The organism is Polaromonas potterensis, from assembly GCF_033446725.1.
In the GTDB taxonomy this organism is placed as follows: domain Bacteria; phylum Pseudomonadota; class Gammaproteobacteria; order Burkholderiales; family Burkholderiaceae_C; genus Polaromonas.
The window spans coordinates 1-57,671 of sequence record NZ_JAWQLX010000002.1; the positions used below are offsets into that span (position 1 = coordinate 1).

General features: G+C 62.0%; 45 protein-coding genes and 3 tRNA genes (1 of these 48 running past the window's edge). 21 read left to right on the top strand and 27 right to left on the bottom strand.

Annotated elements, in window-relative coordinates; translation table 11 throughout:
• Nucleotides 1-90: 90 nt before the first annotated feature.
• From R6254_RS03160 to purL, 3 genes are all read right to left on the bottom strand, one after another.
• A complete protein-coding gene (locus R6254_RS03160) occupies nt 91-549 on the bottom strand; it encodes an autotransporter domain-containing protein (protein WP_318404370.1) in 459 nt (152 codons plus the stop codon).
• Nucleotides 495-1,904, bottom strand: a complete 1,410-nt coding sequence (locus R6254_RS03165) for a hypothetical protein (protein ID WP_318404372.1) — start codon at nt 1,902-1,904, stop codon at nt 495-497. The genes R6254_RS03160 and R6254_RS03165 overlap by 55 nt, the downstream gene beginning before the upstream one ends.
• Before the next feature lie 336 nt (nt 1,905-2,240).
• The gene (gene purL, locus R6254_RS03170; protein ID WP_318404373.1) at nt 2,241-6,290 is read right to left on the bottom strand and encodes a phosphoribosylformylglycinamidine synthase; all 4,050 of its coding nucleotides are present in this window, start codon (nt 6,288-6,290) and stop codon (nt 2,241-2,243) included.
• Between the two features lie 91 nt (nt 6,291-6,381).
• Between purL and map the strand changes: the two genes are divergently transcribed.
• The 3 genes from map to R6254_RS03185 all read left to right on the top strand — a co-directional run bounded on the left by map (nt 6,382) and on the right by R6254_RS03185 (nt 10,844).
• Nucleotides 6,382-7,323, top strand: a complete 942-nt coding sequence (map, locus tag R6254_RS03175; RefSeq protein ID WP_318405191.1) for a type I methionyl aminopeptidase — start codon at nt 6,382-6,384, stop codon at nt 7,321-7,323.
• Nucleotides 7,324-7,355: 32 nt separating this feature from the next.
• The gene (locus R6254_RS03180) at nt 7,356-9,992 is read left to right on the top strand and encodes a [protein-PII] uridylyltransferase (protein WP_412103096.1); all 2,637 of its coding nucleotides are present in this window, start codon (nt 7,356-7,358) and stop codon (nt 9,990-9,992) included.
• Between the two features lie 321 nt (nt 9,993-10,313).
• Nucleotides 10,314-10,844, top strand: coding sequence for an OmpA family protein (locus R6254_RS03185; RefSeq protein WP_318404375.1), 531 nt, complete (start codon nt 10,314-10,316; stop codon nt 10,842-10,844).
• 18 nt (nt 10,845-10,862) lie between these two features.
• Here R6254_RS03185 and def read toward each other — a convergent pair whose 3' ends face one another.
• The 5 genes from def to smc form a co-directional block, all read right to left on the bottom strand.
• On the bottom strand, nt 10,863-11,399 hold the full coding sequence (gene def, locus R6254_RS03190) for a peptide deformylase (RefSeq protein WP_318404376.1): 537 nt from the start codon (nt 11,397-11,399) through the stop codon (nt 10,863-10,865).
• A 44-nt stretch (nt 11,400-11,443) separates the two neighbouring features.
• Nucleotides 11,444-11,659: a hypothetical protein gene (locus tag R6254_RS03195; RefSeq protein WP_318404378.1), complete on the bottom strand. Its 216-nt coding sequence runs from the start codon at nt 11,657-11,659 to the stop codon at nt 11,444-11,446.
• 113 nt (nt 11,660-11,772) lie between these two features.
• Nucleotides 11,773-13,869: an NAD-dependent DNA ligase LigA gene (gene ligA, locus R6254_RS03200; protein ID WP_318404380.1), complete on the bottom strand. Its 2,097-nt coding sequence runs from the start codon at nt 13,867-13,869 to the stop codon at nt 11,773-11,775.
• A 14-nt stretch (nt 13,870-13,883) separates the two neighbouring features.
• Entirely contained in the window at nt 13,884-14,948 is a 1,065-nt protein-coding gene (locus tag R6254_RS03205) for a cell division protein ZipA C-terminal FtsZ-binding domain-containing protein (RefSeq protein ID WP_318404383.1), read from the bottom strand.
• A gap of 9 nt (nt 14,949-14,957) precedes the next feature.
• Nucleotides 14,958-18,491, bottom strand: coding sequence for a chromosome segregation protein SMC (gene smc / locus R6254_RS03210; RefSeq protein WP_318404385.1), 3,534 nt, complete (start codon nt 18,489-18,491; stop codon nt 14,958-14,960).
• A gap of 333 nt (nt 18,492-18,824) precedes the next feature.
• Between smc and dapC the strand changes: the two genes are divergently transcribed.
• The 10 genes from dapC (at nt 18,825) to R6254_RS03260 (ending at nt 33,045) form a co-directional block, all read left to right on the top strand.
• A complete protein-coding gene (gene dapC, locus R6254_RS03215; RefSeq protein WP_318404386.1) occupies nt 18,825-20,024 on the top strand; it encodes a succinyldiaminopimelate transaminase in 1,200 nt (399 codons plus the stop codon).
• An 8-nt stretch (nt 20,025-20,032) separates the two neighbouring features.
• Entirely contained in the window at nt 20,033-20,860 is an 828-nt protein-coding gene (gene dapD, locus R6254_RS03220; RefSeq protein ID WP_318404387.1) for a 2,3,4,5-tetrahydropyridine-2,6-dicarboxylate N-succinyltransferase, read from the top strand.
• Between the two features lie 132 nt (nt 20,861-20,992).
• On the top strand, nt 20,993-22,174 hold the full coding sequence (locus R6254_RS03225) for a PilT/PilU family type 4a pilus ATPase (RefSeq protein WP_318404388.1): 1,182 nt from the start codon (nt 20,993-20,995) through the stop codon (nt 22,172-22,174).
• 21 nt (nt 22,175-22,195) lie between these two features.
• Complete coding sequence (gene dapE, locus R6254_RS03230; protein ID WP_318404390.1) at nt 22,196-23,398, top strand: succinyl-diaminopimelate desuccinylase; 1,203 nt, start codon at nt 22,196-22,198, stop codon at nt 23,396-23,398.
• The gene (gene prmB, locus R6254_RS03235) at nt 23,395-24,288 is read left to right on the top strand and encodes a 50S ribosomal protein L3 N(5)-glutamine methyltransferase (RefSeq protein ID WP_318404392.1); all 894 of its coding nucleotides are present in this window, start codon (nt 23,395-23,397) and stop codon (nt 24,286-24,288) included. Before dapE ends, prmB begins: the two co-directional genes overlap by 4 nt.
• Nucleotides 24,289-24,359: 71 nt before the next feature.
• Nucleotides 24,360-26,384 (top strand): ABC-F family ATP-binding cassette domain-containing protein, encoded by a 2,025-nt coding sequence (locus R6254_RS03240; RefSeq protein WP_318404393.1) that lies wholly within the window; start codon nt 24,360-24,362, stop codon nt 26,382-26,384.
• Between the two features lie 59 nt (nt 26,385-26,443).
• On the top strand, nt 26,444-26,947 hold the full coding sequence (locus tag R6254_RS03245) for a hypothetical protein (protein WP_318404394.1): 504 nt from the start codon (nt 26,444-26,446) through the stop codon (nt 26,945-26,947).
• Between the two features lie 302 nt (nt 26,948-27,249).
• Entirely contained in the window at nt 27,250-28,437 is a 1,188-nt protein-coding gene (locus R6254_RS03250; RefSeq protein WP_489685527.1) for an efflux RND transporter periplasmic adaptor subunit, read from the top strand.
• A gap of 10 nt (nt 28,438-28,447) precedes the next feature.
• Complete coding sequence (locus tag R6254_RS03255) at nt 28,448-31,618, top strand: efflux RND transporter permease subunit (RefSeq protein ID WP_318404397.1); 3,171 nt, start codon at nt 28,448-28,450, stop codon at nt 31,616-31,618.
• Complete coding sequence (locus R6254_RS03260; RefSeq protein ID WP_318405193.1) at nt 31,618-33,045, top strand: efflux transporter outer membrane subunit; 1,428 nt, start codon at nt 31,618-31,620, stop codon at nt 33,043-33,045. Before R6254_RS03255 ends, R6254_RS03260 begins: the two co-directional genes overlap by 1 nt.
• Nucleotides 33,046-33,580: 535 nt before the next feature.
• Here the strand turns inward: R6254_RS03260 and R6254_RS03265 are convergent.
• The 9 genes from R6254_RS03265 to R6254_RS03305 all read right to left on the bottom strand — a co-directional run bounded on the left by R6254_RS03265 (nt 33,581) and on the right by R6254_RS03305 (nt 39,509).
• Nucleotides 33,581-33,656: transfer RNA gene (locus R6254_RS03265), tRNA-Lys, on the bottom strand.
• 38 nt (nt 33,657-33,694) lie between these two features.
• Nucleotides 33,695-33,770, bottom strand: a tRNA-Lys gene (locus tag R6254_RS03270).
• A gap of 43 nt (nt 33,771-33,813) precedes the next feature.
• A tRNA-Lys gene (locus R6254_RS03275) sits at nt 33,814-33,889 on the bottom strand.
• A 41-nt stretch (nt 33,890-33,930) separates the two neighbouring features.
• Nucleotides 33,931-34,800 carry a tRNA threonylcarbamoyladenosine dehydratase gene (locus R6254_RS03280; protein WP_318404398.1) on the bottom strand — a complete coding sequence of 290 codons (870 nt, stop codon included), beginning with the start codon at nt 34,798-34,800 and terminating at the stop codon, nt 33,931-33,933.
• A 59-nt stretch (nt 34,801-34,859) separates the two neighbouring features.
• Nucleotides 34,860-35,975, bottom strand: a complete 1,116-nt coding sequence (locus R6254_RS03285; protein WP_318404399.1) for a YeeE/YedE family protein — start codon at nt 35,973-35,975, stop codon at nt 34,860-34,862.
• Between the two features lie 89 nt (nt 35,976-36,064).
• Nucleotides 36,065-36,826 carry a tol-pal system protein YbgF gene (gene ybgF / locus R6254_RS03290; protein WP_318404400.1) on the bottom strand — a complete coding sequence of 254 codons (762 nt, stop codon included), beginning with the start codon at nt 36,824-36,826 and terminating at the stop codon, nt 36,065-36,067.
• A gap of 15 nt (nt 36,827-36,841) precedes the next feature.
• Nucleotides 36,842-37,387 carry a peptidoglycan-associated lipoprotein Pal gene (gene pal / locus R6254_RS03295; protein ID WP_318404401.1) on the bottom strand — a complete coding sequence of 182 codons (546 nt, stop codon included), beginning with the start codon at nt 37,385-37,387 and terminating at the stop codon, nt 36,842-36,844.
• A gap of 54 nt (nt 37,388-37,441) precedes the next feature.
• Nucleotides 37,442-38,764: a Tol-Pal system beta propeller repeat protein TolB gene (gene tolB / locus R6254_RS03300; protein ID WP_318404402.1), complete on the bottom strand. Its 1,323-nt coding sequence runs from the start codon at nt 38,762-38,764 to the stop codon at nt 37,442-37,444.
• Complete coding sequence (locus tag R6254_RS03305; protein ID WP_318404403.1) at nt 38,745-39,509, bottom strand: glycosyltransferase family 2 protein; 765 nt, start codon at nt 39,507-39,509, stop codon at nt 38,745-38,747. The genes tolB and R6254_RS03305 overlap by 20 nt, the downstream gene beginning before the upstream one ends.
• Nucleotides 39,510-39,883: 374 nt before the next feature.
• On the opposite strand from R6254_RS03305, the gene msbA reads away from it, so the two are divergent.
• Entirely contained in the window at nt 39,884-41,683 is a 1,800-nt protein-coding gene (msbA, locus tag R6254_RS03310) for a lipid A export permease/ATP-binding protein MsbA (RefSeq protein ID WP_318404405.1), read from the top strand.
• Nucleotides 41,680-42,552, top strand: a complete 873-nt coding sequence (locus R6254_RS03315; protein ID WP_318404406.1) for a glycosyltransferase family protein — start codon at nt 41,680-41,682, stop codon at nt 42,550-42,552. Before msbA ends, R6254_RS03315 begins: the two co-directional genes overlap by 4 nt.
• 18 nt (nt 42,553-42,570) lie before the next feature.
• Here R6254_RS03315 and R6254_RS03320 read toward each other — a convergent pair whose 3' ends face one another.
• From R6254_RS03320 to R6254_RS03365, 10 genes are all read right to left on the bottom strand, one after another.
• Nucleotides 42,571-43,746 carry a glycosyltransferase family 4 protein gene (locus R6254_RS03320; protein ID WP_318404407.1) on the bottom strand — a complete coding sequence of 392 codons (1,176 nt, stop codon included), beginning with the start codon at nt 43,744-43,746 and terminating at the stop codon, nt 42,571-42,573.
• A complete protein-coding gene (locus R6254_RS03325) occupies nt 43,743-44,492 on the bottom strand; it encodes a polysaccharide deacetylase family protein (protein ID WP_318404409.1) in 750 nt (249 codons plus the stop codon). Before R6254_RS03325 ends, R6254_RS03320 begins: the two co-directional genes overlap by 4 nt.
• Before the next feature lie 24 nt (nt 44,493-44,516).
• Nucleotides 44,517-46,001: a ribonuclease G gene (gene rng / locus R6254_RS03330; protein ID WP_318404411.1), complete on the bottom strand. Its 1,485-nt coding sequence runs from the start codon at nt 45,999-46,001 to the stop codon at nt 44,517-44,519.
• A gap of 19 nt (nt 46,002-46,020) precedes the next feature.
• Nucleotides 46,021-46,623, bottom strand: a complete 603-nt coding sequence (locus R6254_RS03335; protein WP_318404412.1) for a Maf family protein — start codon at nt 46,621-46,623, stop codon at nt 46,021-46,023.
• A gap of 133 nt (nt 46,624-46,756) precedes the next feature.
• Nucleotides 46,757-47,224: a 23S rRNA (pseudouridine(1915)-N(3))-methyltransferase RlmH gene (rlmH, locus tag R6254_RS03340; protein ID WP_318404414.1), complete on the bottom strand. Its 468-nt coding sequence runs from the start codon at nt 47,222-47,224 to the stop codon at nt 46,757-46,759.
• The gene (gene rsfS, locus R6254_RS03345) at nt 47,221-48,012 is read right to left on the bottom strand and encodes a ribosome silencing factor (RefSeq protein WP_318404415.1); all 792 of its coding nucleotides are present in this window, start codon (nt 48,010-48,012) and stop codon (nt 47,221-47,223) included. Before rsfS ends, rlmH begins: the two co-directional genes overlap by 4 nt.
• Nucleotides 48,013-48,048: 36 nt before the next feature.
• The gene (gene nadD / locus R6254_RS03350; RefSeq protein WP_318404416.1) at nt 48,049-48,660 is read right to left on the bottom strand and encodes a nicotinate (nicotinamide) nucleotide adenylyltransferase; all 612 of its coding nucleotides are present in this window, start codon (nt 48,658-48,660) and stop codon (nt 48,049-48,051) included.
• A 38-nt stretch (nt 48,661-48,698) separates the two neighbouring features.
• Complete coding sequence (gene hemF, locus R6254_RS03355; RefSeq protein WP_318404418.1) at nt 48,699-49,616, bottom strand: oxygen-dependent coproporphyrinogen oxidase; 918 nt, start codon at nt 49,614-49,616, stop codon at nt 48,699-48,701.
• Between the two features lie 91 nt (nt 49,617-49,707).
• On the bottom strand, nt 49,708-51,018 hold the full coding sequence (gene purD, locus R6254_RS03360) for a phosphoribosylamine--glycine ligase (RefSeq protein WP_318404419.1): 1,311 nt from the start codon (nt 51,016-51,018) through the stop codon (nt 49,708-49,710).
• A gap of 24 nt (nt 51,019-51,042) precedes the next feature.
• Nucleotides 51,043-51,768, bottom strand: a complete 726-nt coding sequence (locus R6254_RS03365; protein WP_318404420.1) for a YebC/PmpR family DNA-binding transcriptional regulator — start codon at nt 51,766-51,768, stop codon at nt 51,043-51,045.
• 65 nt (nt 51,769-51,833) lie between these two features.
• Here R6254_RS03365 and R6254_RS03370 point away from each other — a divergent pair, with 65 nt between their 5' ends.
• The 6 genes from R6254_RS03370 to R6254_RS03395 form a co-directional block, all read left to right on the top strand.
• Nucleotides 51,834-53,318 carry a helicase HerA-like domain-containing protein gene (locus R6254_RS03370; protein ID WP_318404422.1) on the top strand — a complete coding sequence of 495 codons (1,485 nt, stop codon included), beginning with the start codon at nt 51,834-51,836 and terminating at the stop codon, nt 53,316-53,318.
• Nucleotides 53,319-53,327: 9 nt separating this feature from the next.
• On the top strand, nt 53,328-54,287 hold the full coding sequence (locus R6254_RS03375) for a threo-3-hydroxy-L-aspartate ammonia-lyase (RefSeq protein ID WP_318404423.1): 960 nt from the start codon (nt 53,328-53,330) through the stop codon (nt 54,285-54,287).
• Nucleotides 54,288-54,349: 62 nt separating this feature from the next.
• Nucleotides 54,350-55,621, top strand: coding sequence for a GTP cyclohydrolase II (locus R6254_RS03380; RefSeq protein ID WP_318404424.1), 1,272 nt, complete (start codon nt 54,350-54,352; stop codon nt 55,619-55,621).
• A gap of 27 nt (nt 55,622-55,648) precedes the next feature.
• The gene (locus tag R6254_RS03385; RefSeq protein WP_318404425.1) at nt 55,649-56,914 is read left to right on the top strand and encodes a URC4/urg3 family protein; all 1,266 of its coding nucleotides are present in this window, start codon (nt 55,649-55,651) and stop codon (nt 56,912-56,914) included.
• 14 nt (nt 56,915-56,928) lie between these two features.
• On the top strand, nt 56,929-57,576 hold the full coding sequence (gene upp / locus R6254_RS03390) for a uracil phosphoribosyltransferase (protein WP_318404426.1): 648 nt from the start codon (nt 56,929-56,931) through the stop codon (nt 57,574-57,576).
• Nucleotides 57,577-57,634: 58 nt separating this feature from the next.
• Nucleotides 57,635-57,671, top strand: the start of a protein-coding gene (locus tag R6254_RS03395) for a 5'-methylthioadenosine/S-adenosylhomocysteine nucleosidase (RefSeq protein WP_412103098.1). The gene runs 902 nt beyond the window's last position; the window shows 37 of its 939 coding nt (coding positions 1-37); its start codon is at nt 57,635-57,637; the stop codon falls past the right edge of the window.

Genomic DNA, 57,671 nt, shown 5'->3' on the forward strand with positions numbered 1-57,671 from the left:
CGATGCTTGGCAGCAAGCTCGAAACGCCCTTCAGCGAACCATCGAGTGGAAATTCACTCGGCAGGATGCAGATACAAAGCTTGGGCGATACTATGTTTCGAAACTTGCGTGTTGATGTACTAGGTTCCGCACACCACCGACAAAACCGCTGGCATCACCGCGGGTCCGGGTGTAGCCGGCAAACCAGCCGACGCGGCTGTGTTTGCCCTCCTCGCCATGCTGGAGGCCCAAGTCGCGGCCCACCTGAAAACCACTCGCCGTGCCGTCAAATTGGGGCGTCGCATCACCGTTCTGGCTTTGCTTGAGGCTTTGGCCGAAGACCCGCCCCCAGGACGGCGAGCGCTCGCCGTCCTGCGCCAACAAGCGCTGGCTGCCCTGGCGCTGGTGAAAGGTGCCCAGTTGCATCAAGCCGCCCTGACGCACGGCCATGGGCACACTGCTGTACAAAGCCACTTCTGGCCGGTACAGGACAACGGCCTCCACCGGCAGGTTGTTCACCGCGGCCAGGGCGGTGGCTTGCGCCTGGGTCGCGACGACGACGCCACCCACGGCAAACGCCGTGGACCGCAAGTACCAGTTGTCCGGGTTGTTGCCGGTCGCGCCGCCCTTGAACAACCGGTAGTCGTCAACCGGTAGTCGTAAGCCCCCGCCTGAGCCGGTTGGGCCAACGCAAATGCACTGCCACCGGTGGACGCCCCATTGACCGCCTGGACCAGCAAGATGCCGTCGGCGGTCGTGCTTGCGCCAGCGCCGCCAAGATTGACAACCTGGACGCCGGTATTGCCACTTGCTATTCCGCCGTCTATGACCAGCCGGTTGGCCGGCGAGTTGTCGCTGCCCAAGGCGGCGTTGAGCCGCAGTGAGGCATTGGTGCCGGTGTAATTGCCGCGCACGGTCAGGGCACCAAAGCCGTTGCCCGCACCTGGCCCCGGCAGCAGGGTGCCCTGGCTGGTGACGTTGCCGACAAAGGTGCCGGTACCCGCGACGCTGCTGCCGGCCAACACGTTGATCACCGGGCTGGTCAGGGTGCTGCTGAAGGTCAAGGTGCCCGTCTGGACCTGAATGCTGTCGGAGAAGCTGGCATTGGTGAGCCACGACCAGGCAGTTCCGCGCATGGTCAGGTTCTGGAAGTTGCGGAAGTTGTTGTCGACCGTGCCGCTGCCTTCGAGAAAAGCGCTGTTGTTTACGCCACCGCCGACGGCGCCGCCCCGGATCACAGAGCCGGTGCGCAGGATCAATGTGCCACCGCCCGCCCCCATAAGAATGGCCTCGTCGCCAGCGCCTCCGTGCCCTTCCAGATAACCTGAGTTGATGAAAGTTTCGCTGCCGTTGTTACCGCGCAGCGCATGGGATTGGTCGCTGATGATGCGTCCGTTTGCGAGGTTTTCTACTCGCGCAAGGAAAGCGCCCCCTGTCGTGTTGGATTGGACCCCGGCGGCAAAGCCCCCCGTATTGTTGCCCGTCGTATGAATGGTGCCGCTGTTGATCACCACATTGGCGGCCCCGCTGCCGCCGGTGAGGAAAATGCCTTTGGACGCCGAGCCCGTCACAGTGATGGTTCCGGTGTTGATCACGCTGTTGCCCGGACCCGTAAGAGCGATGCCGTGAGAACTGCTGCCGCTGGTGGCGATCGCCCCGTTGTTAATCACCTGGTTGGTGGTTCCGACAGGCCCATCTGTGATGCCAATTGTGCCGCCACCCGTTGTAGTGATGCTGCCGTTGTTGGTCAGCAGGTTGCCGCTGCCTATACCCACCAGTGCCGCGCCCCCGCCTGAGATGGTGATCTGGCCCGCGTTGGTGATGAAGCTCGCATCCTGGACCGCCAGTGCCTGCGCGGCGTTGGTGGTGAAGATGGTCCCCGGATCGAGGATGATGGTGACGGTGGTGGAGAGCGGCGCGGCCACGACCGAGGGGTTCGGGGGGGTAGGGTCCGGAGCAAATGACGGTGGTGTTGGACCCCGGCGTGGTCGTGGGCGTGCAGGCGGCCCGACTGTCTGTGGCGATGCTGCCGATCAGGGTGGCAATGGTGCCAAGCACCCAGGTCCTGGGCCAAGGCAATGGGGAATAGTGACGGGATGCATGTCTCTTCTTCTTGACCACTGATGATTCCTCAGAAGCGCGGCGGGCTGGATATGGCCGCCTTTGCAGTTGAAATACTGAAATTTCTTTTTGGCTTTTTGTGACCAAAAAACAAACAGCTACAACTTGCGCGCTTCTGAAGTCTCAAAAAATGTCGCTAATTACCCCACCCACTTGCGCGCATTGCGCCAGAGCTGCATCCACGGGCTGAGCTGACTGGCCTCACCCGAGGTCCAGCTCATCTGGATGTTGCGGAATACCCGTTCGGGGTGCGGCATCATGGCCGTGAAGCGGCCGTCCGCCGTGGTCACCGCCGTCAGGCCGCCTGCGCTGCCATTCGGATTGGCCGGGTAGGCTTCGGTCGGCTGGCCGTGGTTGTCGGTAAAACGCATGGCCGCAATCACCTTGGATGCGTCGCCGCGGTGGGCAAAGTTGGCAAATCCCTCGCCGTGCGCCACGGCAATCGGCAGGCGGTTGCCGGCCATGCCTTGCAGGAACAGGCTAGGAGAGTCCAGCACTTCGACCTGGCTCAGGCGGGCTTCGAAACGCTCGCTGCGGTTGGTGGTGAAACGCGGCCAAGCCTCGGCGCCCGGAATGATGTCGGCCAGCTCGGCAAACATCTGGCAGCCGTTGCACACGCCCAGCCCGAAGGTGTCGCTGCGGCCGAAGAAGGCCTTGAACTGTTCCGACAACACCGGGTTGAAGGTGATGGAGCGGGCCCAGCCTATGCCGGCGCCCAGGGTGTCGCCGTAGCTGAAGCCGCCGCAGGCCACCACGCCCGCAAAGTCAGCCAGTTGTGCGCGGCCGGTCTGCAAGTCGGTCATGTGCACGTCGTACGCCTCAAAACCGGCCTGGGTGAAGGCGTAAGCCATCTCCACATGCGAGTTGACGCCCTGCTCCCGCAGCACCGCCACCTTGGGGCGCGACAACATCAGGGCCGGGCTCGCTATGGATTCAGTAGCTGCTTGCGTAGGTAGGGTAAGGGCTGGAGGCTGGTTTGATGCCAAAAAGACATGCAAACCCGGGTCCAGCGGGTCACCGGCTGCCGCATGTTCCGCATCGGCGCAGGCCGGGTTGTCACGCTGCTGGTTGATTTTCCAGCTGACCGAGTCCCAGACCTGGTGCAGGTCTTGCAGTTTGGCGCTGAACACCGCCTTGGTGTCGCGCCAGACCTGGACTTGGCCCTTGCCCACTTCGAGCGAAGCATGTTGCGGGCGAGTCTTGCCGATGAAATGACTGAACTTGGAGAGGCCGTGTTCGCGCAGGGTTTGCATCACCTCGTTGCGTACGGCGGTCGCCACCTGGATCACGGCGCCCAGCTCTTCGTTGAACAGGGCTTTCAGCGTGAGTTCTTCGCGGCGCGCACCCACTTGCGAGGCCCAGTTTTTGCTGTCGCCGGCGTCCATGCGGCTGTCGGAAATGCCATCGCCTTCGAGCAGCAACATGTCGATATTGAGCGACACCCCCACATGGCCCGCAAAGGCCATTTCGCAGACGGTGGCAAACAGGCCGCCGTCGCTGCGGTCGTGGTAGGCCATCAGCCGGCCCTGCTGGCGCAGCGCGTTGATGGCGTTGACGAGATTCACCAGGTCCTGGGCATCGTCCAGATCGGGGACGGCGCCCTCTTCCTTGTCCAGGGTCTGCGCCAGGATGGAGCCGCCCATGCGGTTCTGGCCCTTGCCCAGGTCGATCAGGATCAAGGTGGTGTCGGCATCCTGCGCGTCCAGTTGCGGGGTCAACGTGCCGCGCACATCGGCCAGGGTGGCGAAAGCGCTGACGATCAGCGAGACCGGCGAGGTCACCTTCTTGCTTTCCTTGTCATCGGTCCAGACCGTGCGCATGGACAGCGAATCCTTGCCGACCGGAATCGACACGCCCAGCGCCGGGCACAGTTCCATGCCCACAGCCTTGACGGTCTCAAACAAAGCGGCGTCCTGGCCGGGCTCGCCGCAGGCGGCCATCCAGTTGGCCGACAGCTTGACACGTGGCAGCTCAATCGGTGCGGCCAGCAGATTGGTGATGGCTTCGGCCACCGCCATGCGGCCAGACGCGGCGGCGTTGACGGTCGCCAGCGGCGTACGTTCACCCATGCTCATGGCTTCGCCGGCAAAGCCCTGGTAATCGGCCAGAGTCACGGCGCAATCGGCCACCGGCACCTGCCAGGGGCCAACCATCTGGTCGCGGTGTGTCATGCCGCCCACGGTGCGGTCACCGATGGTGATCAGGAAACGTTTGGAGGCCACCGTCGGGTGGCTCAACACGGCGATCGCGCTTTTCTGCAGGTCGACGCCGGTCAGATCGATGGGCTGGATGGTGTGCGCCACGCTGCTCACGTCGCGGTGCATCTTGGGCGGTTTGCCCAAGAGCACGTTCATGGGCATGTCGACGGGTGCCGCTGCATCCTTGTCCGACAACACCAGTTGTTTTTCTTCCGTCGCCACGCCAATCACGGCAAAGGGGCAACGCTCGCGCTCGCAAAAGGCCTGGAATTGCGCCAGCGATTCGGGCGCAATCGCCATGACGTAACGCTCCTGGCTTTCGTTGCTCCAGATTTCCTTGGGCGACAGGCCGCTTTCTTCCAGCGGTACGGCGCGCAAATCAAAACGCGCACCGCGTCCCGCGTCATTCACCAGTTCGGGGAAGGCATTCGACAAACCACCGGCGCCCACGTCGTGGATCGCCAAAATCGGGTTGGCGGTACCGAGCTGCGCGCACTGGTTGATCACCTCTTGCGCACGGCGTTCAATCTCGGGGTTGCCACGCTGCACGGAGTCAAAGTCAAGCTGGGCCGCGTTGGCGCCCGAGGCCATGGAACTGGCCGCGCTGCCGCCCATGCCGATACGCATGCCGGGGCCGCCCAGTTGGATCAGCAAGGTGCCGGCCGGGAACAGAATCTTCTTCGTGAGTTCGGCGTCAATCGTGCCTACACCGCCAGCGATCATGATGGGCTTGTGGTAACCCCAGCGCTGGCCGCCCACGGTCTGTTCGTACTCGCGGAAATAACCGGCCAGGTTGGGCCGGCCAAACTCGTTGTTGAAGGCCGCGCCGCCCAGTGGGCCTTCGGTCATGATTTGAAGCGGGCTGGCGATGTGTTCCGGCTTGCCGAAATCGCCGTCGAACAATTTGGACACGGTGAAACCCGTCAGGCCGGCCTTGGGTTTGGAGCCGCGTCCGGTCGCGCCCTCGTCGCGGATTTCGCCGCCGGCGCCGGTGGAGGCGCCGGGGAAAGGCGAAATCGCCGTCGGGTGGTTGTGCGTCTCGACCTTCATCAGCACGTGGGTCAACACGTCATTGGAGGCGCTATAACTTTGGGAGCTTCTTGCGCCCGTCCCGTCTGGGCTGGAGGCCGATTTGGCATAGAAGCGCTGGATTTTTCCGCCTTCCATGACAGAAGCGTTGTCCGAATACGCTACCACCGTGTGTTGCGGATGCAGCTTTTCGGTGTTGCGGATCATGCCGAACAGGCTTTTGTCCTGGGCCACGCCGTCAATCGTGAAGTCGGCGTTGAAAATCTTGTGGCGGCAATGCTCGCTATTGGCCTGCGCAAACATCATCAGCTCGACGTCGGTCGGGTTGCGCTGGAGCTGGGTGAAGGCATTCACCAGGTAGTCGATCTCGTCGGCGGCCAGTGCCAGGCCGAACTCGCTGTTGGCGGCTTCCAGCGCGGCCTGGCCGCCTTTCAGCACGTCAATGGTCTGCAGCGGCGCGCCCTGCAGTTCGGTGAACAGCCCGGCGGCCTGCGCGCGGCTTTCCATCACGCTTTCGGTCATGCGGTCGTGCAGCAAGGCCGCGACCTGTTCGTGCTGGGCGTCCGTTAAAGCGGTCTTGCTGAAAATGCCCGACTTGAGCGTCAGCCGGTATTCGGTGATGCGTTCTATGCGTTTGATGGCCAGGCCGCAGTTGTGGGCGATATCCGTCGCCTTGGAGGCCCAGGGCGAGACGGTGCCAAAACGTGGCGAGACGATGAACAGCAGGCTGTCCGAATCAGCAGCGGCGCACGGCTCGCCATAAGTCAGCAGGGCTGCCAGCCGGGTCTTGTCTGCGTCGGAAGGCGGCGTTTCGCTGGCCACCAGATGCACAAAACGGGCGCTGATGCCCGTGATTTTGTCGTGGATGGCCTGCAGGCGCGGCAGGAGTTGCTGGACGCGAAAGTCGCTCAGGGCGCTGATGCCGTGGGCTTCGCCCTCAAAAGTCGTCAGGTGCAGGGTCACGGTGGCGTGGCTTTGTAGTGGGAGGTGGGCAGCTCATGCTGTGGGTGTTAACGCCGCCTGGGCTGCGGGCTAAGCGTTAACCCGCAATTTTATCAGCGACTGGTCAAGAGCCCTCGCCGCAGGCCATACGCTACAAAGCCGGCCCAAAAATGCAGGTCCGCTGCGGCGGTGGGATAATCGGGCCATGAGTATTACGTATAAAGATGCAGCCGGGATTGCAGGCATGCGGGTCGCTTGCAAACTGGCTTCCGAGGTGCTGGATTACCTGACACCTTTCGTCAAGGTCGGTGTCACCACCAAAGAAATCGACAAACTCGCCAACGACTACATGGTGAACGTGCAGGGCACGGTGTCGGCCACGCTGGGTTACCAGCCGCCGGGTTACCCGCCCTACCCCGCTTCGTTATGCACCTCGCTGAACCACGTGGTGTGCCACGGCATCCCGAATGACAAGCCCTTGAAGAAAGGCGACATCATGAACATCGATGTCACCGTCATCACCAAGGACGGCTGGTACGGCGACAACAGCCGCATGTACCTGATTGGCGATGTGTCCATCGCTGCCAAACGCCTGTGCAAGGTCACCTACGAGGCGATGTGGCTGGGCATCATGCGTGTCAAACCGGGCGCCCGCCTGGGCGATATCGGCCACGCCATCCAAACTTTTGCTGAAAAACAGGGTTTCACGGTGGTGCGTGAGTTTTGCGGCCATGGCATCGGCAAAAAATTCCATGAAGAACCACAGGTGCTGCATTACGGCCGCCCCGGCACGCTGGAAGAACTCAAGCCCGGCATGACCTTCACCATCGAACCCATGATCAACGCCGGCAAGCGCGACATCAAGGACGGCCCCGAAAAAGACGGCTGGACCATCGTGACACGCGACCATTCGCTGACGGCGCAATGGGAGCACACCATCCTGGTCACTGAAACCGGCTACGAAGTGCTGACTTTGTCGGCTGGCAGCCCGCCGATCCCTGACTTTGTGCTGGCGCAGCAGTCACAAACCGCGACAGCCGACTCGGCCGCCTGAGGCCGCGCCGCCAGCGCATCCTACTGCAGCAAATGCTCTCCGCGCTGGCCACTTCTCCTTCCGTGACCGAACTGGCCTCGGTGCGCGAACAATACCGGGCGGGCAAAAATGCCTTGCTGACGTCCCTGGCCGGCAGCGGCTCGGCGACGCGCGGCATCCACAGTCTTTTGCGCAAGCTGGCCAGGCACACCGACACCACCTTGTGTGAACTCTGGCGGCGCAGCGATTTTCCAGCCGACTGCGCGCTGGTCGCCGTGGGCGGCTTTGGCCGCGGCGAGTTGTTTCCCCATTCCGATGTCGACGTGTTGCTGCTGCTGCCCGACGAGACCTGTCTGGACGGCGATACCGCGCTGAAAAGCAAGATTGAACACTTCATAGGTGCTTGCTGGGACAGCGGCCTGGAGATCGGCTCCAGCGTACGTACGGTCACCGACTGTGTCGAAGAAGCCGTCAAAGACGTGACCGTACAAACCTCGCTGCTGGAAGCCCGCTGGGTGGCCGGCGCCAAAACACTTGTTGCGGCATTGATCACGCAATTGGACGCGGTGCTCGACCCCCAGGCCTTTTTTGTGGCCAAAACGCTGGAACTGCGCCAGCGCCACAACAAATTTGAAAACACGCCTTACGCCTTGGAGCCCAATTGCAAGGAATCCCCAGGCGGCCTGCGCGACCTGCAGGTTGTGTTGTGGGTGGCGCGTGCGGCCGGGCTGGGCAAGTCCTGGGACGACCTGGCGCGCAAGGGCCTGGCGACGGCTTTTGAAGTGCGCCAGATCAAGGCCAACGAAGCACTGCTCAGCCTGATCCGCGCGCGCTTGCACCTGATCTCCGGGCGGCGTGAAGATCGCCTGGTGTTTGACCTGCAGACGGCTGTGGCCGAGTCATTCGGCTATTCGGCGCAAGCCGACGACGGCAGCAAGCTGCCACGACGCGCTAGCGAAGCGCTGATGAAGCGTTATTACTGGGCCGCCAAGGCTGTGACCCAGCTGAACCAGATCCTGCTGCTCAACATCGAAGAACGGCTCAACCCCCACACCGGGGCGCTGCGTGTTATCAACGAGCGTTTTTTCGACAAGGCCGGCATGATGGAAGTGGCCAGCGACGACCTGTACGAACGCGAGCCGCACGCCATCCTGGAAACCTTTTTGCTGTTCCAGACCACGCTAGGCATCAAAGGCTTGTCGGCCCGCACCCTGCGCGCGCTGTACAACGCGCGTGGTGTGATGGACGCCAGCTTCCGGCGTGACCCGGTGAACCGCGCCACTTTTCTGAAAATCCTGCAGCAACCCTCGGGCATCACCCACGCCATGCGCCTGATGAACCAGACCTCGGTGCTGGGCCGTTATTTGTGGGTGTTTCGCAAAATCGTCGGGCAAATGCAGCACGACCTGTTCCACGTCTACACGGTGGACCAGCACATCCTGATGGTGTTGCGCAATATGCGGCGGTTTTTCATGGCCGAACACGCGCATGAGTACCCCGCATGTTCACAACTGGCCGCCGGCTGGGACAAGCCCTGGATTCTCTACATTGCCGCGCTGTTTCACGACATCGCCAAAGGCCGCGGCGGCGACCACTCCGAACTGGGCTGCCGCGATGTGCGGGTGTTTTGCCGCCAGCACGGCATTTCCGCCGAAGATGCGCAACTGATTGAATTCCTGGTCGGTCAACACCTGAGCATGAGCCGTATCGCGCAAAAGGAAGACCTGAGCGATCCCGCGGTGATTGCGGCGTTTGCCAAACGTGTCGGCAATGAGCGTTACCTGACCGCGCTTTACCTGCTGACCGTGGCCGACATACGCGGCACCAGTCCCAAGGTCTGGAACGCCTGGAAAGGCAAGCTGCTCGAAGACCTGTACCGCTACACCCTGCGTGTGCTGGGTGGCCGGGCGCCCGACGCCAATGCCGAGGTGGAAGCGCGCAAACGCGAGGCGCTGACCATTCTGGCCCTGCATGCCGAACCTTTTGAAGCGCACAAGGCCTTGTGGGACACGCTGGACATCAGTTATTTCATGCGCCACGAGGCCGCCGACATTGCCTGGCACGCACGCCATCTGTCACGCCACGTCGGCACCACCCGTTGCATCGTTCGGGCCCGCCGCTCCTCGGCCGGCGAAGGCCTGCAGGTACTGGTCTACACGCCCGATGCGCCCGATCTGTTTGCCCGCATCTGCGGTTACTTTGAAGAGGCCGGTTTCAGCATTCTGGATGCCAAGGTGCATACCGCCAAGCCTTGCAAAGGTTCGCTCGGTTATGCGCTGGATACCTTCCAGGTGGTCAGCCCCAACCTGACCGACCACTATCGGGAACTGGTGGCCATGGTTGAAGCCGACCTGGACCGTGCGATTGAAGAAAACGGCCCCTTGCCGCCGCCAGGCAAAGGCCGGGTCTCACGCCGCGTCAAGAGTTTTCCGATCACCCCCCGCGTGGACCTGCGCCCCGACGACAAAGCCCAGCGCTGGCTGCTCAGCGTGTCCGCCAGCGACCGTGTGGGCCTGCTGTATTCGATTGCCCGTGTGTTGGCCCGCCACCGCATCAACCTGCAGCTCGCCAAGGTCACCACCCTGGGCGAACGTGTGGAAGACACCTTCCTGATCGACGGTCCTGAACTGCAGCACAACAAGGCGCAGATTGCGATCGAGACCGAGCTGCTGGAAGCCCTGGCGTCCTGAACCAGCGGCAGGCTCGCCCCTGTCTATTTTGGCCCTGGCGCCATCTTTTTCTCCATCGGTTTGCAGCTCCTTCCGCCTGTTACAGCGGCGTGTCGCGGTGAGCACTTTCATCTCCAGGCAAGTAGTTTTGAAAAACTTTTATTGATTTAAATCAATATCTTAGGTGATGTTCTTGAAGTTACAAAGCAGCTATGAACGAGACATATTTGTCATGGCCAGGCGATAGACAATGGTTGATCGAAAAGCGGATGTGGATATCGTGCCGGCCAGGCCAACTTCCGTGGATCGCTTTGTCATTGATCTCAAGTCCAGGAGTTTCTTGTGCCCCACCAGACCCTGACCCTTCTTGCCCGCGAGCAGGATTTACGCGCCTCCGGCGCCCATGCCGGCGATGGCCGGCCCTTGGCCCAGCAGGTATTTTTTGAACCCGACGACTGGCTGGTGCCAGACAGTTATGGCGACATGCTGGTAGCCCACGGGGCTTACCTCGCTACGCATCCGGAATTCGCTGTCGTGGTGTCCGGCCACAGTTATGGCACCGGTAGCCACCGGTTTTTCTGGCTGATGGGAGAGCGCCGGGCCATGGCCGTGCGGGCTGCTCTGCTGAAGGCTGGGGCAGAACCCGAGCAGTTGCTGGTGCAAAGCCAAGGGGCTGCGCGCCCGCTGATCGAAATGGCCGGTGACGATGTCGGACGTTACCGCCGCCGCGTCACCATCGACTACCTGGCGCGTGACGCGATGACGGCCGCGCCCGTGCCCCCGGACGGGTCGGCCCAATGGTGGCGTTCTGTGCTGGGTACCGTCCACAAGGACAAATTGCCCGACCATCCCCCGGCTTCGCGGGCCAGCTAACGCCCAGACGCGTTGCGCTTAGTCTTCCGCGTCATCCAGGCCTGGAAACAAGACTTCGGTGAAGCCGAACTGCGTGAAGTCGCGGATACGCATGGGGTAAAGCATGCCGATCAGGTGGTCACACTCGTGCTGCACTACCCGCGCATGGAAACCGTCCACCGTGCGGTCAATCGGATCGCCATAAGGATCCATGCCGGTGTAACGTATGCGTGAAAAACGCGGCACCACACCGCGCAGGCCGGGTACCGACAGGCAACCCTCCCAGTCGCTTTCTTCATCGTCGGACAAGGGGGTGATCATGGGGTTCAGCAACACGGTGCGTGGCACGAGTGGTGCATCCGGGTAACGCGGATTCACTTCGTTGGTGCCAAAAATCACCAACTGCAAATCCACGCCGATTTGTGGTGCGGCCAAACCGGCGCCGTTGACGGCGCGCATGGTGTCGAACATGTCGGACACCAGCAGGTGCAACTCGTCGGTGTCGAATTCGGTGGCAGGCGGGGCGATGCGCAGCAGGCGCGGGTCGCCCATTTTGAGGATGTCGCGAATGGTCATGCCTCAATTATCGCGGTACACCATCATCGGTGCTGCCTGCCGTCTTATCGCCAGTGACGGCGGCCTTGACCGTAATAACCACGGTAACCGTAGTAGCCATAGTTAAACCGGACGGAAGGCACCACCACCACCGGCGCGACGTAAGGTCCGGAAGGGTAGACCGCGACAGGATCCGGGCCTATGGGCGCCACCACGCAGCCGGACAAGGTTGCGGCCAAGCCAGCAATGGCCAGCAAGGCGGAAAAGCGTAGGGTTTTCATAAAAAGCTCCTGTTGTTCAGAGCTTTAACGCCTGGCCCTGCGCCCCGGCCTGACATACCGAATGCAAAGCTCGGTAACGCGGTGTAAACCCAGGCCCCGACGGGCTGTGCGGCTTAGGCCGAAGCAGCCGCCGCTGTCAACAGCGCCAGCAAGGCCGCTTCGTCAATCACGGTCACGCCCAGTTCCTGCGCCTTGGTCAGCTTGCTGCCGGCCTCGGTGCCAGCAACCACGTAGTCGGTTTTTTTGCTGACCGAACCCGCCACCTTGCCGCCCGCCGCCTCCACCCGTTCTTTGGCTTCGTCCCGGCTCAGGGTGGGCAGCGTGCCGGTGATGACAAAGGTTTTTCCGGAGAAAGGCTGGGGCGCGCGTGCCGCCGGTTCGCCCTCTTCCCAGGTCACACCGCAGGCACGCAGTTGCTCCACCACTTCGCGGTTGTGCGGCTGGTCAAAGAAGGTGCGCAGACTTTTGGCGACGATGGGGCCGACGTCGTTGACTTCGAGCAACTGCTCTTCCGTCGCGTCCATGATGGCGTCAAGCTTGCCGAAGTGGCGTGCCAGTTCCTTGGCAGTGGCTTCGCCGACATGGCGAATGCCCAGGCCAAACAGGAAACGCGGCAAGGTTGTCTGTTTGGATTTCTCCAGCGCTTCGAGCAGGTTCTTGGCCGACTTCTCTGCCATGCGGTCCAGGCCCGCCAGCGCCACCAGGCCCAGCCGATACAGGTCAGGCAAGGTGCGGATCACATTGGCATCGACCAGTTGCTCGACCAGTTTGTCGCCCAGACCCTCGACCTCGACGGCGCGGCGGTGGGCGTAATGCAGGATGGCTTCCTTGCGCTGCGCGCCGCAAAACAGACCGCCTGTGCAGCGGTAGTCAGCCTCGCCTTCTTCCCGCACGGCGGCCGAGCCACAGACCGGACACACACGCGGCATGGTGAACTGCGGTGCATCGGTCACACGTTTGTCCAGCAGCACGCTGACCACTTCGGGAATCACGTCCCCGGCGCGGCGCACGATCACGGTGTCACCGACCCGCACGTCCTTGCGGCGCGCTTCGTCCTCGTTGTGCAAGGTGGCGTTGGTCACGGTGACACCGCCGACAAACACCGGCGCTAATTTTGCAACCGGCGTGAGTTTGCCGGTGCGGCCCACCTGCACGTCAATCGCCAGCACGGTGGTCATCTGTTCCTGGGCCGGGTATTTGTGGGCCACCGCCCAGCGCGGCTCGCGCGTCACAAAACCCAGTTTTTTTTGCAAAGCCAGGCTGTTGACCTTGTAGACCACACCGTCGATGTCGTAGGGCAACTGGTCGCGCTCGCGCCCTATCTTTTGGTGAAACGCTATTAATTCAGGAGCGCCTTGCGCCCTCTGAGTCTGGGCTGCAACCGGAAACCCCCATGATTTCAAGCGCATCAGCAGCTCAAAGTGGGTCTCGAACGCGGGGCCGCCTTCTTCCTGCGGGGTGATTTGACCCAGGCCGTAGGCAAAAAAACTCAGGGGGCGCTGGGCCGCAATCGCCGGGTCCAGCTGGCGCACCGCGCCGGCCGCCACGTTACGCGGGTTGACGAAGGTTTTTTCGCCTTTGGCGCCCTGGGCGATTTTTTCGCGCTGCTTCTCGTTGAGCGACTCAAAGTCATCGCGGCGCATATACACCTCGCCGCGTACCTCGATGACAGGCGGCGCGTCTTCGGGCAAACGCAAGGGTATCTGGCGGATGGTGCGGATGTTCTGCGTCACCTCTTCGCCGACCTCGCCATCACCGCGGGTCGCGGCTTGCACCAACACACCGCTTTCGTAACGCAAGCTCATGGCCAGGCCGTCAAACTTGAGTTCGGCCACGTAGTCGACCGGCGGATCGGATTCGTTCAGGCTTAATTCCTTGCGCACGCGGGTGTCAAAGTTTTGCGCGCCGCTGGCTTCGGTATCGGTCTCGGTACGAATGCTCAGCATGGGCATGGCATGGCGCACGCTGGCAAACTGGTCCAGCGCCTTGCCGCCCACCCGCATGGTCGGCGAATCCGGGCTGGCCAGCTCGGGATGTTGGGCCTCCAGGGCTTGCAGCTCCTGGAACAGCCGGTCGTATTCGGCGTCGGGAATCGTCGGTTCGTCCAGCACGTAATAACGGTGGGCGTGGGTATGCAGCTGCGCGCGCAAGGCAGCGATGCGCTCGGCAGCCGGCGAGTCCGGCTGCGCAAACATGTCAAGGGTGGCCATAGGGAAAGGAAAACTCAGGAGAACAAACGCCGACCCAGCGCCGAGCCAGCCGCCATGTCGCGGCCGTCCAGCGTGTTGTAGAGCTGCTCCAGGTCGGCGTGGATGACTTCCATGGTTTCGGTACGGATCAGTTGGCCCTGGTCGTCAATGATCACGCCGTCCATGCTGGCGGCCAGTGCAATCGCCGTTTCGCACATACGCACAAAAGGCTGCTCGGAACGCGCCACCTGCGGCACGTCCAAGGACAGCGTCAGCTCGCGCAAGGCGGTTTGTTCGGGGTCGTCGGCCATGGCCGCCTGCGTATCAAACGACAGGCCCAAAATGGACGCATGGCCGGACTGGCTGGCCGGCAGCACCATGCGGCCGGGAATGGCGCCCGCCACAAACCCCTGTTTGGAGGCGCTTTGCTGCACATAACCCGGGCTCCAGGCCGTGTGTTTGGCGCGCAGCGTGAAGCTCAGCTGGGCATCGTGGGCGCTGGCAAAACTGTCCAGTTCACGGGCACGCGCCACCTCGTCCGCCATCTCGGGAAACTCGGGCTGGCCGTCCATCGCATCGGCAAAGGCTTGCGCCTTCATGACAAATTCCGAAAACTCGATCTGGTTCAGGGCTCCGGTGCGGTTGGCCAGTTGCACGCCGGCCTGGAAGGCGCTGTAACGCTGTCCCGGCGCCGGGGTTTCCCAGGCGCCTGTCGTCACACACAGGCCTTCGATGGCAAACGGTTTGCTGCCGGCGCGGCGTGTGGCGGGCATGGCGGCCAGCGCGGCTTCACCCGAGACCGGTGTTTCCACGGCGATCGGGGCGATCACGTCGATCAAGGCATCGAGCCCCGGTTTTTTCTCGGGCGCAGTCATGGCCGTCAGGGCGTCCAGGCCGGAGTCCTGGTCAAAGCTGGGCTCCTGGCGCTCTGCGGGTGATGTCTCCACGGCGATATCGCCGGTCGGCTCGGACGGCGGCGGCACCGAATCGGGTGTGGGCTGCTTGGGCAGGTTTTTGCGGGCCGACCAGGCGCTGTGCGCCACCACGAGGGCCAGCAGGATGCCGCCAATCACTGCCAAACTGATCTGAAGTGTGCTCATCTGTATTTTTTATGCTGCTTCCGAAAAACCGAGGGCTGCTTCCATGTCGACGGCCACGATGCGTGACACACCCTGCTCCTGCATGGTCACACCGATCAGTTGTTCGGCCATTTCCATGGCAATTTTGTTGTGGCTGATAAAAAGAAACTGCGTTTCCTTGCTCATGCTGGATACCAGCTTGGCATAACGCTCGGTGTTGGCGTCGTCCAACGGCGCGTCCACCTCGTCCAGCAAGCAAAATGGCGCGGGGTTCAGCTGAAAAATCGCAAACACCAGCGCAATGGCTGTCAGCGCTTTTTCGCCGCCTGACAACAAATGGATGGTCTGGTTCTTCTTGCCGGGTGGCTGGGCCAGCACCTGCACGCCGGCATCCAGAATTTCCTCGCCGGTCATCATCAGTTTGGCATTGCCGCCGCCAAACAGGCGCGGGAACATCTCACCAAAATGGCGGTTCACGGTCTCGAAGGTTGATGACAACAAGTCACGCGTTTCCATGTCGATTTTTTTGATTGCGTCTTCCAACGTGGCCATGGCGTCGTTCAGGTCGGCCGACTGCGCATCGAGAAACTGCTTGCGTTCACGTGCGCTGCTCAACTCGTCCAGCGCGGCCAGGTTGACGGCGCCCAGGGACTGGATCTCGCGGTTGATGCGGTCAATCTCGCTTTGCAAGCCGGTCAGGCGCACATTGCCGGTCTGGATGGATTGCTCCACCGCGACCAGATCGGCTTGGGCGTCCAGCAGCAACTGGGCGTATTGCTCAAAGCCCAGGCGGGCGGCCTGCTCTTTCAACTGAAATTCGGTGATGCGCTGGCGCAGAGGGTCCAGTTCGCGTTCCAGTTGCAAACGCCGCTCGTCGCTGGCACGCAGCTTGGTGGTCAGGTCGTCGTACTGGCTGCGTTTGGCGCCCAGGTCGGCCTCGCGCTCCAGCTTGACGCTGAGCGCACTTTGCAAGCCGGCTTGTGCGGCGGCATCGGTCAGGCGCGAGAGTTCCTCTTTGGCACGCTCCTCCTCAGTCGCAATCGACGCGGCCTGTTGCGCGGCAATGGCGATGGAGCGTGTCAACTCGTCGCGGCGCGAGGCCAGGCTGCGCAGTGAAAACTGGGCTTCCTGCGACTGGCGCTCCAGCGTCCGCTGTTGCTCGCGTGATTCGTTGAGTTTGCGTTCGACCTCGATCACACGATCGTCCAGCTGGGCGTGGCGCTCCTGGCTGTCGGCCAGTTGCATATCGAGCTCTTCAAAACGCGCTTCGGCCGTGACCTTGCGTTCCTGCAAGTCATTCATCTGCGCGTTGATTTCACCGAGGTCGGCGGCGATTTGTTCGCTGCGGGCACGGGTTTGTTCGGCCAACTGGGTCAGGCGCAAAACCTCCACCTGCAACTCGTGGGTGCGGCTCTGGCCTTCGGCGGCTTCGCGGCGGGCCGTGGCCAGACGCTGGGCCGCGTCGGCGTAGGCCGCTTCGGCGCGTATCAAGGCACTGCGGCTTTCGTCGCTGATCAGGGCCTGGGCGCGTAATTGTTTATCCAGGTTTTCGATTTCCTGGGCCCTGGCCAGCAAACCGGCCTGCTCAGAATCCTGGGCGTAAAAACTCACGCTGTGCAGGCTCACGGCATGGCCGCTTTTCACGTAAATCACTTCGCCGGCCTGCAACTGCTGGCGCGCCGCCAGCGCTTCGTCCAGGGTGACGGCGGTGAAGCAGCCATGTAACCAGTCGCCGAGCAAGGCGGCCTGGCCGGCATCACTCAGGCGCAGCAGCTCGGCCAGCGGTTTCAGGCTGTGGCTGGACGGCTTGCTGGGTGCGGCGGCGGACGGCGGCGAATAAAACGAGAGTTTGGCCGGTGGTGTATCGCGGCCATCGGTGCCGGCAAAACCGCGCACCATGTCCAGGCGGCTGACTTCCAGCGCGCCCAGCCGTTCACGCAGCGCGGCTTCCAGCGCATTTTCCCAGCCTTGTTCGATGTGGATGCGGCTCCACAAACCCTGCAAGCTGTCCAGGCCATGTTTGGCCAGCCAGGGTTTGAGTTTGCCGTCGGTTTTGACTTTTTCCTGCAGCGCCTTCAGCGCTTCCATACGCGCCGACAACTCGGCTTGTTTCGCCGATTCGGTGTTGACGATTTGCTGGCGCGTGCGGCGGTCTTCGTCCAACTGGGGCACGCTGTCGGTCAGCTCATGCAGACGGCCTTCGGTTTCTTCCTGCGCTTCCTGAGCCGCGGCGAACTGCGTGTTGAGGTTGATCAGGCGCGCTTCGTCAGGGGCGTTCAGCGCGTTTTTGTCAGCGCTGAGTCGTTCGTGGCGCAGGCTCAGCGCGCGTGACTGTTCCTCGATGTTGCGCTGGTCGGCGGCCAGCACCTGGATTTGCTGCTGCACCTGGCCGACGCTGCTGCGTTGTTCATTGGCCTTGGACTGCGCAGCGCGCAGCGCTTCTTCGAGCGCGGGCAACTGGCCGGCCTGGTCTTCGCTCTGGGCGGCCAGCAGCTCGGCCTGTTCTTCGGCCTGCACGGCTTGTTCGGCCAGGCTTTCGGTTTCCATGGCCGCGGAGTCCTTGCGCTCGGCCCACTGGCTGGTTTGTTCTTTCAGTTGCGCCAGGCGCTGCTCGACACGTTGCCGGCCTTCGACGACAAAACGGATTTCGCCTTCCAGCCGGCCGACTTCGGCGCTGGCTTCATACAACTTGCCCTGGGCCTGGTTGACCTGGTCGCCGGCGGCGTAATGGGCCTGGCGAATGGTTTCCAGTTCGGCCTCGATGTGGCGCAGGTCGGCAATGCGGCTTTCCAGATCGTTGACCGATTTGGCGGCGTCGGCCTTGACCTTGGCCTGGTCGGCCTCGCTTTCGGTCCGTTTGAGAAACCACAGCTGGTGCTGTTTGAGCATGCCATCGGCATGCAAGGTGTTGTAGCGCAGCGCCACCTCGGCCTGTTTTTCCAGCTTGTCAAGGTTGGCATTGAGCTCGCGCAGGATGTCTTCGACGCGGGTCAGGTTTTCGCGTGTGTCGCTGAGGCGGTTGGCGGTTTCGCGCCGGCGTTCCTTGTATTTGGACACACCGGCCGCTTCTTCCAGAAACAGGCGCAGCTCTTCAGGTTTGGACTCGATGATGCGGCTGATCGTGCCCTGGCCGATGATGGCGTAGGCGCGGGGGCCCAGGCCGGTGCCCAGGAACACGTCCTGCACATCGCGGCGGCGCACCGGCTGGTTGTTCAGGTAATAACTGGAAGTGCCGTCGCGGGTCAGCACACGTTTGACGGCGATCTCGGCAAAATGCCCCCACTGGCCGCCGGCGCGCTGGTCGGCGTTGTCAAACACCAGCTCCACGCTGGAGCGGCTGGCGGGTTTGCGCGTATTGGTGCCGTTAAAAATCACGTCCTGCATGGACTCGCCGCGCAGCTCGGAAGCCTTGCTTTCGCCCAGCACCCAGCGCACGGCGTCCATGATGTTGGACTTGCCGCAGCCGTTAGGCCCCACCACACCTATCAATTGGCCCGGCAGCACAAAATTGGTCGGCTCCGCAAACGATTTGAAGCCGGATAACTTGATTGAATTAAGACGCACGGCAACCCTGTTTTTCTTGGCGCTTTGAAGCTAACTTGTTGATTTGTATGGCGCTTTTAAGGCGCGCCCCAACCGCTTCAAGCAATGCACAAGCCCGCAATGTTACCCGAGCCGGCCAGAGCGACCGCTGTAAAAAGGGTGTCACGCTGTGCACCCGCTTCTATCTGGCGCGCCTAGAGCGCCGTTTTTGTCGGTTTTATGCATCAAATTTGCCTCTAGCCCTTATCCCATAAGCGCCAGCAGCTATTAATAATGTAGCAATACAGAGGCGCAGCCTTTGCGCATCCGCAGTTGGCGTCACCCAGCGGCGTTTCAGGCTGGATAATCCCCGCCATGAATCCATTGTTGAACCGCCTGCAGCCCTACCCTTTTGAGCGGCTGCGCCAACTCCATGCCGGCGTCACGCCCAACCCCGCTTACCGGCCCATCAGCCTGGGTATTGGGGAACCCAAACACGCGACGCCGGAGCTGATCAAAACCGCGCTGAGCGCCAGCCTGGCCGGCCTGGCGAGCTACCCCGCGACCGCGGGGGAGCCCAAGCTGCGGCAAGCCATGGTCGACTGGATGATGCGCCGCTACGGCCTGGCACTGGACCCGGCGACCCAGGTCTTGCCGGTCAATGGCTCGCGCGAAGCCTTGTTTGCGCTGGCGCAAACAGTGATAGACCCGACCCGGCTCGATGCCACGGTGGTCTGCCCGAATCCGTTTTATCAAATCTACGAAGGCGCTGCGCTGCTGGCTGGCGCGCAGACCTGGTTTGCCCCCAGCGACCCGGCGCGCAACTTTGCGATTGACTGGGCCGGCGTGCCCGAAGCGGTCTGGGCCAAGACCCAGTTGTTGTTTGTCTGCTCGCCCGGCAACCCCACCGGCGCCGTCATGGGCCTGGATGAATGGAAGCTGCTGTTTGAACTCAGCGACCGCCATGGTTTTGTGATTGCGTCGGACGAGTGTTACAGCGAGATTTATTTCCGTGACGAGCCGCCGCTGGGTTCCTTGCAGGCCGCGGCGCAACTGGGCCGCAACGATTTCAAGAACCTGATCGCCCTGACCAGCTTGTCCAAACGCAGCAATGTGCCCGGTTTGCGCAGCGGTTTTGTCGCCGGCGACGCGGCGCTGATCAAACCTTTTCTGCTTTACCGCACTTACCACGGCAGCGCCATGAGCCCCATCGTGCAGGCCGCCAGCATCTCCGCCTGGAACGACGAGCAACATGTGGTCGACAACCGCGCCATGTACCGCGAGAAGTTTGCCCAGGTCACGCCCATGTTGTCGGCGGTGATGGACGTGGCTTTGCCCGATGCCGGTTTTTACCTGTGGGCGCAAATCCCGACGCGTTTCAACAATGACGACGCGGCGTTTTCCAGCGAGCTCCTCGCTCTTTACAATGTCGTGGTGTTGCCAGGCAGTTACCTGGCCCGCGAAGCCCGCGGCCACAACCCGGGCGCCGGAAGAATCCGCATGGCGCTGGTGGCCGAAACCGCTGAATGTGCGGAAGCCGCCGCACGAATTGTTCAATTTATTCAATCCACCTGATCTAAAAAATGACTGAAAACCAATTGCAAAGCATCATCGACGCCGCCTGGGAAGACCGCGCCAACCTGTCCCCCTCAGCTGCTTCCAAAGAAGTACAGGACGCGGTGGAACATACCATCGCCGAGCTCAACGCCGGTCGCCTGCGCGTGGCCACGCGCCAGGGCGTGGGCCAGTGGACCACGCACCAGTGGATCAAAAAAGCCGTGCTGCTGAGCTTCCGCCTGAAAGACAACGTCTTGATGCGCGCCGGCGACCTCGGCTTTTACGACAAGGTGCCGACCAAGTTTGCGCACCTGAGCGAAGAAGAAATGAAGGCCAGCGGCGTGCGTGTGGTGCCGCCCGCCGTGGCACGCCGCGGCAGCTACATCGCCAAGGGCGCGATCCTGATGCCCAGCTATGTGAACATCGGCGCTTATGTCGATGAAGGCACCATGGTGGATGCTTGGGCGACTGTTGGCAGCTGCGCACAAGTTGGCAAAAACGTGCACCTCTCCGGTGGTGTGGGCCTGGGCGGTGTGCTCGAGCCTTTGCAGGCCAACCCGACCATCATTGAAGACAACTGCTTCATCGGTGCACGCTCCGAAATCGTCGAAGGTGTGATCGTCGAAGAAAACTCGGTGATCTCCATGGGTGTGTACATCGGCCAGAGCACGCCGATTTACGACCGCGAATCCGACACCGTGAGTTATGGCCGCATTCCGGCCGGTTCCGTGGTGGTGTCGGGCAACCTGCCCAAGCCAGGCGGCAAGTACAGCTTGTATTGCGCCGTGATCGTGAAACGTGTGGACGCAAAAACCCGCGCCACGACCAGCCTGAACGATTTGCTGCGCGACTAAAAATATGGCCCTCACGCTTGTCGCTCCGCGTACGGCGCTGCCCCCGAGGGGGCGGGCCTTGCTTGGGGCGCCCGGCGCGGCGGCCGTTGCGGCACGGTGGCAACGGCATCGCAATTTAACAGAGGCTGATACATGAGCACGATGGAAAGAATTCTGCGTCTGATGGCTGACAAAAAGGCCTCGGACGTTTACCTGTCGGCTCATTCCCCGGCCCTGATCAAGATCAACGGCGAAGCCATCCCCATCAACAGCCAGATCTTGCCGGCCGATGCGCCGCGCAACCTGCTGGCCGAGATATTGCCACCTGAGCGTATCGAGGAAATGGAAGAGCTGGGTGAGCTCAACATGGCGTTTCCGCTGGCGGGGGTCGGCAATTTCCGCATCAGCGGTTTCCGCCAGCGCAACACCTATGCCGTGGTGATTCGTTATGTGCCGACCGAGATCCCGCCGCTGGACAGCCTGAGCCTGCCGCCCATCCTGGCCGACCTGATCATGGAAAAACGCGGCCTGCTGCTGATGGTCGGCTCCACCGGCGCTGGCAAAAGCACCACCTTGGCGTCCATGCTGGACCACCGCAACGCGACCACGACCGGCCATATCCTGACGATTGAAGACCCGGTGGAGTTTTTGTTCAGCAACAAAAAATCAGTGGTGAACCAGCGCGAGGTCGGCAGCGACACGCAGTCCCTGCAAGTCGCGCTGAAAAACGCGCTGCGCCAGGCGCCTGACGTGATCATGATCGGCGAAATCCGCGACCGCGAAACCATGTCGGCCGCGATTGCCTATGCGCAGTCCGGCCACCTGTGCCTGGCTACCATGCATGCCAACAACAGCTACCAGGCGCTGAACCGCATCCTGAGTTTTTACCCGGTCGAGGTGCGCAACACCATGCTGGGCGACCTGGGCGCGGCCATGAAGGCCATCGTCTCGCAGCGCCTGCTGCGCACCCAGGCCGGCGGCCGCACGCCGGCGGTCGAGGTCATGCTCAATACAAAACTAGTTTCGGAGCTGATCGAAAAAGGCGACTTTTCCGGCGTCAAGGAAGCGATGGAAAAATCCATGGCCGAAGGCTCGCAGACCTTCGAGCAGGACATCGCCAAGCTGATTGGCAATGGCACGGTCACGCGCAAGGAAGGCCTGCAACACGCCGACTCGCCGACCAACCTGATGTGGCGCCTGGAAAACGACTTTGCCATCGCCGCCAAGGCGATCGCGCCCGAAGACGACCACGATGACGAAGCCTCCTTCACGGAAATCACCCTGGACGTGCGGCACGACTCGAAATACGGCAGCTCAGGCTTCACCCCTCTTTAAACGCGGCCCCGGCCCATTTTCATGTCTTCCACTCTTCGACTTGCAGAACAACTGATCTCCCGCCCCTCGGTCACGCCGGACGACGCCGGCTGCCAGGCCATCCTCGCCGCGCGGCTCCAGCCGCTGGGTTTCGAATGCGAAACCATCGTCAGCGGGCCTGAGCACTTCCGCGTCACCAACCTGTGGGCGAAATTTAAAGGTTTTAGCCCTCTGGCCCAGGCGGGACGGGCGAAAACAGCTATGGATTCAGTAGCGTCTTCGGCGCCGCGCACCCTGGTTTTCGCCGGCCATACCGACGTGGTGCCCACCGGTCCGCTGGAGCAATGGACCAGCCCGCCCTTCACGCCCAGCCACCGCGACGGTGTTTTGTATGGCCGCGGCGCGGCCGACATGAAAACCTCGATCGCCGCCATGGTCGTGGCCGTTGAAGAGTTTCTGGCCGCCAACCCCAAGCCGAATTTGTCCATCGCTTTTTTGATCACCAGCGACGAAGAAGGCCCGGCCAATGACGGCACGGTGGTGGTCTGCCAGCAGCTCAAGGCGCGTGGCGAGGTGCTGGACTACTGCATCGTTGGTGAACCGACCTCGGTGCTGCAGCTCGGCGACATGATCAAAAACGGCAGGCGCGGCACCCTGAGCGGCAAACTCACGGTCAAAGGGGTGCAAGGCCACATCGCTTACCCGCACCTGGCCGACAACCCGATTCACCGCTTTGCGCCGGCACTGGCCGAGCTGGTGGCCACCGAGTGGGATGCCGGCAATACATTTTTTCCGGCGACCAGCTGGCAGGTGTCGAATGTGCACGGCGGCACTGGCGCGTCCAACATCATCCCGGGCGAGCTGGTGGTGGACTTCAACTTCCGCTTTTCCACCGAATCCACCGCCGGCAGCCTGAAAACGCGGCTGGAGGCGGTGTTGCAAAAACACCAGCTCGACTACGCACTGAAGTGGACCCTGGGCGGCCAGCCCTTTTTGACCACGCCGGGCGAGCTGGTGCAAGCCGTCAGCGGCGCCATCCAGGCCGAAACCGGGGTGAACACCGAGCTGTCCACCACCGGCGGCACCAGCGATGGGCGTTTTATCGCCAGCATCTGTCCGCAACTGATCGAGTTCGGCCCGATCAACGCCTCCATCCACAAAATTGACGAACATGTGCTGGTCAGCTCGCTGGACCCGCTGAAAAACATCTACAAAGGCGTGCTGGAGCGTCTGGCCGCCTTATGACCACCTTGACACCCGAGCCGACGGTGCTGGCCCTGATTGAACACTGGGCCGACCAGCTGGAAGCTGCCGGCCTGAGCCAGTCCGACGGTTTTGGCCAGGGCACCCTCACTGCTTTTGACGAAGCTGCCTGGCTGGTCCTGTGGCGCCTGGGTTTGCCGCTGGATGATCTGGATTCAGTAGAGAACAGGCCTGTAGCCCCCGCCGATGTTGCTCAGGTAGCTACACTTTTGGAAGCACGCATCAGCACCCGCCAGCCCGCCGCCTACCTGACCCAGGAAGCCTGGCTGCAGGGTGTGCCTTTTTACGTCGATGAACGCGTGATCATTCCGCGCTCTTTGATTGCCGAGTTGCTGCTTGACGAAAGCATAGACCCCTGGCTGGGCGAAGACACGCAGCGCGTGCTGGACCTGTGCACCGGCAACGGCAGCCTGGCCGTGCTGGCCGCCATGGTCTACCCCGACGTGACGGTGGATGCCGCCGACATCAGCCCGGACGCCCTGGCCGTGGCCCGCATCAATGTGGACAAACACCAGCTGGCCGAGCGCATCACCCTGATCACCTCCGACGGCCTGGCCGCCTGCCGCGGCCCGTACGACCTGATTTTGTGCAACCCGCCCTATGTGAACGCGGCCACCATGGCCGCCTTGCCGGCCGAATTTCGGGCCGAACCGGCCCTCGCGCTGGCCGGCGGTGACGACGGCATGGACTTTATAAGAAGCCTTTTTCTAAACGCCGCCCGCCATATGAGCGAAAATGCGGTGTTGGTGCTGGAAATCGGCAACGAGCGCGAGCATTTTGAACGCGCTTTCCCGCACCTGGAACCGCTCTGGTTTGAAACCAGCGCCGGCCCCGACCAGGTTCTGCTCCTCACGCGCCAACAACTGGCTTGAGACTTGCGTCTCGGGCGATGACCTGTGGCGCAGCGTGCCGCCCGAATAATTATCTTGAGTCTGTCTGTTAAATGATTACCCTTAAAAACGTGGTGCTGCGTCGTGGCGCCAAAGTGATTCTCGACAGCGCGTCTGTCACCCTCAACCCCGGCGAAAACGTCGGCCTGGTGGGGCGCAATGGCGCGGGCAAGTCCTCGCTGTTTGCCATGCTCAACGGCACGCTGCATGAAGACGGCGGCGAGTTTTACATTCCCGCGCAGTGGCGCATGGCGCAGGTTGCGCAGGACATGCCCGAGACCGAGCAAAGCGCCACCGACTACGTGATCGAAGGCGACGTGGTGTTGCAGGCGGCCCAGGCCGAAGTCGATGCCTCCGAGGCCAGCGGCGACGGCGACCGCATGGCCCACGCCTACATGGAGCTTTACGACGCCGGCGCACACGACGCGCAAGCGCGTGCGCAAGCACTGATTCTGGGCCTGGGTTTCAAGCTCAGCGAACTCGACAACCCCGTCAACAGTTTTTCCGGCGGCTGGCGCATGCGTTTGCAACTGGCGCGTGCGCTAATGTGCCCGTCCGACTTGCTGCTGCTTGACGAACCGACCAATCACCTGGACTTGGACGCCCTGGTCTGGCTGGAAGCCTGGCTCAAACGTTACCAAGGCACCATGCTGGTCATCAGCCATGACCGCGAATTCCTGGATGCCGTGACCAATGTCACCGTGCACATCGAAAGCGCCAAACTCACGCGTTACGGCGGCAACTACAGCAAGTTTGAAGACCTGCGCGCCGAGCAGATGGCGCTGCAGCAGGGTGCTTATTCCAAGCAGCAGGACAAGATTGCCCACCTGCAAAAATTTATCGCACGTTTCAAGGCCAAGGCCAGCAAGGCCAAGCAGGCGCAAAGCCGGGTCAAGGCGCTGGACCGCATGGAGAAAATCGCGCCGCTGCTGGCCGAAGCCGATTTCACCTTCGAGTTCAAGGAACCGGCGAATCTGCCCAACCCCATGTTGTCGATGCAGAACGCCTACTTTGGCTACCCGGCACCGGAAGACGCGCCCGAAGGCACACCGCCCACGGTTATCGTGCAAAACGTCAGCAAGTCGGTGCTGGCCGGCCAGCGCATCGGCATTCTGGGCGCCAACGGCCAGGGTAAATCGACCCTGGTCAAAACCGTGGCGCGCGCCCTCGCCCCGATTCAAGGCGACATGACCGAAGGCAAGGGCCTGAACATCGGCTATTTCGCCCAGCAAGAACTCGATGTGCTGCGCCCCGCGGACAACCCGCTGGAACACATGATCCGCCTCGTCAAAGAGGTGACGGCCGCCGGCAAGATGGGCAGCCAGCCCACCCGCGAGCAGGATTTGCGCAGCTTCCTGGGCAATTTCAACTTCGGCGGCGACATGGTCAAGCAGGCCGTGGGCAGCATGAGCGGCGGCGAAAAAGCCCGGCTGGTGTTGTGCATGATCGTCTGGCAGCGTCCCAACCTGCTGCTGCTGGATGAGCCGACCAACCACTTGGACCTGGCCACGCGTGAGGCGCTGTCGATGGCGCTCAACGAGTTTGAAGGCACCGTGATGCTGGTCAGCCATGACCGCGCCTTGCTGCGCGCCGTGTGTGACGAGTTCTGGATGGTCTCGCAAGGTGGTGTCGCGCCGTTTGACGGCGACCTGGACGATTACCAGAAGTATTTGCTGGACCACGCCAAACGCCAGCGCGAAGAAGCCAAAAAATCCAGCAGCAACGCCGCACCTGCCGCAGTCGCTACCAAAACAGTAGCTGCCAGCGCCCCATCCACGGGGGCTACGGCCACTTTTGATGCCAAGAAATCGACTGCGAACAAAAAAGACGACGCCCAGCGCCGCCAGCAGCAGTCAGAGAGCACCAAACCGCTGCGCAAGGAACTGGAAAAAATTGATACCCGCATGCTGTCCTTGACGACAGAACGCGACAACCTGCAGGCCTCGCTGGCAGCCATCACCGCCCCGGCGGAAATGGCCCAGACCGGTAAACGTCTGAAAGCCATTGAGAACGAAATCGGGACGCTGGAAGAGCGCTGGTTAGAGCTCAACGAGCAAATCGAAACCGCCACGGCGTAAAAAACGGGGCTTGGGCTGCGGCCCTAACCCCGGCTTACGTTTCGCGCTAAAGTGCCTTCATGCCTTCCGCACTTCAAATGGCTGCCAACGACGCAGCCCTCCAGGCCGCTGTTGCCCGTGGCCGCAAGCTGCTCAACAAACGTGCCCTGGTGGCCGCCGCGGCCAGCGCCGTGCCGGTCCCCGGCCTGGATTGGGCCGTCGATGCCGCCATGTTGTCCAAGCTGATTCCCGAGATCAACCGCGAGTTCGGCTTGAGCCCCCAGCAGCTCGACCAGTTAGCGCCGAAAAAGCGCGAGCAAGTCCAGAAAGCCGTGACCCTGGTCGGCTCGGTCTTGATTGGCAAGTTCATCAGCCGCGACCTGGTGATGAAGGCCGCCACCAAAATCGGCATGCGCCTGACCACCAAACAGCTCGCCAAATACGTCCCCTTCGCCGGCCAGATTGTCTCTGCCGCCGTGGGGTATGCGGCGATTCGTTACCTGGGGGAAGAACACATGAAAGATTGCATTCGGGTGGCCCAGCAGGCGCAACTGGAAGTGCCGCTGCTGGGGCACACGGCTTAGCCAGTTTGTCGCGCCCTCGAGGCAATGCTAATTGGGGCGCATGAGAGTAACGCGGCTGCATGCATGTTCGAGCGATGACGATGTTCGGTGTCGTTCCGGATTGTTCAGCCCACATCCATCGCCATTCGCATCATTCTTCTTATCGCGACAGACCCCTCTTTATCAAATAGACACAAATCACCGCCAAAATGTGGACAAATTAAGGATTCCGCTTGCCCATGCCACTCTTGTCCTCTGACGGCCTTCGCCAATCCCCCGCTCTTCCCTCCCCCTCGCCTTCATCTTTACAGTGTTTGCAACCCGTGCTGTTGGCCATAGCCCTGGCCGGCGCGCTGACGGCCTGCTCGGACAAAAGCGCAGCCACGCCGGAAACCGCCAAGGCGCCGGTGCAAGTGGGCGTGGTCACCCTGCAGCCCGAGAGCCAAACCCTCTCCACCGAATTGCCTGGCCGCACCAGCGCCTTCATGAGCGCGGAGATCCGCCCGCAGATCAGCGGCATCGTGCAAAAGCGCTTGTTCACCGAAGGCGCCCTGGTCAAGGCCGGCCAGCCGCTGTACCAGATCGACCCCGCCGCCTACCAGGTCGCCGAAGCCAGCGCCAAAGCCGCCCTGGCCAAGGCCCAGGCGGTCGCCAAGACCGCTGAAGTCAATGCCAAGCGCAACGCCGAGTTGGTGCAGATCGATGCCATCAGCCGCCAGGTTTATGACGAGAGCCAGGCGGCGGTGCAGCAAACGGCGTCCGACGTGGCCGTGGCCAAGGCTGCGCTCGACAACGCCCGCATCAACCTCGACTACACCCGCATCGTGGCGCCCATCTCGGGGCGCACCAGCCTGTCCACCGTGACCCCGGGCGCCCTGGTCACTGCCAACCAGACCAGCGTGCTCACCACCGTTTCGCAACTCGACCCGGTCTATGTGGACGTGACCCAGTCCAGCACGGAGTTGCTGCAGCTCAAGCGCGAGCTGGCGCAGGGCCGTTTCGAGCGCGTCGGCCAGGGCGATGCGCGCATCAACCTCAAGCTCGAAGACGGCAGCGCCTACCCGAACCCGGGCCGCCTGCAGTTTGCCGGGGTCAGCGTGAACCCGGGCACCGGCGCAGTGACCTTGCGGGCCGTGGTGCCCAACCCGAACGGCGTGCTGATGCCTGGCATGTATGTGCGCGCGCAGCTGGAAACCGGCGTGACGCCGCAGGCGCTGATGGTGCCGCAGCAAGCGGTGACCCGCGACACCACCGGCAAGGCAAGCACGCTGGTGGTAGGAGTCGACAACAAGGTAGAACGCCGAGCTATCAAGGTGGACCGGGCCGTCGGCAACCGCTGGATGGTTGCGGACGGACTGACTGCGGGTGACCGCGTGATCGTGGATGGCTTGCAACGGATCAAGGTGGGTGATGTGGTGGCCCCCAAGGACGTGGTGCTCAAGCCTTCCACACCAGGCAAAACCTCTGCGGTAGCACCGGCTGCATCCGCGGCCGCCTCCGGCGCTCTCTGAAAAGGCGTCCATGGCACAGTTTTTTATCAACCGCCCCATCTTTGCCTGGGTGTTGGCAATCGTCATCATGCTTGGCGGCTCCATGGCCATCAAGACCTTGCCGGTCGAGCAATACCCCGACATCGCGCCGCCGCGCGTGTCCATCTTCGCCCTTTATACCGGTGCCTCGGCCGAGACCGTCGAAAACTCGGTCTCGCAGGTCATCGAGCAGCAGCTCAAGGGCCTGGACAACCTGCTCTACATGGGCTCGACCAGCGACGCCTCGGGCAGCTCGCGCACCACGCTCACCTTCAACCCCGGCACCAACATCGACGTGGCCCAGGTGCAGGTGCAAAACAAGCTGCAGCAGGCCATGTCGCGCCTGCCGCCCGCCGTGCAAAGCCGCGGCGTGACCGTCACCAAGGGCGGCAACGACTACCTCATGACCTTCACCTTCACCTCGCCCGACCCGAGCGTGAGCCAGGTGGACATTGGCGACTACATCAGCAGCAGCCTGGTCGACGTGATCGGCCGCATTGATGGTGTGGGTGACGTGAGCCTGTTCGGCACCGGCTATGCCATGCGCGTGTGGATGGACCCGGCCAAACTGGAGAAATACGGGCTCATGCCCTCGGATGTGGGCAATGCCATCAATGCGCAAAATGCCCAGGTTTCGGCCGGCCAGCTCGGCGCCCTGCCCGCCGTGGGCGAGCAGCAGCTCAACGCCACCATCACGGCGCGCACCAAGCTCAAGACGGTCGAAGAGTTCAACAACATCCTGCTCAAATCAGCGGCCGACGGCGCCGCCGTGCTGCTCAAGGACGTGGCCCGGGTCGAGCTCGGCGCCGAAAACCTCACCGTCACCTCGCGCCTCAATGGCCAACCTGGCGCCGGCATGGGCATTGTGCTGGCCGACGGCGCCAACGCCATGGCCGTGTCGGACGCGGTGAACGCCAAGATCGCCGAACTGCAGCCCTTCTTTCCCTACAAGCTCAAACCCTTCATCAGCTCGGATTCCACGCCCTTTGTGCGCGCCTCGACCCACGAGGTCATCGTGACACTCATCGAGGCCATGATCCTGGTGGTGATCGTGATGTTCGTGTTCCTGCAGAACTTCCGCGCCACGCTGATCCCGGCGATTGCGGTGCCGGTGGTGCTGCTGGGCACCTTGGGCGTGCTGTCCCTGGCAGGTTATTCGATCAACACCCTGACCATGTTCGGTCTGGTGCTGGCCATCGGTCTGCTGGTCGACGATGCGATCGTGGTGGTCGAAAACGTCGAGCGCGTGATGAGCGAAGAAGGCCTGTCGCCCAAGGAGGCCACGCGCAAATCGATGGCCGAGATCACGCCCGCGCTGGTGGGCATTACGCTCACGCTATCGGCGGTGTTCATTCCCATGGCCTTCTTTGGCGGCTCGACCGGCGTGATCTACCGCCAGTTCTCGATCACCATCGTCTCGGCCATGGCGCTGTCGGTGTTCGTCGCCCTGACGCTCACCCCCGCCCTGTGCGCCACCTTGCTCAAACCCGTGGCCAAGGGCCAGCACAGCCCCCATGGCAGCGCGCCGCGCAAGGGCCTGCTCGGGCTCAACGACCGCTTTTTTGCCTGGTTCAACCACCACTTCGATCGCACGGCCGAGCGCTACCAGGGCGCCGTGGGCGGTGTGATGCGGCGCAGCAAACGCATGGCCGTGGTGTTCCTGCTGCTGTGCGCGGGCATGGCGGTGCTGTTCATGCGCCTGCCCACATCCTTTCTGCCCAACGAAGACCAGGGCTTCATGCAGGTGCAGATCACCTTGCCCGCCGGGGCCTCGAATGCACGCCTGCAGGCGGTGATGGAGGAGGTGAAGGACTACCTGGGCAAACAACCCGACGTGATCAGCTTCAACTCGATCACCGGGCTGAGCGGCGACCAAAGCTCGGCCCGCGGCTTCGTGCGCCTGACGCCCTGGGACCAACGCAAGCGCGCCGACCAGAGCGCCGAGGCCATCGCGCGCAAGGCCACCAAAGACCTGGCTTCGATCCGCGATGCACGCATCTTTGTGCTGCTGCCACCCGCCGTGCGCGGCCTGGGCGCCAATGCCGGCTTCAACTTCCAGCTCAAGGACTTGAATGGCCTGGGCCATGCGGCCCTGGTCGAAGCCCGCGACAAGGTGCTCAAGCTGGCGCGGGAACACCCCGAGTTGAGCAATGTGCGCGCCAGCAACCTCGACGACACCGCACAGCTGGGCGTGCTGATCGACGACCGCAAGGCCGCGGCCCTGGGGCTGTCGACCAGCGACATCAACAGCGTGCTGTCGAGCGCCCTGGGCGGCACCTACATCAACGACTTCTTGAACAACGGCCGCGTCAAGCGCGTCTACATGCAGGGCGACGCACCCTATCGCATGCTGCCGCAAGACATCGGCCCCTGGACGGTGCGCAACAACCTGGGCCAGATGGTGCCGTTCTCGGCCTTCATGTCCACCGAATGGACCTATGGCTCACCGCAGCTGCAACGCTACAACGGCGCCCCAAGCTACGAGTTCGTCGGAAACCCCGGCGCCGGTGTGAGTTCGGGCGTGGCCATGGATGTGATCGAAGACATCATGAAAGAAATGCCCCCCGGCATTGGTTATGAGTGGACCGGTGCCTCCTACCAGGAGCGCCTGTCGGGTGCCCAGGCGCCGCTCTTGTATGCCATCTCCATCCTGTTCGTGTTCCTGTGCCTGGCCGCCCTGTACGAAAGCTGGTCGGTGCCCGTGTCGGTGATTCTGGCCGTGCCCCTGGGCGTCATCGGCGCCCTGCTGTTCACCAGCCTGCGCGGCCTGTCAAACGACGTGTACTTCCAGGTCGGCCTGCTCACCACCGTGGGCCTGGCCGCCAAAAATGCCATCCTGATCGTGGAGTTCGCCACCCAGTTGCAGCAGCAGGGCCGCAGCGCCTTCGACGCCGTGCTGGGCGCTGTGCGCCTGCGCCTGCGGCCCATCTTGATGACCTCGCTGGCCTTCGGCTTTGGCGTGCTGCCGCTGGCACTGGGCACGGGCGCCGGCGCCGGTGGCCGCCACGCGATTGGCACGGCGGTGCTCGGCGGCATGGTGTTCTCTACTGTTTTAGGAATTTTCTTTGTGCCTGTTTTCTTCCTGCTGATCCGCAGCTGGTTCGCGCGGCCTGACAAGGCCCCCGAGCCGCCCGCCGCCGCCGCCCAAGAGGCGGCACCATGATGCGCCGCCCCCTGTCCTTTCCCCTGCGCCAGCTCGGCTGGAGCGCGCTCGCCGCCACCGCCTTGCTGACCGGCTGCGCCAACCTGGCATCCGACTACGAACGCCCGGCCCTGCCTGTGCCGCCTGCTTTGGGCAACGCCGCCACCGGCACCGCCCCGGCCAGTAGCGAGATTCAGCGTCTGGACTGGAGCGCCTTTGTACAGGCGCCGCCCCTGCGCGAGCTGATCGCGCTGGCGCTGGACAACAACCGCGACCTGCGCGTGGCTCTGCTGGCGATTGAAAAAGCCCGCGCGCAATACGGCGTGGAACGCGCCAACCTGCTGCCCAGCGTGGCCGCCACCGGCCTGGGCAACCGCACCCGCAGCGCAGCCGACCTGACCACCAGCGGCCGCGCCCAAGACAGCAGCCAATACAGCGCGCAACTGGGTTTCAGCAGCTACGAGATCGACTTTTTCGGCCGCGTGCGCAACCTGAACGACGTGGCCCTGCAAGAATATTTGCGCATCACCGAAAACCAGCGCAGCGTGCAGCTGAGCCTGATCGCTGAGGTGGCCAACGCCTGGCTCACTCTGGCGGCCGACCAGCAGCGCTTGCAACTGGCGCGCGACACCCTGAAAAGCCGCGAGGCCTCATATACGCTCACCCAGCGCATGCACAGCCTGGGCGCCACCTCGGGCCTGGTTCTGGCACAAAACCAGACTACGGTGGACAGCGCCCGCGTCGACGTGGCCAGCTACGCCAGCCAGGTGGCGCGCGACCGCAATGCGCTGCAGGCCCTGGTGGGCGCGCCAGTGCCGGCGCCGTTGCTGCCGCCCGCGCCCGGCCCCGGTGCGACGGTTGCGGCCCTCTTGGCCCTGCCCGCCGACCTGCCTTCGTCGGTGCTGCTGCAGCGCCCCGACGTCACGGCCGCCGAGCGCAGCCTGCTTGGCAGCTATGCCAGCGTGGGCGCGGCGCGCGCCGCGTTCTTCCCCAGCATCACGCTCACGGCCTCGCTCGGCACTGCCAGCAGCGACTTGTCGGGTTTGTTTGAGACCGGTAACGGCACCTGGAGCTTCATTCCGCAAATCCGACTGCCGATCTTCGATGCCGGACGCAACCGCGCCAATCTGCAGGTGGCCGAAGCCAACCAGGGCATCGCCGTGGCGCAGTACGAGAAAACCGTGCAGACCGCCTTCCGCGAAGTGGCCGACGCCCTGGTAGACCGCGCCACCCTGGCCGACCGCTTGGCCGCCCAGGCGTCGCTGCTCGACGCCACGCAGCGCGCCTTTACCCTGTCAGACGCACGCTTCAAAGCCGGGGTGGACAACTACCTCACGGTGCTCGACGCCCAGCGCTCGCTCTACTTGGCGCAGCAAGCGCTGATCGGCCTGCAACTGGCCGAACAGGCCAACCGCATCACGCTGTACAAGGTGCTGGGCGGGGGCTGATGGCACCAGCCCCCCAAAAATGGCTTGCTGTTCAGGATTAAACAGCAGGCCGTATGGGAATGCTTTCGAGGCGGCCGTGGCCGGTGTGCATGCGGCTGTGGGTCAGATGTATCGCGCGGACCCCGAGCAAGGCAAAGACTTGGCGCGGGCTCTCAAGGGGGGACTGGTTGTGTTGAGGATGGGCGGTTTGTTACGCCTCGCTGGCTAGAGCGCGCGTTTAATGGACATGGGCAACTGGTGAGCCCCGAGCAGTTGCTGAATAGCGCCACTGCGATGTAGACGCTCGACAGTTAGACGGAAGCCCGGTCACGTGCCGGGCTCTTTTCATTCTTGAGCCGGTGACAGTCTGGTGACAGTGAGCGCAAGATCGAATCACAATCTCGACAACACAGCCAGGCGCGCAGTCGTGAAAAATAAAAAAGCTCTTTGAGGGGGCATCTCGGCCAAATCTGTCACCAGACTGTCACCGGCTCAGAAACGAAAAAAGCTTGCCATCGTTTTGATAGCAAGCTTTTCAGTACCTGTAAGGCTTATATGGTGGGTTCTGCGAGATTCGAACTCGCGACCTACGGATTAAGAGTCCGCTGCTCTACCAGCTGAGCTAAGAACCCAAAAGCGTTAACCTTTCGGCGGACGCTTTTTAAAAACCTGGTGGGACCTGCGGGGGTCGAACCCACGACAAACGGATTAAAAGTCCGCTGCTCTACCAACTGAGCTAAGGTCCCAAAGAAAAAGCGCCAGCCCTTCCAGGCAGGCGCTTTTAAAATTTGGTGGGACCTGCGGGGGTCGAACCCACGACAAACGGATTAAAAGTCCGCTGCTCTACCAACTGAGCTAAGGTCCCAGGATTTCTCCCGGTTGCACTACATTGTCTGCAGCACAGCCTCAAATTATAGCGTCATTTTTTGGCGCTTTAAAAACTTGCTCAGCAATTTTTCCAAGAACCCATCCGGCCGCACACAAACCGAAGGTCGAGGTCACACTCACCACCGATCCGTAACCGTGGCAATTCAGGCTGCCATCACTGGCTGCATCGCTTGGGAGATCGCAGGCATCGCCTTCTGCGGACGTACTGTTTTCAGTTTTGGCAAGGGTTGCAGGTTGCTGCACGGCCTCGCGGCTGAACACACAAGCAAGGCCGATTTTTCCCTTGCGGGCTGCGCCCTGCTCTTTGCGCAGGCGGTAACGCAGTTGCGCCAGCAAGGGGTCGTGTGTGACCAGGGACAAGTCTTCAATATCCACCTTGTGCGCGTGACGCTTGCCACCCGCCGCACCCACACTGATGAAGTTGATTTTGTTCTTGATAGCCCAGGCGGCCATGGCGGTTTTTGCCCTGACCTGATCACACGCGTCAATCATCGACACCGTGTCGGCGCCTTGCGCGTCCAGTCCGGCAATCGCCGGCCAGTTGCTGGCATCCACAAATTCTTCGACGCAACACACCTGGCAGTCAGGGTTGATGTGCGCAATACGATCGCGCATGGCGATCACCTTGGCTTGCCCCAGCGTGGTATCCAGCGCATGAATCTGCCGGTTGATGTTGGACTCGGCAATGTGGTCCAGGTCAATCAAGGTCAGCCTGGCCACGCCGCTGCGTGCCAGGGCTTCAGCGGCCCAGGAGCCCACGCCGCCCAGACCCACAACGATCACATGAGCTGCACGAATCTTCTGTGCGCCGGCCACGCCATAAAGGCGCGCCAGGCCGCCAAAGCGGCGCTCCAGATCCGCAGGGAAATCGGCAAGAGTTTCAGCCATGACTTATTTCCCGCCGGCCGCAGTAAGAGACACGTCTTTCGTCGAAAGCGTGGCCATCATCAAGCGCTGCGCTCCAGCCGCCAGACCTGGTAGCGCAGACCGACGACACAACCGGCCACGATGGCTGCCACGGCCACAATACTGGTGGCACTGAGCGTTGAGACGCCGGACAGACCTTGTCCGATGGTGCAGCCCATGGCCGTGACGCCGCCCACACCCATCAGTACAGCGCCGGCGAGGTGGTTGGCCGTGTCTTCGGCATCGCGAAAACCTTCCCAGCGAAAGCCTCGTGACAGCAGCGAATACAGTGCCGAGCCCGCGACCACGCCAAACACCGAGACGATACCAATGGTCAACAGCTTGCTTTTGTCACTGAAAAACATCAACCAGTCGATGGTGTAGGCCACGGGCGATACAAAACTCAAAGCTTCCATACGACCGGAATTGGTGGCCAGAAAAGCGTCCTGCAGCGTGTCGGGATGTTCGGCCACATAGCCCAAATGGCCGCTGACCCACCACATGCCGGCGATCACGGCACCTATGCCCAGGCCCGCCAGCAGATTATCAAAGCGGCGAAACTCGGCGCCAAGCAGCGCCCAGATGATCAGGCCACCGCCGAGCACCAGCGCCAGCACCAACCCGGCCAGGGCCGGCGATACACCGGCCAGACCAGCGGCCCAATTGGACAAGGCGGCGTTGCTGGAAAAGTCGATCGCCACCTGGTCCACGGTTGCGACACGCAGCACCGCGGTGATGCCTTTGAGTGTTGCAAACGCGGCCACCCCCATGACCACAAACACCACCAGCGATTTCAGGTTGCCGCCGCCTATGCGCACCAGCGTCTTGCTGCCGCAGCCTGACGCCAGCACCATGCCAAAGCCAAACAGCAGACCGCCAACCAGAGCGGACAGCCAGATCAGGCGGTTCGAGGCATACAGGGTTTTGCTGGGATCAATCATCCCGGCCGCAGCCATGCCGTAAAAACCGATCATAGCCACGCCAATGGCCATGCCCCACATGCGCATGCGGGTCCAGTCGCCCATGTTGATGATGTCGCTGACGGCACCCATGGTGCAGAAATGCGTGCGCTGGGCGATGGCGCCAAACAGCATGGAGAGAATGAAGGCCGCCCAGAGAACCTGGGTGGTGAGTGTGTTGAGCTGGGTAATATCCATCCCCCCAATTTTAGGGGGTGAATGAGCCGCCGCTTGCGCCAGGGGCCATCAGCCACGGGTGGTCGACCCATGGCTGTGTTCCCGGCGTTTTATTTGAGCTTGGTCAGACGCTCTTTGGCAACCGACGCGGCTTCCGACTGGGGATAGGCTTTCACCAGGTCTTCCAGTGTCTTGCGCGCTGCTTTCACGTCTTTGAGTTCGACCTGGCAGTTGGCCACGGCCAACACCGCCTCAGGCGCACGCATGTGTTCAGGATCAGCCGCAACCAGTGCGCGGAAATTGACAATGGCGTCGCGGTAGTTGCGCGAAGCGTATTGGGCATTGCCGAGCCAGAACAGTGCAGGCGCCTTGTAGCCGCTTTGCGGATAGCGCTTCAGGAAGGCCGTGAAGGCCGCTTGCGCCGGCGCAAACTCGCCTTTGCGCATGACGGCCAGCGCCGCATCAAACTCCTGCTTTTCAGCCGGATCGGCCACAAACTCCTTGCCGTCCACGGTGACCTTGGACGGCTCGAACTTGCGCAGCCTGTCGTCCACGCCTTGCGACAAGTCCTTCTGGCGACGCTGGACTTCGGAGAGTTCACGCGCCATCTGTTCATCCTGCCCGCGCATCTGCGCCATCTCTTTGCGCATGACCTCGAGCTGGCTGGACAAATCAAGCAGACTGCGACGCAGTTGCGCGTTGTCTTCATTGGCCTTGCGCAACTCCTCCGTCAGGCGCTGCTGCGAGCCGTCCAGCCGCTGACGCACTTCAAGAATGGCTTTGCGGGCTTCGTCGTCTTCGAAAAGACCGGCATGGGCATTGAAGGCGAACGCGCAGCCCAAGGCGACCAGGGCGATCCGGAAGTTCTTCAAGGTCAAAGCTCCAGCTTAACGGTAGTTGAATTCAGCGCGGCGGTTTTTGGCGTAAGCCGCTTCGTCGGAGCCGGAGATCGCGGGTTTTTCCTTGCCAAAGCTCACAGCTTCGATCTGGGCATCAACAGCACCCATCAGGCCCAGTGCGCGGCGCACGGCTTCGGCACGTTTTTGGCCCAGTGCCAGGTTGTATTCGCGGCCGCCACGTTCGTCGGTATTACCTTCGATGACCAGTTTGCGGTTTTTATTGGCGTTCAAGAAACGGGCATGGGCTTCGATGGTGCCCTGGGCTTCCGGCTTGACAACAAAGCTGTCGTAGTCGAAATAAATCACTTTGGCCGCGCCTTGAGGGCCTGCCAGCGAAGCGTCCGAGGCGTCAATTTGCACCGGCGCCACGCCGCGGCCAGCCACGCCGGAGGCGTCACCGGTGGCGCCCTGCCCCGCTGTGCTGGCAGCCCTGTTTTCGACAGGAACTTCGTTGAGCTTGACGCCGGAGCTGCAGCCGACCAGGGCGGCGGTCAGGGTGATGGCAGTGGCGAGTGAAATCAGAATGCGTTTCATGGATGAGTACCTTGGGGTAAAAAAGATAAAAAAGAGGGGTTTAAAAATGCGGGTTTAACGCTGAAAAGGGCCCCAGTCCGGCTCACGGATGTCTCCGGTAGCGCCGGTCAGGCGGGCTTTGATCTTGCCGTCCAGCGTCGTGGTCAACAAGGCTTCCTTGCCTGACTGCTGGGTCGCATAGACGATGAGTTTGCTATTGGGCGCAAAGCTTGGGCTTTCATCGGCATTGGTATCGGTGATCGCCACGCCAGTACCTTTGCCCAACTGCATCAAATGCAGCTTGAAGGCGCCACCGATGCGTGAAATATAGGCGAGCCAGCGACCGTCCGGGCTGATGGCTGGAGATATGTTGTAACTCCCGGTAAAGGTGATTCGTTCAACATTGCCGCCACTTGCGCCCATGCGGTAGATCTGCGGCGAGCCGCCCCGGTCGCTGACGAAATAAATGAATTTCCCATCCGGTGAGAAGGCCGGCTCGGTGTCTATGCTCGCGGACTGGGTCAAGCGGCGCGGCTCGCCACCTGACGCGGAAATGGCATACAGCTGCGAACCGCCGTCGCGGCTCAGCGTGGCGACCAACTGATTGCCATCGGGCGCCCAGGTCGGCGCGCTGTTGGAGCCACGGAAGTTAGCCAGAAGGCGGCGCTTCCCGGAAACCACGTCGTGGGCATAAATGACCGGCTTGCGCGATTCAAAAGACACATAAGCCAGTTGCGATCCGTTCGGCGACCACGAGGGCGAAATAATCGGCTCGGGACTGGTCAACGCAGACTGCGCGCCTTCACCGTCGGAGTCGGCCACCCACAGGTTGTAGCGCGTTCCAGCTTTGGTCACGTAGGCAATACGCGTGGAGAACACCCCTTTGTCGCCGGTCAGTTTTTCGTAGACAAAGTCGGCAATGCGGTGGGCTGAGAGGCGCAGGTCAGCTTGCGGCACCACATAACTTTGCCCGCCCAGGTCTTGTCCACGCACCACATCCCACAGGCGGCAACGCACGTCGTAGCGGCCATCCGCCAGTCGCGTCACGCTGCCCGTCAGCAGTGAATCGGCGGCGCGCTGGCGCCAGAGCGAAAGATCGGGCCGGGCACTTTCGTCCAGGGCGTTGCCGCTGGCATCGACCGCGCGAAACTGGCCGCTTCTTTCCAGGTCGGCCTGCACAATGGCTGCGATTTTTTGCGGTGACTGCGCATCGCCGCGAAAAGCTGCAATGGCAATCGGCAACTGGGTCAGGCCGACACCAGAGACCTCGACCCGGAATTGCGCCCACGTGGGAAACACGGCCAGGGAGCCCAGGCCACCGGTCAAGCCGGCGATAAACGTGCGCCGTCCTGACAACAGGGCTGGCGACGAAGTCGAATCAGTTTTTTCTGGATGCATTTTTCTGGTTCAAACAATACAAGGTGAAATATTTGCCAAAGGCAGCTTGGGCTTGCATGGCGCACACGGCGAACCCCATGCTGCCATCGAGGATGCCGAGGCGAAAGATATAGCTTTTCAGGAAGGCCATCAGCCCCGATGTTACCGCCCTGGGCATGGAACTGGTCTTGCCGCGTGCATGCGCCTGCTCGGCCCAAGCCTGGCTGTACTGCGCCAGCTTGCGCCAGTAATGCGCGGGGGTCGGATAGCTGTAGTGCAAGAGCTGGGACTTCAAGCGCGCCAGCGTGCCGGATTTCAGGATCACACGTTCATGCACCAGATCGTTGCTGAACTCGGCTTGACCGCGGCGAAACAGGCGCAAGACGTGGTCCGGCGTCCAGCCGCAGTGCTGAATCCATTGGCCGCAAAACTGTGTGAGCCGTGGAATTTCAAAGGCATGGGTCCCCGGGGTTTGCATGGCCTGCCGGATTTCGGCGGCCAGTTCGGGGGTAACACGTTCATCGGCATCCAGCGAGAGCACCCAGTCCTGCGTGGCCAGACCCAAGGCCAGATTTTTTTGCGGACCAAAACCGGGCCAGGTCTGGGTGGTCGTGACCTCGGCCCCAAAAGCGCTGGCGATGGCCCGTGTGTTGTCCGTACTCGCGCTGTCCACCACGACCCACTGGTCGGCAAATCGCACGGATTCCAAGCATGCCTGCAAATTGGCCTCTTCGTTTTTGGTGATGATGATGACAGACAGGCTCATGGTGCGCGAGGTGTTGGTGTTGAATTTCTCAAGCCGGCTACCCCAAGCAAACCTGCGCGAACAAGTCAGTCATTCTGGGTGCTGTGAGCGCGGCGGCTTGTAGGAATTGGCCGCCAATTGTTCCACGATAATGCAGGGTTGCTCTTTCCACAGTCCTCTTTCGCGGCATACATGCCAAAAATTGCCATTCATTTTCGCCTTGTCGCCGTGGGCCAGGCCGCATCAGCTCTGTCGCAGGTCCTGTTCAAGGCCGTAGCCAAGCTGACGACAATGCTCCCGGAGCGCGGTTCCTACACTAAGATTGGGTTTATGGATTCCTCCCCCTTCGGCTGGCAAACGCCAACACGCAACCCTGCAAGTCGCGAGGCCACAGCTTGACGACCCCTGACACCAAGTCCGCAGCCCTCTCACCGGCACCTATCGGCCAGCGCCTGCGCCGTATCTGGCCGTATTTCAACCAGTCCAAAAGCGCCTGGGCCATTGCCATAGGCGCTACCGTGGTGGCATCTGCCACCGAACCATTGGTCCCTGCCCTGCTGCAGCCTTTGCTGGACAAAGGGTTCCAGAAAGGCGGCATTGACCTTTGGGTGATTCCGGTGTCCTTGTTGCTGCTGTTCGGTGTGCGTGGTTTTGCCGGCTTTGTCGCGCAGATTGCGCTGGCCAAGGTGACCAACCTGGGTTTGCTCGAACTGCGCAAGGCTATGTTCAGGAAACTGCTGACCGCACGCCTGGGTCTTTTTTCCAGCCAATCGGCCAGCGCACTCGCCAATACCGTGGTGTATGAAGTGCAAAACGGTTCCGCCATGCTGGTCAATTCGGTGATGGGCTTGACGCGGGACAGTTTGACCCTGCTGGCTTTGTCCAGCTACCTGCTTTACCTGAACTGGAAATTGACCTTGATTGTCGCGTTGCTGATTCCGGCGGTGGCCTGGGTCATGCAAGTGCTCTCCAGTCGCCTGTACCGGCTGACGAAAGCCAGCCAGACGGCTACCGATTCGCTGGCCTATGTGGTCGAGGAAAACGTGCTGGCGCATCGCGTCATCCGCTTGCATGCGGCGCAAGCCGAGCAGGCGCAGCGCTTTTCGCTCTTGAGTGATGCCTTGCGGCGTCTGTCGATGAAGTCGACAGCAGCATCGGCGGCCATGACTCCGACTACACAAATGCTGGCGGCCGTGGCGCTATCTGCCGTGATTTCGGTTGCCCTGATGCAAAGTGCCACCGACGGTACCTCCGTGGGTTCTTTCGTGGCTTTTGTGACCGCGATGTTGATGCTGGTTGCGCCGATCAAACACCTGTCGGAAGTCGCCAGCCCGATCACCCGGGGACTGGCCGCGCTGGAGCGTGGGCTGGACCTGATGGAAAAAACACCAGATGAACTGGGCGGAAGTTTTTCCAAGCCCAGGGCGGAAGGGCACATCCGTTTCATCAACGCCTACGTGGCCTACAACAATGAAGCCGCGCCAGCCCTGGACGACCTGACCCTGAGCATCACGCCCGGCGAAACCGTGGCGCTGGTGGGCGCGTCAGGCGCCGGCAAAACCACGCTGGTGAATCTGTTGCCGCGTTTTATAGAACCCACGTCCGGAACCGTAGAACTCGATGGCCATGACCTGCGCGAGTGGCAGATGGATGCCTTGCGCCAGCAGTTTGCGTTGGTCAGCCAACATGTGGTGATGCTCAACGACACGGTGGCCGCCAATGTGGCGCTGGGCATGCCCATGGACCGGGACAAAGTCGTGGCGTGTTTACAGGCTGCCAATCTGGCGCGTTTTATCGCCGACCTGCCCCAGGGCATAGACACCGTGGTGGGGCACAACGCCACGCAATTGTCCGGCGGCCAGCGCCAGCGCTTGGCGATTGCCCAGGCCCTGTACAAGGATGCGCCGGTGCTGATTCTGGACGAAGCCACCTCGGCGCTGGACACAGAATCCGAACGTGCGGTGCAGGAAGCGCTGCAGCGGCTGATGCACAACCGGACCACGCTGGTCATCGCGCACCGGCTGTCCACCGTTCAGCATGCCAGCCGGATTGTGGTCATGGATGCCGGCCGGATTGTCGAGACTGGCACCCATGCCGAGCTGATTGAACGCGACGGCCCCTACTCTCGCCTGTACAAACTCGGTTTGTACGACTCCGATTTATCGCAAAGCGCCCCAAGTGCGCAGCTCTCATGACCATCTCCATCAGTGGCTTTACCTTTATTCGCAACGGCGTCGAGCTAGGCTTTCCGTTTGAAGCCTCGATCCGCTCCCTGCTTCCGCTGGTCGACGAGTTTGTCGTGGCGGTGGGCCGCGGCAATGACGACACCTTAGCGCGTGTGCTGGCCATTGGCGACCCGAAAATCCGCGTGATCGAAACCATCTGGAACGAACGCATGGCGGACCGTGGGTTTGTCTACGCCCAGCAGAAAATGATTGCGCAATACGCCTGCACGGGTGACTGGGCGTTTTATTTGGAGGGCGACGAGGTGGTCCACGAAGGCGAACTGGCGGCCATCCGCGCCAGCGTGGAGCAACACCATGACAACCCGGCGGTGGAAGCGCTGGTGTTCGATTACCATCACTTTTATGGCTCGGCGCAATGGGTGTCGGTCAGTCCCGGCTGGTACCGCCGCGAGTGCCGCTTGATCCGCAATACCCTGCGTTCCTATGCACCCGACGGCCAATACTGGCTGATCACCACCCAGCACAAGCGCCCGCGCAATCCGCAGGCAGCCCTGGCCAACGCCCACATCTTTCACTATGGCTGGATTCGCCGTAATGAAGACATGCAGAAAAAGCTCGATCAGGTCAGCAAATACTGGGCGGATTCAACAACGATGCAAATCAAGTACAGCCAGTTTGATGCACGGGCACTGCAGGCCTTTACCGGCACCCATCCTCAGGCCGTTCTGGAATGGCTCAAAACAGGGGCCGAACAAGAGCTGCACATCGATCCGGCCTACCAGCCCACGCCCAAGGAAAACAAGTACCACCTGATGCGCAAAATCGAACTGTTGACCGGCCGCGATTTCAGCCGCAAACACTTCAAACTTGTGGCCTGAACCAAGGCCCGGGCAGGCTCAAGCAGGCCTTGCCGCCAGCGACGAGTAATACACGGCTTCCTGCTGTCGCGCGATGTCCTGCCACTGGTAGCGGCTCGCAAAAGTGCGAGCCAGCACACCCAGTCGCTGCTGCAACGCCGTGTCATGGACGACTTGATGGAGCGCGTCCGCCAGAAAGGCCGCATTGCGGGGATCGTCAAGAATCAGCGCATTGCGGCCATGGCTTAACAGGCCCGAGATACCGCAATACCTGGCACTGCTCACCACCACCGGCAAGCCATGTGCCATGGCCTCGAGCACCACCATCGCAAACGTATCCTCCAGCGTCGGGTGCACCAGGCCATCGGCGGCCCGGTAGGCCGGTGTTACGTCCTGCAGCGCACCCAGAAAAAATACACGGGTGCCCACGCCCTCGGCTTCGGCCTGCCGTTTAAACGCCGGTATCTGCGCGGGATGACCCACCACCGCCAGCACCACATCGGCCGGCAGGCTGGGCAGTGCGCGCAGCACGGTGTCCAACCCTTTTTTTCGGTAGTCGTTGCCGACAAACAGCAGGCAGCGACCACTTGGCGGCAAACCAAGTTGCGAGCGGGCTTCACTTTTCTCCACGTCATTGGCCGGATGATCGGGCAAGCTGACGCCTGGCGTGATCACATGGGTCACGGTCCGGGTCTCGGGATAGGTCGCGGCCATCCTGTCACCCAGACTGTCCGAAGTCACCACGACCCGCCGTGTGGGCTCATTTCTGAAACGTGCTCGCTCCAGGCCCAGGTAGGTCAACAAACGTGGGCTGGTCACCACCTTGACCCAGCGCAAAACCCGTTTGAAGCCGGTTCGCCCGTGGAACAGGTTGTATTTCACCGGCAGGACATGCACGGTCTGCACTTGCCCATGCCAGGTGTTTTCATGCGAATGAACGATGTCAAAACCCTGGCGGGTGGCTCGCCAGGTGGCAAAGGCATACCAGAGCTGGTTGAGCCAGCGCGGTTTGCGCAAGGGCATGGACACCTGGTGGTAGGTCACGCCAGGTGCATCATGGCTGATCTGCTGGGCAAACACATGGACCTCATGGCGCAAGGAAAGCTGTTCGACCAGTGCGATGGAATAACGCTCCGCCCCGCCACCGCTGGCCTCAAAAATCCTATTCAAAACAGCAATACGCAGACGGGGCTGTTCCGATAGCGGCGACGTCATGCGTTCTTCCGGTCTTCGTAAGCCGTGGCAATTTTGAGCCAGAAAACCGGCAAGCTGGTGGAGCGCACGACGGGCACTCGCGGCAATTCGAACAAGTTGCCTTGCACCGCGCAACGACCACGGCGTGTGGTTGTGACGGTTTGAAAACCGGCCTGCCGCGCCATCGCCACATGTTGCTCCGCATATTCGCCATAGGGGTAACAAAAGTGCTGGACCGGTGCTGCCAGCAGGCTTTCCAGCGCGGCCTTGTCCTGCGTCATTTCGGCCAAGGCCGTCGCGGCATCACTTTTCAGCAAACGTATGTGGTTTTGGGTATGTGAGCCCACTTCCTGGCCGCCGGCCACCCACAGGCGCAACTGGTCAGCCGTCATGAGCGGCACCTGAGCGATGCCGATGTCGCGGTCCCACTCGTTGGTCTTGCCCAGCAGATTGCTGACCGCATAACAGGTCGAGGAAAACCCGTGGCGCTGCAACACCGGCAGGGCCTGGGTCAGGTTGTTCAGATATCCATCGTCAAACGTGATGCCCACCACCTTGCCACTTTTCTCTCCGCGCAGGTAAGGTAGCAGCGCACTCATGGACAGGCCCTGGTAGCCCAGCAGCTTGAGCCAGGCCATCTGCCGGGCAAACGCGGTCGGCGCCACATACAGACCACGAAACGGTGCGCCCTTGGGCGGCGCTTCGCTGATCTGGTGGTAGACCAGAATCGGAATCGAAGGGGAATGGTGGGCAGCGGTATCTGGCATGCGGGAGCTTCTTATTTCGACGTCTTACAGCAAAACAATATCGTATTGTTCCTGTGCCATCGCCGCTTCGGACTGCAGTGAAATCGGCTTGCCAATGAAGTCGCTCAGTCCGGCCAGGTGCTGGCTTTCTTCGTCGAGAAACAGCTCGATCACCTTGGGCGAGGCGATCACCCGGAATTCCTTGGGATTGAACTGGCGTGCCTCGCGCAGGATTTCGCGCAGGATGTCGTAACCGATGCTGCGTGCGGTCTTGACCACGCCTTTGCCCGTGCAGGCGCTGCAAGGCTCGCACAACTGGTGCGCCAGCGACTCACGGGTCCGTTTGCGTGTCATTTCCAGCAGGCCCAGGGCCGAGAAGCCGTTGACATTGGTTTTGATGCGATCGCGCGCCAACTGCTTCTGGAACTCGGCCAGCACCGCATCACGGTGGTTGTCCTTGATCATGTCAATGAAGTCGACAATCACAATGCCGCCCAGATTGCGCAGGCGCAGTTGCCGCGCAATGGCCTGGGAGGCTTCCAGGTTGGTTTTGAAAATCGTGTCGTCGAAATTGCGGGCGCCGACAAAACCGCCGGTGTTGACATCCACCGTGGTCAGTGCTTCGGTTTGGTCGATGATCAGGTAGCCGCCCGATTTCAACTCCACCCGGCGACCCAGCGCCTTGGCAATTTCCTCGTCGATATTGAAAAGATCAAAAATCGGCCGCTCGCCGCTGTGTAACTGCAGTCTTTGCAAGGTGGCCGGCATGAACTCGGTGGCAAAGGTCTTGAGTTCTTCAAACTGCTCGCGCGAGTCGATGCGTATGCTCTGGGTGTTTTCCAGCACCATGTCGCGCAACACACGTTGCAGCAGACTCAAATCCTGGTGCAAAACCGAGGTGGGCGGCAGGCGCAGCGCCGCGGCCTTGATACGTGCCCAGGTCTTGCGCAAATAAGCGATGTCTTCGCCCAGTTCGGCGTCCGTCGCATCTTCGCCATTGGTCCGCAAAATAAATCCGCCGCCCATGTCGGCGGTCAGGGTCTGCAGGCGCTGGCGCAACTCTTCCCGCTGCGCGGTCGGGATTTTTTGCGAGACGCCGATATGGTTGTCCTGCGGCAAAAAGACCAGCAAGCGACCGGCGATGCTGACTTGTGCGGTCAGCCTGGCGCCTTTGGTCCCTATCGGGTCCTTGAGCACCTGCACCATCATGGCCTGGCCCTCGAACAGCTGTTTCTCTATCGGCTGCGCTGCGGGGGCCACCCCCTGGCTGGTGCCATCGGCATCGGCGTGGCGGCTGTTGATGCTGCTCATCAAGTCGGCCACATGCAAAAAAGCCGCCCGGTCCAGGCCAATATCGATAAACGCCGATTGCATGCCGGGCAGGACCCGTACCACCTTGCCGAGGTAGACGTTGCCGACCAGGCCGCGCTCCAGGGTACGTTCGACGTGTAATTCCTGCACCGCGCCGTATTCGACCACGGCCACACGGGTTTCCTGGGGCGACCAGTTGATCAGGATGTCTTGTTGCATGATGGGGTCTCGGGGAAAACTATATTTTCAGGCCTGCGGCTTTGAGCAGCAGTGCTGTTTCATGCAGCGGCAAACCCATGATGCCCGAATAACTTCCGCTGATGTGGCTGATGTGCATGGCCACCCTGCCCTGCACCGCATACGCGCCGGCCTTGCCCATGGGTTCACCGGAAGCCACATAGGCGCGGATCTGCGGCTTGCTCATGGACGCAAAAGTCACCCGCGACACACTCAGGGCCTGCAGGCGCTTGCGCCCGTGCTGCACCGCCACGGCGGTCAGGACGCGGTGTGTCGTGCCAGCCAGTTCGCCCAGCATACGTATGGCGTCGCTGTCATCGTCCGGCTTGCCGTAGATGCGACGTGCCAGCGCAACCGTAGTGTCCGAACACAGCACAGGCGCTGGCGGCAAACCGCGCCGCTTCAAGCGAGCCACGGCGGCGTCCAGTTTGAGTTGCGTCACGCGCTGCACATAAGCCGTGGGCGCCTCGCCAGGAAAAACTGCTTCCAGCGCCTCGCTGTCCTCGTCGGCGTCCGGCAGCAGCAACTGGCAGGACACCCCGAGCTGCTCAAGCAATTGCCGACGCCGCGGGCTTTGGGATGCCAGGTAAATAAAGTCGGTCATGTTTCAGGTCACGAGGCGGGCCGCATCCCCGGTTCAGCCCAGCCAGGGCCGCGGGACCGGCTTTGCCGGACCGCAGGCGCAGCGGCCCCCTCGGGGGGCAGGACGCTACACGCAGTGAGCAACCGTGGGGGCATCATTCCCTGTGATAGGGATGGTTGACCGTGATGCTCCAGGCCCGGTAGAGCTGCTCGATCAGCAGCACACGCACCATGGCATGTGGCAGGGTCAGGTCGGACAGGCGCAGGCGTTCGTGGGCGGCCTGTTTGAAGGCTGGGTCCAGGCCGTCCGGGCCGCCGATAACGATAGCGACATCGTCGCCTTCGCGCTGCCAGGCTTTGAGCTTGTCAGACAAGGCCACGGTGGTCACGGCCGTGCCGCGTTCGTCCAGGGCCACAATGCGTGTGCCCCGGGGAATCACGGCCTCAATGCGTTGGCGCTCTGCTGCCAGCAGCGTGTCCAGCGTCTTGGAGGCGCGCGGCTCGGTCTTGACGGCCTTGATCTCTACCCGTAATTCGGGCGGAAAACGCTTGGCGTAGTCGTCGTAAGCGGTTTGCGCCCAATCGGGCACTTTTTGGCCGACGGCGACAATCGTCAGCCTCATTTGCTCCGGGTCGTGGTTTTCTTGGCAGCCGGTTTTTTCACGGCTGTTTTAGCCGCGGTCTTGGCAGCGGTTTTCTTCGCCGCTACTTTTTTGGCAACTGGGATTTTGACAATCGGTGTTTTCGCTACGGCTTTTTTAGCAGCGGGTTTGGCTGCTGCTCGGACGGGTTTGGCCGCAGGATCTGCAGCCGGTTCGGCGGCGTTACGTTTGGCGGTCCAGTCGTTGGTTTTGCCAACCCGGCCGACATAGGTACCGTCGTCGGTACGGGCGGCTTTTTTCGCAGCGGGTTTGGCGGCCTCTTTGGTTGGTTTGGCGGCGGTTTTGGCGCCAGCACGTGTGCGGGGCGCCGGCTTGGCTTCTGCCTCCGCATCAGGCTTGGAGGCCTTGACCAGCGGCGCTGGCGCGCCCAGCTTGAGTTTGACGGGCTTGTCGCCCCACAACTCTTCCAGGTGGTAATACTGGCGAATCACGGGTTGCATGATGTGTGCCACGGCCGCGCCGCAATCCACGATGATCCATTCGCCGTTTTCTTCACCTTCGATACGCGGCTTGGCAAAACCGGCATCACGCACGGCATCGCGCACGCTGGCTGCCAGCGCCTTGGTTTGCCGGTTGGAGGTGCCCGACGCGATGATCACACGCTCAAACAGCGAGGTGATGTGTTCCGTGTCAAACACCTGGATGTCCTGCGCCTTCACATCTTCCAGGCCATCAATAATGGCTCGCTGCAGTTTCTGGACGTCTTTTTTTGCAGCGGTGCTGGCGGTGTTGGCGGAGGTGGAGGTCATGCAGTGGTTTGCTTCAAAAAATGAAAATAACGGGAATTAGATCGAAATATAGAGCTTATGGCGCTCAATATAACGCGCAACCGGCTCAGTAACCAAGTGGATCAGGTTTTGCGGGCTGGCCTCGCCTGAACTTAGTTGCCGCCGTATCTCGGTGGCGCTGACCGGCATCAGGGGTAATTGCAGGGTTAAAACTGCATGCCTGGCCTGGATTTCGGGGTCGAAACCGGCATCAGTCCTTGCGGGATCTGCGCGGTTTGCTATACAAATTATAGCTATTTCCAGAATGTCCTGCCAACGGTGCCATGTTTTCAAGGCTGCGAACTGGTCAGTGCCAATGATCAGGTAGAGCTGGACACCTGGATTTTCGGCCTGCAACGCCTCCAGCGTGTCGATGGTGAAGCTGGGGCCGGCACGGTTTAATTCACGCTCATCGACCAGCACATGGTCCAGCCCGGCGAAGGCCAGCTGTGCCATGGCCAGCCGGTGTTCGGGCGCGCTGAGCGCCCTGTCCTTGTACCAGGCCTGCCGGGTCGGGACGATGTGCAGGCTATCGAGCTGCAACTGGGCCACGGCCGCCTGGGCCAGCGCCACATGCGCCAGGTGCGGCGGGTCAAAGGAGCCGCCATATACGCCCAAGCGCTTTTGCATGCCTTTGGCGCTGCTTGGGCCCGTGACCGGTGTTGCGGTCAAAGCCAGTCCCGCCGTATCAAGAATTCTCTCTGCAGGCGCTCTTCGGCCGAACCGGCTTCCACCGGGCGCTGGTAAGACCAGCTCACCAGCGGCGGCATCGACATCAGGATGGACTCGGTGCGACCGCCCGACTGCAGGCCGAAGTGGGTACCACGGTCCCAGACCAGGTTGAACTCCACATAACGGCCGCGGCGGTGCAGCTGGAAGTCACGTTCGCGCTCGCCATAAACGATGTTCTGGCGGCGCTCCACCAGTGGCAGGTAGGCCGGCAAGAAGGCATTGCCGACCGACTGCATCATGGCAAAGCTGTTATCGAAACCCTGCTCCTGGAAGTCGTCAAAAAAGATGCCGCCTATGCCGCGCTGCTCGTTCCGGTGTTTCAGGTAGAAATACTCGTCACACCAGGTCTTGAAGCGCGGGTATTTGTCCTCGCCAAAAGGTGCCAGTGCATCACGGCAATTGCGATGGAAATGCTGCGCGTCTTCTTCAAAGCCGTAATAAGGCGTCAAATCCATGCCACCGCCAAACCAGCAGACCGTTGGGCTCGATGCGGGGGTGGCGGCCAACATGCGCACATTCATGTGCACCGTCGGCACATAAGGGTTGCGCGGATGAAACACCAGCGACACCCCCATGGCTTCAAACGGCGCACCGGTCAGTTCGGGCCGGTGCTGCGTCGCTGACGGCGGCAGTTTGGGTCCGCGCACATGCGAAAAGCCGCAACCGGCACGTTCGAACAGCCGGCCCTGCTCCAGGATGGTGGTGATGCCGTTACCCTGCAGGGATTCCCCGGCCGCCTTTTGCCAAGGGTCGGCGACAAAGGCCTGGCCGTCCAGCGCGGCGATGGTGCTGGTGACTTGTTCCTGCAAACCCAACAGGTAGTGGCGAACACCAGAAATGTCTTGAATCGTCATGAAGTGATGATGGTATCGGCTGGGGCCACGCCGGGCCTATTTGGTCCGCCGTGTCGCCCCTTACGCCAAGTGGTTGGCCGCAGGCAAGCCATCAGGACTTGAGCGCCCGAAAGCCGATGTCCTTGCGGTACTGCGCACCGTCAAACTGGATGGTGCGTGCCACGTCGTAGGCCTGATGTTGCGCCTCCCGGACCGAATTGGCCAGCGTCGTGACACACAACACGCGCCCGCCCGAGGTCAACACGCTGTCTTTGGTACTGCCCGTAACCGTGCCGGCGTGGAACACCACGGTGTCTTCCGGCTCGGTCGGATTCACTGGCGGCAGGCCGGTGATCAGATCGCCCTTGCGCGGTTGCAGCGGGTAACCGTGTGCGGCCATGACAACACCCAGCGCCACGCGACGATCCCACTCCAGCTCGACCTGGTCCAGCTTGCCCGAAGTCGCCGCCATCATGACCTCGTACAGGTCCGACTTGAGCCGCATCATGATGGGCTGGGTTTCCGGGTCGCCCATGCGGCAGTTGAATTCCAGGGTTTTGACCTTGCCGTCGGCATCAATCATCAACCCGGCGTACAGAAAGCCGGTGAAAGGAATGCCATCTTTTTCCATGCCCTTGATGGTCGGCATGATGATTTCGCGCATGGCCCGGGCGTGCACCGTGGGGGTCACGATGGGGGCCGGCGAATACGCACCCATGCCGCCGGTGTTGGGGCCCTGGTCGCCGTCCAGCAGGCGTTTGTGGTCCTGGCTGGTGGCCAGGGCGGTGACGTTTTTGCCATCGCAGAGCACGATGAAGCTGGCTTCTTCGCCCTGCAGGAACTCCTCGATCACCACCCGCGCGCCGCCGGCGTTGTGTTTGACGCCCAGCGGGTTGAAGTCCGGGTCTGGTGTCAGCATGAATTCGATCGCCTCATGCGCTTCGTGCAGCGTCATGGCCACCACCACACCCTTGCCGGCCGCCAGGCCGTCGGCCTTGACCACAATCGGTGCTCCTTTTTCATCGACATAAGCATGCGCCGCCGCCGCGTCGGTGAAGGTTTCGTACTCGGCCGTCGGAATGCCGTGGCGCTTCATGAAAGCCTTGGAAAAGGCCTTGGAGCTTTCCAGTTGCGCCGCGGCCTTGGTCGGGCCAAACACCCGCAGGCCGTGCGCGCGGAACTCGTCGACGATGCCGGCGGCCAGCGGCTGCTCGGGCCCCACCACCGTCAACGCTATCTTTTCAGTAGCCGCCCATTCACGCAGCGCCTTCACATCCGTGATATTTATATTCTCAAGCCGGGCATCGAGCGCGGTTCCCCCGTTGCCGGGTGCGACATACACGGCCTGCACCTTGGGGGACTGCGCGAGCTTCCAGGCCAGCGCATGTTCACGGCCACCGCCGCCGACCACTAAAACCTTCATGTGAAAACTTTCATTGTTGGACTCTTATTCTGAAATGGCAGCGTTGTGGAAGACGTCCTGGGTATCGTCCAGGTCTTCCAGCACATCCAGCAGGCGTTGCATCTTCTGGGCATCGTCGCCTGTCAGCTCAATCGTGTTGTCGGCGCGCATGGTCACGCCGGCTATTTCAGGCACCAGGCCGGCTGCTTCCAGGGCATTTTTGACGGTTTCAAAGGCGGTGTAAGGCGTCAATACCTCGATCGCGCCGTCTTCGTCGGTGATCACATCGTCAGCGCCGGCTTCCAGCGCCACTTCCATGATTTTGTCTTCGCTGGTGCCAGGCGCAAAAATCAGCTGGCCGCAATGTTTGAACTGGAAAGCCACCGAGCCTTCCGTGCCCATGTTGCCGCCGTGTTTGGAAAAGGCGTGGCGCACTTCGGCCACGGTACGCACGCGGTTGTCCGTCATGCAGTCCACGATGATGGCGGCGCCGCCTATGCCGTAACCTTCGTAACGAACTTCTTCGTATTGCACGCCTTCCAGGCTGCCGGTGGCTTTGGCGATGCCGTATTTGACGTTTTCATTCGGCATGTTGGCCGCTTTGGCCTTGTCCACGGCCAGGCGCAGGCGCGGGTTGGTGCCCAGGTCGCCGCCGCCCATGCGGGCCGCCACCATGATCTCGCGCATCACACGGGTCCAGATGCGCTGGCGCTTCTCGTCCTGGCGACCCTTGCGGTGCTGAATATTCGCCCATTTACTGTGACCAGCCACGGAAATCCTTTGGAATTGATTTAATCTACAAGCAGCATTTTACTTTTTCATCCCAGGACATTGCCATGGCCGAGCCTTTACTGATTGCCAAGAACGCTTCCACCCATTGTGAACTTCTTCCCGGCCTGGCCAATCGCCACGGCCTGATCACAGGCGCCACCGGCACCGGCAAGACGGTGACCCTGCAAACCCTGGCTGAAAATTTCTCGAAAATCGGCGTGCCGGTCTTCATGGCCGACGTCAAGGGCGATTTGAGCGGCATCAGCCAGGCCGGCAGCATCGGCGACAAGATGGCCGCCATCCTGAAAGAACGCGGCATTGAGCCCCCTGCACCGCGCGCCTGCCCGACCCAGCTCTGGGACGTGTTTGGCGAGCAGGGCCACCCGGTGCGCGCCACCGTCTCCGACATGGGGCCGCTGCTGCTGGGCCGCATGCTCAACCTCAACGACACCCAGGCTGGCGTGATCAACCTGGTGTTCAAGATTGCCGACGACAACGGCTTGCTGCTGCTGGACCTGCCGGACCTGCGCGCCATGCTGCAGTATGTGGGCGACAACGCCAGCACCTTCACCACCAAATACGGCAACATCAGCGCCGCCAGTGTGGGCGCCATCCAGCGTGGCCTGATGCAGATCGAAAGCCAGGGCGGCGACAAGTTTTTTGGCGAGCCCATGCTCAATATCAGCGACTTCATGCAGACCGACGGCAACGGCCAGGGGGTGGTCAACATCCTGGCCGCCGACAAACTGATGAATTCGCCGCGCCTTTACGCCACTTTTTTGCTCTGGATGTTGTCCGAGTTGTTCGAGCAACTGCCCGAAATCGGCGACCCGGATCAACCCAAGCTGGTGTTTTTCTTCGACGAAGCCCATTTGCTCTTCAACGAAGCGCCCAAGGTGTTGATTGAACGTATCGAGCTGGTGGTGCGCCTGGTGCGGTCCAAGGGCGTAGGCGTGTATTTCGTGACGCAAAACCCGCTGGACATTCCCGACTCGGTGCTGGCCCAGCTTGGCAACCGGGTGCAACACGCCCTGCGCGCCTTCACGCCGCGCGACCAGAAAGCCGTCAAGGCCACGGCCCAGACCATGCGGCAAAAACCCGGGCTGGACATGGAGACCGCCATCACCGAACTGGCCGTCGGTGAGGCGCTCGTCAGTTTTCTCGACAGCAAGGGTCGGCCCAGTGTCACCGAACGCGTTTACGTGCTGCCGCCCGGCAGCCAGATCGGTCCGATCACGCCGCAGCAACGCCAGGCGCTGGTCGCTGGTTCGCTGGTGGCCGGCGTCTACGAAAAGGCCGTGGACCGTGAATCCGCCTACGAGGTGCTGACGGCCCGCACCGCCACCGCCCAGGCCGAAACGGCCAAAGCCACGGAAGACTCAGGCGGACTGATGGGCAGCCTGAACGAGGTGTTGTTCGGCTCCAAGGGTCCACGCGGCGGCCAGCGTGACGGCATGGTCCAGTCGGTCCTGAAGTCGGAAGCCCGGCTGCTGGCACGCCAGGTGTTGCGCGGCGCCCTGGGCAGCATCTTCGGCAGTAAAAAAAGGTAGGCCGCACCCATGTTTATTCCCACTTACGAAGATGTCAGCGCTGCTGCCCACCGGCTGAAAGGCCAGGCGCATCACACGCCGGTCATGACCTCGCGCACGGCCGATGCCATGTTTGGCGCCCAGCTGTTTTTCAAGTGTGAAAACTTCCAGCGCATGGGCGCTTTCAAGTTCCGTGGCGGCTACAACGCGCTGGCCCGTTTCACGCCCGAGCAGCGCAAACGCGGCGCGCTGGCGTTTTCGTCCGGCAACCACGCCCAGGCGGTGGCGCTGTCGGCACGCATCCTGGGCATGCCTTCGGCGATTTTGATGCCGCAAGACGCACCCACAGCCAAGCTGGCGGCCACACGCGGTTATGGCGCCGAAGTCATCACCTTTGACCGTTTCAAGGACGACCGCGACGCGCTCAGCCGCCAGTTGGCCGAAGAACGTGGCATGACCTTGATCCCACCGTTTGACCACGCCGACGTCATTGCCGGCCAAGGCACGGCGGCCAAGGAGTTGTTCGAGGAAGTCGGCGAGCTGGACCATCTGTTTATCTGCCTGGGTGGCGGTGGTTTGACCAGCGGCAGCGCGTTGTCGGCGCGCGCCCTGTCGCCGCGTTGCAAGGTTTATGGCGTGGAGCCGGAGGCCGGCAACGACGGCCAGCAGTCCCTGCGCAGCGGCGAACGCGTCAAAATCGCTGTGCCGGAGACCCTGGCGGATGGCGCCCAGACCCAGCAACTGGGCCAGATCACCTTCGAGATCATTCGCCGCAACGTGGACGACATCTTCACCGCCACCGATGCACAACTGATCGAATTCATGCGTTTTTATGCCGAACGTATGAAAATGCTGGTCGAACCCACGGGTTGCCTGTCGCTGGCCGGTGCACGCAGCAGCGGGCTGGACTTGCGCGGCGCACGTGTGGGTGTGCTGATCAGCGGCGGCAATGTCGATCTTTCGCGTTTCGCGCAACTGATGGCGGGTTGAGGGTCAGGCAGACTTGCCAGCGGCTGGCGGGGTCTGTACATTGGGATTTTTGAGGGCCGCCCATGCCTGCTGACGCCATGACCCCCGCCCGGGAGCATTCCCCGCACCATATCCGCCTGACCTCGCATGCCGGCGGCAACGGCGCCCTCCCCATTCACTGGGCCGCGGCCACCGCCGCTGAACGCGGGCCGGTGGTTGGTACCACGACCAACCGCGGTCACCGCAACGTGATCGGCACCCACAGCGGCTCCTACAGCGTCTACCGCGCCCTGGCCGTGGCCTCCGGTGCGCTGTCCCCACACCACAAAGCGGATCTGACCAACACCTCGCCGACGGACCTGATCGGCCCCTATCCGCAATGGAGCGAGCCCGGCCGCATTGTCGCCATGGACCCCTGGGGTGCCGCCGTCGCCGATGTGTTCTCCAGCGAACTCGCCGCCGGGTATGACATCCGACCGACGATTGCCGTGACCCAGGCCCATGTGATTCTTCCCGAAGTCATCGAGGCCTTGTTGTCCGGCCGGCTGAAAGCCGATGGCAAACACCTCACGGCCGGTGGCGCGGCCATGGTCACCAAGGCGGCGATCGAGCCGGTGTGGTTCCTGCCCGAGGTGGCCCGTCGTTTTGGTTGTACTGAGGCCGATTTGCGCCGCGTGTTGTTTGAAGAAACCGGCGGCATGTACCCCGAACTGGTCACGCGCAGCGACCTGGAGGTGTTTTTGCCGCCCATAGGCGGGCTCACGGCCTATATTTTCGGCAATCCGCGCGACCTGGCCAACCCCGAGGTCGAACTCACCGCCCGCGTGCACGACGAATGCAACGGCTCGGACGTTTTCGGCTCGGACATCTGCACCTGCCGCCCCTACCTGACCCACGCGATCGAGGAATGTATCCAGGGCGCGCAACGCGGCGGTGTGGGCCTGGTGGTTTACTTCCGCAAGGAAGGCCGGGCGCTGGGTGAAGTCACCAAATTCCTGGTTTACAACGCACGCAAGCGCCAGGTGGGTGGTGACACCGCCGACCAGTACTTTGCCCGTACCGAATGTGTGGCCGGCGTGCAAGACATGCGTTTCCAGGAACTGATGCCCGATGTGCTGAGCTGGTTGGGTGTGCGCAAAATCCACCGCCTGGTGTCCATGAGCAACATGAAGTTTGATGCGATCACCAAGGCCGGGATCGAGATTGTCGAACGCGTGAACATTCCGGATACGCTGATCCCGGCAGATGCCCGCGTGGAAATGGACGCCAAGATGGCCGCCGGTTATTTCACGCCAGGCCTTGTGCCCGACGCCGCAGAACTCAAAAAGGCCAAGGGCCGTGGCCTGGATGTTTAACCCCCTGAACCACAAGGCAGATTCGCTATGAATACAGTAGCTGGTGACGTCCGACTGGCGGGGGCTACGGATACATTGCACTCTACGGCCACGATACGTGCACGGGCCAACGCCTTGCTGGCGCGGGCGCGCCGCGGCGACTCCCGCTGGTTCACCATCAACGATGGGGCCCTCGACACCGCCGCCATTCTGGTGGCCAAGCTGACCCAGGCCCGCTACCCGCACCTGAAAATTCCGTACCACAGCCGCTGGCGGCATTTTGAAGCCGGCGGCGTAGACCGCGCTGGTCAGCTGGCCCAAGCCCTGGGGCCGGTCACGCCCGCCCAGCGTGCCCGCGCGCAGATCGACCTGGCGCTGGTCAGCGTGTTGCTCGACGCTGGAGCCGGCCCCGACTGGCGTTACCGGGAGCCCGGCCTGGCGCAAAAACCCGAACATGAATACACCCGTTCGGAAGGCCTGGGGGTGGCCAGCTTTCACAGCTTCATGGCCGGGCTTTTTTCCTGCGACCCGGATCGGCCGCTGCAGGCCGATGCCCTGGGTCTGCAGGCGGTGACGGCCGAGCGCCTGGGCCACGCCTTCCAGGTCACGGCGGGCAATACGCTGGTCGGGCTGGAGGGCCGTGCCGCCTTGTTGCGCCGCCTGGGCCAAGTGTTGCAGGAGCACGCCGGTGTGTTCGGCCAACCGGCCCGGCCCGGCCATTTGTTTGACCTGCTGACGCGGGACGGCCAGAGCAGCATCCAGGCGCAGGAGCTGTTGTCGGTGCTGCTGCGGGGCCTGTCGACGATCTGGCCGGCACAAAACGCGATAAACGGCACGCCGCTCGGGGATTGCTGGCGCCACCCGGCGGCCAGCGTCCAGGGGGCGGACAGCTCGCTCAGCGAGGGCTGGATGCCGTTCCATAAACTGTCGCAATGGCTGACTTATTCGCTGCTGGAGCCTTTTGAATGGGCCGGCATCCGTGTCGAAGGGCTGGACGCCCTGACCGGCCTGCCCGAGTACCGCAACGGCGGCCTCTTCCTGGACGCTGGCGTGTTACACCTCAGAGACGAGTCGCAGGCGCGGCGTTTGCACGAGGTGGGGGATGAATTGATTGTCGAATGGCGGGCGCTGACCGTCGCCCTGCTCGATGAACTCGCGCCGCTGGTGCGCGAGCAGTTAGGATTGACGGTTGCGCAAATGCCACTGGCCTGCGTGCTCGAAGGCGGGACCTGGGCCGCGGGCCGGGTACTGGCCCAGCGATTGCGCGAAGGCAAACCGCCTTTGAACATCCAGAGCGACGGCACCGTATTTTAAAAAAGCTGAAATAAATGACCTCTCCAACATACAACGACAAAGTCCACCTGATCGACCACCCCCTGGTCCAGCACAAACTCACCCTGATGCGCCGCAAGGATGCGTCGACCAACACCTTCCGCACCCTGCTCAACGAGCTGAGCATGCTGATGGCCTACGAAGTCACGCGCGATATGCCTATGCAGGACGTCGAGGTCGAAACCCCGCTGGAGACGGCCACCTTCAAGGTCATCGACGGCAAAAAGCTGGTGTTTGTCTCCATCCTGCGCGCCGGCAACGGCATTCTGGAAGGCATGCTCAGCGTCGTGCCCGGCGCCCGTGTCGGCCATGTGGGCCTGTACCGCGACCCGAAAACCCTGACCGCCGTCGAGTATTACTTCAAGATGCCGCACGACATGGAAGCGCGCGACATCGTGGTGGTCGACCCCATGCTGGCCACCGGCAATTCGGCGATTGCGGCAGTCGAGCGGCTCAAGGAACTGAACCCCAAGTCCATCAAGTTTGTCTGCCTGCTGACCTGCCCCGAAGGCATCACCGCGCTGCAAAAAGCCCACCCCGACGTACACATCTACACCGCCGCCATCGACCGCCAGCTCAGCGACCACGGCTACATCCTGCCCGGCCTGGGAGATGCCGGCGACCGCATATTCGGAACAAAATAGGCCTCCAGCCCAATCGCTGCGGGCGCAAGCAGCTATATCTTTAATAGCGACCGTTCCCATGCACCAGCCCACAACCCCAGGCCGCCTTTGGCGTT

Bases quoted from the DNA above. Each gene is read 5' to 3' on its own strand.
- R6254_RS03180 (WP_412103096.1), top strand. From the start codon at position 7,356: ATGCTCTCCGCGCTGGCCACTTCTCCTTCCGTGACCGAACTGGCCTCG.
- def (WP_318404376.1), bottom strand. From the start codon at position 11,399: ATGACCATTCGCGACATCCTCAAAATGGGCGACCCGCGCCTGCTGCGC.
- R6254_RS03195 (WP_318404378.1), bottom strand. From the start codon at position 11,659: ATGAAAACCCTACGCTTTTCCGCCTTGCTGGCCATTGCTGGCTTGGCC.
- ligA (WP_318404380.1), bottom strand. From the start codon at position 13,869: ATGGCCACCCTTGACATGTTTGCGCAGCCGGACTCGCCGGCTGCCGAG.
- R6254_RS03205 (WP_318404383.1), bottom strand. From the start codon at position 14,948: ATGAGCACACTTCAGATCAGTTTGGCAGTGATTGGCGGCATCCTGCTG.
- dapC (WP_318404386.1), top strand. From the start codon at position 18,825: ATGAATCCATTGTTGAACCGCCTGCAGCCCTACCCTTTTGAGCGGCTG.
- dapD (WP_318404387.1), top strand. From the start codon at position 20,033: ATGACTGAAAACCAATTGCAAAGCATCATCGACGCCGCCTGGGAAGAC.
- R6254_RS03225 (WP_318404388.1), top strand. From the start codon at position 20,993: ATGAGCACGATGGAAAGAATTCTGCGTCTGATGGCTGACAAAAAGGCC.
- dapE (WP_318404390.1), top strand. From the start codon at position 22,196: ATGTCTTCCACTCTTCGACTTGCAGAACAACTGATCTCCCGCCCCTCG.
- prmB (WP_318404392.1), top strand. From the start codon at position 23,395: ATGACCACCTTGACACCCGAGCCGACGGTGCTGGCCCTGATTGAACAC.
- R6254_RS03240 (WP_318404393.1), top strand. From the start codon at position 24,360: ATGATTACCCTTAAAAACGTGGTGCTGCGTCGTGGCGCCAAAGTGATT.
- R6254_RS03245 (WP_318404394.1), top strand. From the start codon at position 26,444: ATGCCTTCCGCACTTCAAATGGCTGCCAACGACGCAGCCCTCCAGGCC.
- R6254_RS03255 (WP_318404397.1), top strand. From the start codon at position 28,448: ATGGCACAGTTTTTTATCAACCGCCCCATCTTTGCCTGGGTGTTGGCA.
- R6254_RS03260 (WP_318405193.1), top strand. From the start codon at position 31,618: ATGCGCCGCCCCCTGTCCTTTCCCCTGCGCCAGCTCGGCTGGAGCGCG.
- R6254_RS03280 (WP_318404398.1), bottom strand. From the start codon at position 34,800: ATGGCTGAAACTCTTGCCGATTTCCCTGCGGATCTGGAGCGCCGCTTT.
- R6254_RS03285 (WP_318404399.1), bottom strand. From the start codon at position 35,975: ATGGATATTACCCAGCTCAACACACTCACCACCCAGGTTCTCTGGGCG.
- pal (WP_318404401.1), bottom strand. From the start codon at position 37,387: ATGAAACGCATTCTGATTTCACTCGCCACTGCCATCACCCTGACCGCC.
- tolB (WP_318404402.1), bottom strand. From the start codon at position 38,764: ATGCATCCAGAAAAAACTGATTCGACTTCGTCGCCAGCCCTGTTGTCA.
- R6254_RS03305 (WP_318404403.1), bottom strand. From the start codon at position 39,509: ATGAGCCTGTCTGTCATCATCATCACCAAAAACGAAGAGGCCAATTTG.
- R6254_RS03315 (WP_318404406.1), top strand. From the start codon at position 41,680: ATGACCATCTCCATCAGTGGCTTTACCTTTATTCGCAACGGCGTCGAG.
- R6254_RS03320 (WP_318404407.1), bottom strand. From the start codon at position 43,746: ATGACGTCGCCGCTATCGGAACAGCCCCGTCTGCGTATTGCTGTTTTG.
- R6254_RS03325 (WP_318404409.1), bottom strand. From the start codon at position 44,492: ATGCCAGATACCGCTGCCCACCATTCCCCTTCGATTCCGATTCTGGTC.
- rng (WP_318404411.1), bottom strand. From the start codon at position 46,001: ATGCAACAAGACATCCTGATCAACTGGTCGCCCCAGGAAACCCGTGTG.
- R6254_RS03335 (WP_318404412.1), bottom strand. From the start codon at position 46,623: ATGACCGACTTTATTTACCTGGCATCCCAAAGCCCGCGGCGTCGGCAA.
- rlmH (WP_318404414.1), bottom strand. From the start codon at position 47,224: ATGAGGCTGACGATTGTCGCCGTCGGCCAAAAAGTGCCCGATTGGGCG.
- rsfS (WP_318404415.1), bottom strand. From the start codon at position 48,012: ATGACCTCCACCTCCGCCAACACCGCCAGCACCGCTGCAAAAAAAGAC.
- nadD (WP_318404416.1), bottom strand. From the start codon at position 48,660: ATGCAAAAGCGCTTGGGCGTATATGGCGGCTCCTTTGACCCGCCGCAC.
- hemF (WP_318404418.1), bottom strand. From the start codon at position 49,616: ATGACGATTCAAGACATTTCTGGTGTTCGCCACTACCTGTTGGGTTTG.
- purD (WP_318404419.1), bottom strand. From the start codon at position 51,018: ATGAAGGTTTTAGTGGTCGGCGGCGGTGGCCGTGAACATGCGCTGGCC.
- R6254_RS03370 (WP_318404422.1), top strand. From the start codon at position 51,834: ATGGCCGAGCCTTTACTGATTGCCAAGAACGCTTCCACCCATTGTGAA.
- R6254_RS03375 (WP_318404423.1), top strand. From the start codon at position 53,328: ATGTTTATTCCCACTTACGAAGATGTCAGCGCTGCTGCCCACCGGCTG.
- R6254_RS03380 (WP_318404424.1), top strand. From the start codon at position 54,350: ATGCCTGCTGACGCCATGACCCCCGCCCGGGAGCATTCCCCGCACCAT.
- R6254_RS03385 (WP_318404425.1), top strand. From the start codon at position 55,649: ATGAATACAGTAGCTGGTGACGTCCGACTGGCGGGGGCTACGGATACA.
- upp (WP_318404426.1), top strand. From the start codon at position 56,929: ATGACCTCTCCAACATACAACGACAAAGTCCACCTGATCGACCACCCC.